We start from the raw sequence: 57671 nt of genomic DNA, 5'->3' as shown, positions 1-57671 counted from the left end.
GATTGGTGACAAAGAGTATTTTCAATATCGTGAAAGTGGCCAATGATGAAGGTGATTTTGCGACGACAAGCTTCCTCCAATGGTTCATTAATGAGCAGGTGGAAGAGGAATCTAGCGCTTCTCTATTGGTAACGAAAATCAAAATGGTAAAGGATAATCCTTCTGCATTGTATCTATTCGATCAGGAATTGGCACAAAGGGTTTTTAATCCGGCTGCTGAGAACTAATATTTTATTTTGTTGATGAAAAAACTAATAACCCTGTTTGTGGTCATCTCTGTAAGGATGTTGTCACAGAATTACGGTATTTCAGAAATTCCTGAAGAACTTAAGAAAGATGCGAATGCTGTAATTCGTAACATTAGTTCTGAGTATGTTATCAAAGCTGAAAATAGTATTGAATTAAAAAAGAAAATCATTATTTCGATATTAAATAAAGCGGGCGAAGGCAACTCATACGTCTATATTCCTTATGACAAATACAGCAAAATTTCTGATATCAAGATCAAAGTCCTGGATGAGAATGGAAAACAAATCAAAACCTACTCAAAAAGTGATTTGAATGATGTGAGCCAGTCAGACGATTCTTATTTGTATTCTGATGACAGAGCTTTGAGAATGAGAATTATTAATCCGGTTTATCCTTACACTATAGAGACTTCTTATACGGAAAGGTCGTCAGACACAGTATTCCTCCCTGTATTGCAGCCCTATATGGACGAAAATGTTTCAGTGCAAAATTGGAGTGTGGAATTCAAAAATGAATCTGGCATCAAGCTTCGTAAAAAAGTCACAGAAACATCTTTTGGAAAAGCAGAAATCACAGAATCTGATAATTTTTTAAAAGCGGTTTACAAAAATCTTCCGGCCTATAAAGATGAGAGTTATTCGCCGGATCAAAGAGTGGTTGTTTCCAAAGTAGAATTTGCGTTAGACAGAGCTTGTTTGAAAGGTGTTTGTGGCGATTTTTCTAATTGGAACAGTTTTGCTAATTGGTACAAAGGTTTGTTGGAGCCTGTTTCTGTTGTCACTCCGGAAATTCAACAAGAGGTTGATGCTCTTGCTCTTACAGGGACTGTTTCTGAAAAAGTGCAGAAGATCTATCAATATATGCAGAGCAAAACTCGGTATGTTTTTGTTGCGATAGGCATTGGAGGCTGGCAGCCGATGTCTGCGGATGATGTTAGGAAAAAAGGTTATGGAGATTGCAAAGCTCTGACCAATTATATGAGAGTTCTTTTGAAAGCCGCTGGCATACCATCTTATTATTCAGTTATCTATAGTGATAAAACAGCAAAGGTCTTTGATAAGGATTTTCCAAAGATGGACGGTAATCATGTGATACTTTGTGTGCCGACAGAGGATGGCAATATCTGGTTAGAGAATACTTCTCAAAATATCGCTTTCAACCATCTGAGCTACAGAACGATGGATAGGAATGTGATCATGGTAAAAGATAGCACTGCTGAACTCATCGATACACCAAAATCTCTATCAGAAAATAATAAAGAAATATTAAGAATAAAAGCCAATATATCAGCTGATAATACATTGAGCGTTTCTTCCAATTTCAATTTTTCGGGAGGGATGTATGATATGCTTCTACCATTGGTTTCTTTGTCTCCGACTGATCAGAAAGATGCTCTGAAAAAACGTTATGATTATCTTCAGTTTTCCAATATCGATTTGACCAATTTGGACAATGACAGAAGTGGGGCAAAGATAACTTTTGATCTGAACTTTAAAGCCAACAATTATTCCAAATCTTTGGGTGCTGATATTTATTTCAGAGCGATTCCTTTTTTAGACTCTGATTTTCATCTGGAAAATACAGACAGGAAACTTCCCATAGAGATTCCTTTCGGATTCACAGATGATTATGAGGTAGAATACACGATCCCGGAAACCTATAAATTTTCCGAAATCTTATCTCCTGTAAAAATAGATTCCGAGTTTGGAAGTTTTTCTATGGAGTTCATCCCGGTGGATAAAAAGCTTTTGGTCAAAAGAAAATTCATGTTGAAGAAAGGGACTTTTTCTCCTGATAAAATTTCAGATTATATTAATTTCAGAAAGAAAACCAATAAAATAGACCATACGAAAATCCTGATAACTAAACTATAAATAAAACTAAGTAATGAAAACTAAAATCTTACAATTGATGTTAACCTGTGCAATCCTTCCAATGTTTGCACAGTACAAATTTCTTGATATCCCTAAACTGGACAACGATGATCTGAAATCTACAGCTTATGCAAAAAATCCATCAGAAGCAGCGGAGATTCTTTATAAGTCCTATCATTATTATATATCAGACGGACAATTGAATCTGGATGTTGTAAGCCGTGTGAAAATCTATAAAAAAGACCAGGCTGGGAAATTCCTTGATCAGGAAATCTATACCTATGATGGTAAAAACAACAAGTCAGAAAAGGTTACCTCTCTGAAAGTACTGACTTATAATCTTGTTAATGATAAAGTGGAGACCACAACTGTTGAAAAGAACTCCAAATACAAATCCAAGGAATCTAAAAATTATACAGTTACGAAATTTGCTTTTGAGAATGTAAAAGATGGTTCTGTCATAGAATATAAATACTCGGTGCTATCACCTTATGTTTGGTCTGTGGATAAAGTTACAATAGAAGATAATGTCCCTACGCGTCGTTTTGATTATGTGTTGGACTTTCCAAAATATCTTGGATTTAACATAGATTATAAAGGAAGTTTGACACCAAAGAATAGAGATGTTGCAGATAAAAACATCTACGGAGGAGAATATTATACATATCGTTTTGGGTATGAAAATATAGCACCTTACAGAGATGAAAAATATGTCCATAATCTGGATAACTATAGAACATCTATAAGAGCGGAGCTTAACTCTACCAATATTACAAGAATACCGGGAGCCTATGATTATAGTGATACAGGTGGTTTCAAGTCTTATGCTGTAAGTTGGAATGATATCAGAAAACAATTATATGAATCTGAATTTTTTGGAGACCAGTTGAAGAAGAAATCTTTGGTGAAAGAGCTTCTTCCTGCAGATATCAAGACTATTTCTTCTCCTGAGGAAAAAGCGGCTGCGGTCCAGAAATTTGTTCAGAAAAATTATACATGGAATAATTATTATACCGTTGGCGCAGAAGAAGGAAAAGGTATCAGAAACCTTTTGGAAACCAGGGTAGGAAGTTCAGGGGAGATAAACCTATTGTTGATATTATTGATGAGAAGTGCCGGTCTGGATGCGCAGCCAGTTGTTTTATCTACAATAGGACGAGGACTTCTATTGGATCATTCTCCGTCTTTGAATCAACTCAATTATGTCTTGGCTTTGGTCGATATTGGAGGAAAAGCCACTATTTATGATGCAACCTCCAAGATGATGCTTCCAAACCTCATCCGTCCAACTGCACTTAATTACAACGGATATTTGATGACAGAAAAAGAGGCTAAAAAAATTAATATATTCTCCCCTGGAAAGAGCACAACTTACCTTACCGTAGATGCAAAGCTGAACCCGGATGGAACGGTTACAGGAAATTTCTCTGACAGAGATACGCAGCTTTATGCCATGATGAACAACGAAAGATATGATCAGGATAAAGCGGCTTACCAAAAAGAATCCTACAAAGAACGATACACTTTTCCCTTTACAAACATCAAGACAGAGTTGTTGGATAACAATGATTTTCAGACCAGCTTTGATTTTGACTCAGATTCATTTGTAGATGGTATCGGTGGAAAAATGGTTTTCAATCCATTATTGTTCTTATACAACAAATCCCACGAATTTGACCAGTCGGATGAAAGGCGCTCTCCTATAGAACTTTACACGGGCTATGACAAAATCAAAAAGGTGACGGTCACTTTACCGGATGGCTATGTTTTCGAAAATGTCCCGAAATCCAAAAAGTTCCGGACAGAAGATAGTGCGATCCAATATGTTTACAAAGTAACACAAGAAGGAAATAAACTAACTGTAGAAACCACTACAACTGTGGAAGACCCTGTTTATCCTAAAGAATATTATCCGGCCTTCAAACAGATCTTTGATAATATAACAAAGATGGAAGGTCAGGTTGTAACAGCTGTTAAGAAATAGAAAGCAAATCCCAGGAATTATTTCTCGGGATTTGTTTTATAATATTAATGAACTTTATTGAACATGAATCATGAAAGTCGCAGAGCGACGACCTGTTAATAGAAAAGCAAACAAAATAATCCAAGCTCCGTAGGAGCGGCCTGTAAAACTTCCCTGCAGCCTCGCAACAAACTTTCATTGCTTCCCGAAAGCTCCCTGCACCCCTGCGACATGGTTTTGTGACTTCCCGAAAGTATGTTGCACCCCTGCAGCAAGCTTTCCGGAACGTCGGAAAGGCAATAGCAACGGAGTAAAGCATATTCGGGGAAATTAGATATAGATCACATCTGTTTTAATAACTTTTTTCCCAAACTGTTCAAGTTTGTTTTTATAAAGCTCAACCTGTTTTTGGTCTTTCTCATTCTCTTCTCCGGTTTTGAAATCGATAATGATGAATCCCTCACCAGTTTCGATCATCCTGTCCGGCCGGTAGGTTTTCGAGGTCTCGTTTTCAGTAGCAAACATCTCTCTTTCATTGATGATTTTAAGGTCTTCCTCAAAATAGCCCGAATGATCCTTATGATTCAGAATAGCTTCAATTCTCCCGAGAATCGATTGTTTTTCTTCAATGGTCACGATTCCTTCCAGAAGATAAGAATTGAGAACTTTGGAAACATCTTTTTTAGTTTTGATCCTGGATAGGATCTCGTGTGTGAAGATTCCCATTCTTACGTGCTCTACACGATTCTGATAACTTTTGGACGTTGTGGCAATTTCTATATTAGAAGATTTTTCTGTAGGCTGGGAAATCGAATGGATGTTCTCCGAAAGATATTCATTTTTCTCTTTTCTCTTTTGTTTTTTTAAGGATTCTGCTGAGGTTTCGAATATATCGAAAGAATCTGGTTTTTCTCCATTTTCTGTTGGCTGAAATTGTGTCACAAAATCAAATATTTCGAGATAATTATTTGTTTTGGTGGGTTTTTCAAGGTAGAAAAAAAGTTGTTCCACAGGTCTTGTTGTTGCAACGTATTGGATACAAAAACGGTCAATTCTATTACGGTAAGTATTTGTAGAATTAAAGCCTGCCAATTCTTCATCATATCGTGCCAGCTCTTCAGAAAATTGATTTAGAATTACTGTTTTCAGTTCGTCTCCACTTCCAAGGTCAAACCATTCCGAAAATTCTTTGTCCTTAACAGCTTTATAATTATTCCTCATAGGAATAAAAACAATCGGGAATTCCAGACCTTTTGCCTTATGAATCGTCATGATCTGAATGGCGTCCACATTTTCACTCGCCTGAATACTTATTTTAGAAGCTTCATCTTCCCAGAATTTCAAAAATTCTTTCAATGTTGTGCCTGCATTTTGGGTATAATTATGAAGCATTTCCAAGAAGTTCAAAAGGAAATCGGTTTCTTTATTCTCGATAGAAAATTCGTGAACGTAATATTCGATGAAATTATAAAGATTCAGTTGAGGAATGTCTTTCTGAACAAGCCTTACATTATATTTTGAATTAATAAAATCCTCGATTTCAGTTATTGATTCAAGGTTTAGGATTTTTCTGATCTCTGAAGTGAAATCTGTCATTTTGATCCTGCCGGAAACGTTTAAGAAATACATCATCTTTACCAGAAACTGACGGTTTTTTGGAACTAGATTCCATTTCAGAAATTCAATCAAAGCTTTTAGCGTAAATGCTAAATCAAGCGTTAATCCTTTCTCAGAAATCGTTTTGATGTAAGTTTCTTTTCCTTTATAATTAACTTTCAAATTTCCTAATAACTGAGAATAATTGAAAATATCAGAATTTCCTCGGCAAAGAATGGTGATGTCAGAAAAATCAAAACCATTATCCAGACTTTCTTGGATATCATTCTGCATTTTTTCCACAGTTTCTTCGTAGAAAATATCCTTGGTAGAATTTTCCAAAAGATGGATTTTTACCCTGCCTTCCAATTTCGATTTCGCTCCCTGAACCGCATTTTCTCCGAAAATTTTCTGATGCTCTTCATTCAGATCCCGCGACATAAAATCGTACAATCGATTATTAAAATCGACGATGTTTTTGGCACTTCTCCAATTGAATTCGAGGTTTTCCAGAGTCGCGAATTTCGGCGTGATTTCTTTCTTATTAATAATGTCGAGCATCAGTTCACTCTCTCCACCACGAAACCTGTAGATGCTCTGCTTCGGGTCGCCGACGATGGTGAAACTCGTATTCTCCGAGGTAATACTGTTATCGCGAAGTGGCAAAAAATTCTGCCATTGCATGGATGAGGTATCCTGAAACTCATCAAAAAAGTAATGCTGGAATTGTGTTCCTACTTTTTCATAAATAAAAGCTGATGGTTCATTCCTGAGATTTTCATTGATCAGAATATTGAATTTTGAGAGTAAGACCAGATCATTCTCTTCCTCGATCTCCAATAATTTTTTCTGTATATCCGCATTCACTTTCAAAGGAAGAATCGCTTGCAGAACTTTTTCCTTTTTCTGGGAATTGATATATAGATCGATGATTTCCCGTCGCCAGGAAATCAACTGTGGAAGTATTTCCACGATTTCCGCCTGCTTGTGTTTCCCTTTTGTGGAAGCACCTTTTAAAAACGTTTCGAGTTTAGAATCTTCGGAAGTGGTAGGGAACGGGAATTTTTTATCCTTGATCTTATGAAACTCGAGAATGTTCTGGAAAAAACCGCCGATTCCGCTTTTCCCACTTGCAAAATCCTCGATTTCAATTCCTCGATTTTTAATTAATTCTAAAGCCTGTTTTGTAATTTCAAGGGATTTTGCTTTGTAGGAATTGATGTTTTCCCTAAGCTCATTTTTCTTGTTTTCATAAGCTTGCCATTCAAAATCTTTGTTGTCCTGCAAAGGCTTATAATGGACATCGCTCACAAATTTCTTTGCAGAATTATAAAGCGTCTGGTTGAGGTTGACCCGCTCGTTGTTGTCCAGGTTATAATTGATGAAATCCATAAAAGCATCGGAAACGGTTTGGTCTTCACCAATTTCGTCCAGCATTTTATCAACTGCTTCAATCAAATATGGTTCTGGTTGAATTTCCAGATTGAAGTTCTGAGCCAAACCTAATTCATAAGAAAAACTCTTTACCAATCGGGAATTGAACTTGTCAATCGTTCCGATATTAAGCGTAGAGTAGTGATGCAAAATATAATCCAGCACTTTCTGAGAGCGGTGATGCAGATCTTCCAAAGTCACTCTGTAGCCTTTTTCAGCAAGAGCATCCTGGATATTTTTAAGGTCTTGATTTTCGAGGTAATTGTCTTTTACAAATTCACCAAGATAGAAAAGGATTCTTTCCTTCATTTCTTTGGCCGCTTTGTTGGTGAAGGTCAATGCCAAAATGGTTCTAATGGCATCTGACTGATTGGGAAATCTCAAGCAGATCATTAATAGATTCTGAACCAAGCGGTAAGTTTTCCCCGATCCAGCGGAAGCGTTGATGACGGTATATGAGTTTTGCATCCTTATATATTAAAGAAGCAATTTACAAAATAGTTTCAATTGTTTTAATCAATTTCAATATCATAGTCCAGACGGAATGATTTCCTGTGGTGAATGTTGGGTCCGAATTTTTTTAAAGCTTTTTGATGTGTTTTTGTACAATAACCGAAATTAGTGTTCCAGCCATAGTCAGGAAACTCTTCGTGAAGTTTTATCATCAGATTATCACGATAATTCTTGGCAATGATGGACGCCGCTGCAATTGATAGATATTTGCTGTCTCCCTTAATAATACAATGATGCGGAATGTAATTATAAGGATGGAACTTGTTGCCATCAACCAGGATCAGTTCAGGTCTTGTTTTCAATTGGTCGAGAGCGCGATGCATTGCATGGAGGCTGGCGTTAAGAATATTATGTTGATCAATAAATTCAGGAGAAAGCTCTGCAATAGCAAAATCCACTGCATTCTCACGAATATATAGGTCGAGATTCTGCCTTGTTTTGAAATTTAACGTTTTAGAATCGTTAACTAAATTTTGCTTAAAATTTTTATCGACAATTACAGCCGCAGCTACTACGGGTCCGGCCAGACAACCTCTCCCCACTTCATCGCAACCCGCTTCTATAAGGTCGATTGAAAAATTCTGTATTAGTTGCATAATAAAAAATAATATTGCAAAGTTATGTATTAGTAAGGCTTTAATAAATATTATTAACAAATTTTTAAGAATTTATGTTGTATATATTAATAATGTTTTGCATTTTTGTTTATTGAAAAATTTGATTTGATATGAAAAAATTAACAACAAGTGTGTTGGCAGTAGTTCTTTCGTCGTCTTTTGCAGTGGTTTCTGCACAAACGGTAAAAGATACAGCTAATACAACAGATATCGAAGGCGTAGTAGTGACGGCTTTGGGTATCAAGAGAGAGCAAAAAGCTATTGGTTATGCCGCTCAGGAAATTAAAGGGGATCTTATAACGGCATCTAGACAGACAAATGCTATTAGTTCATTATCTGGAAATGTGGCTGGTGTTCAAGTAACAGCTTCATCTGCCTCATTGGGTGGCTCTACCAGGATAACTCTTAGAGGAGTAGGTTCTATTACTGGAGATAACAGACCTTTAATTGTTGTAGATGGTATTCCATTTAATAATTCTAATTTTAACACAGGTAATACGGCAAGAGGAGCTGGTGGTGTTGATTATGGTGATACGTCTGCAGATATAAATCCAGATGATATTGAATCAATCGTTGTATTAAAAGGAGGTCCTGCCGCTGCTCTTTATGGGGCTAGAGCAATACATGGAGCAATTGTTTATACAACCAAACGAGGGAAGGGCGGAAAGACCCAAATTATTTTAAATTCTGGTGTGTCTTTTGATCAAGTATATAAAATGCCTAATTTACAAAGACAATATGGACAGGGTAGCCAAGATACTTTTTCTACTGCTAATATTAATGGACAGACATATAATGTTGCTGAATATGCAGTCGATGAATCATGGGGTCCAAAATATGATAGCAATCTAACATATCTTCCTTGGTATGCTTTTGATCCTGAATTTTCTAATGATTATTTAAAAGCGGTGCCGTGGGTTGCTCCAACACATGATGTGGATTCATTTTTTAAGACAGGAGTTACTTACAACAATAATATTTCAATAAGTAGATCTTTTGAAAAAACGGGAGTAAGGTTTTCTTATAGTAATGTAAGAACAGAAGGTATTTTCCCTAATTCAAAGTTAAATAAAAACACTTTGAACCTTAGTGTAACAAGTCAGTTGAGTGATAAGTTAAAAATGGATGTAGGATTGACTTACAATTTGAACGATGCATTTAATAGACCTGAACAAGGATATGGAGATAATTCTGTAGCTCAGAAATTTTTCCAATGGGGAGCTAGAAGTTTAGATTTTTCCAAGCTAAAAGATTATAAACTAGCAAATGGTCAACAAAGAGGTTGGAATAGAACAAGCTGGGATAATGCAACTTTAAAGTATTCAGATAATCCATATTGGACTGCTTATGAAAACTACACAACTGACAAAAGACAGAGGGTCTATGGTAATGCTACATTAACTTATAATGTTACGAAAGATTTGTATGTTGTGGGTAATTTGTTAGGTGATGTTTATTCATTTACTAATGACACAAGAGTTGCAATAGGTTCTCAAGCGCAATCTGGTTATACTGTTAATAAAAGGAATTTTTCAGAGTACAACTATGAATTAAGAGTACATTATGATAAAAAATTTGGAGACTTTAGTGTAAATTCTTTTGATGGAACTAATATGCGTCAGGCAAAAGCTGATTTAATAGCAGCTCAAACCAATGGAGGCTTGGTAATTCCTAATTTTTATAACTTAAATAATGGTGCAGCAGCGGCTACAGTTACATATACTAGCAACTATAAGAGGGTTTATTCTCTTTATGAATCAGTTTCATTAGGCTATAAAGACATATTTTTTGTAGATGCAACTAATAGAACAGATTGGTCATCGTCACTACCAAATAAACCATATAATTATCCATCAATTTCAGGTAGTATCGTTTTTTCAAGTTTAGTAAATGCTCCATGGTTAAATTTTGCGAAAATTAGAGGAGGATGGGCAAACATTTCATCCGATACTGACCCATATCAACTCGTAAATGTTTACGATGTTAGAATACCATTCTTAGGTTTCCCAAGATATAGTAATACTGATATCAGTAAAAATCCAAACTTGGTTAGTGAGAATAAAAAAACTGTTGAATTAGGTTTAGAAGCGAGAATGTTTAACAATCGTTTTGGAATTGACTTGACATTATATGATGCTAAAGTAACGGATCAGATTATTCCTCTCCCAATTGATGGAGGAACAGGAGCTGTTCAAGCTAATATTAATGTTGGAGAGATGTCTAATAAAGGTATTGAATTGGTTTTGAATGGAAAGATATTGAAGTCACAAGACTTTTCTTGGGATATGACTTTAAATTTTGCTAAAAATGAAAATAAGTTAGTAGAACTTTCGGATACATCAAAAACATTAGGACTTGCAAATGCTCCTTTCCGTGTCGGAGTATATGCTGTAGAAGGAATGAAGTATGGGCAGATTTATGGAACTGATTATACATATGATAATAATGGTAACAAAATTATTGGGGCTAATGGATACTACACTCCTACATCTACTCCTGTGTATTTAGGATCTTATCTTCCAGATTGGAATGGAGGTCTAAGAAATACCTTTAGATACAAAAATATTACACTAAGTGCCTTGATAGACAGACAAAAAGGAGGTAAATATTTTTCTACTTCACATATGTGGGGGATGTATTCAGGTATGTTGGATAAAACAGCAGATAACGGGATTAGAGAAAACGGTATTGTTTTACCTGGTGTAGTTCTGCAAACTGATGGAAGCTATGCTCCAAATACTCAAGTTTTAGACGCTTACACATATGCAACAAACCATTATAATGTTGTGGATGCTGCTAACGTTTTTGACGCAAGTTATTGGAAGTTAAGAGAAGTTACTTTAGGATATACTTTACCAAAGGGTATTTTAGGAGATGCAATATCTGATGTTACAATCACAGCTTTTGCACGTAATCTATTTACTTGGGGCTTAGCTTGGGATATTGATCCTGAAACAGCATCATATTCTAGTAACAATGTACAAGGTTTAGAGGGAGGATCATTACCTTCTACTAGAACATATGGATTAAATGTTCAATTTAAATTTTAAGAAAAAATGAAAGCTATAAATATTACAAAAACAGCCATTTTGTCAATTGGTTTGATGACTTTTATTGGATGTCAAGAATCTTTAGACGAAATAAATGTCAACCCCAATCAGCCTGAACAAGTACCGACTTCAGGTTTAATGAATTCAGCTACGAAAGAGCTTATGGATGCTACTAGGAACGATTTTGAGTCGGGAAGAATGACATTACCATGGGTTCAATATTCTGCACAAGTTGCTTATACTGAAGAAGATAGATTTCAATTTAGAGAGACATCAAGCGCTGCAATCTATAATAATTTATATAGAGTTGCAGTTGACTATCAAAGTATTATTAAGTTAAATACCGATCCCACTACACGAACTCAAGCTTCTGCTTATGGTAATAATAATAATCAGATAGCGGTTTCGAGGATAATGTTGAGCTATATTTTTTCAATTTTGGCAGATACATTTGGTTCTGTGCCTTACTATTCCTATGGTAATTCTGATTCAGATTTTCAAGCTCTTAATCTGACAGTTTATCCACAACCAAAATATGCATCGCAAGATAAAATTTATTCAGATATTTTAAAAGAATTGAAAGAGGCTTCAAATCAATTGGTTTTATCAGATAATAAATTTGATGGTGATCCAATTTATAGTGGTAATATGAGTAAATGGAAGAAGTTTTCAAACTCACTTCGCTTAAGAATCGCAAATAGATTAAAATCAGCAATTCCAGAAGCTCAATCTCATATAACTGATGCAATTAATAGTGGTGTTATGACATCGAATGATGATAATGCTGTTTTAGTTTATGATTCTAGTAATCCACAGCTTGCATCTCCGATGTATACAGCAATGTTTGTAAATTCTAGAACAGATTTTAAGATTACAGACACTATGGTAAAAGCATTGAAAGGAGAAAAGGGTGGTTTTGGTTTAGATCCTAGACTTTATAAATATGCAGCTCCTGTTTTCAAAGTTGATGCTGATGATAATTATATTTTAGATGATAGTGGAAATAGACAGCAAAATTTCGTGACACCTTCTTTAGGTTCTTTTACATATACATCAAGTAAAAGATTGGACAATTATATAGGTTTACCTTACGGTCTGACAAGGCAGATGGTGGCTGTACAAAATGCATCTGGAGCATCCAACTGGAGTAATAATGTTATTAAACCTGATTTTGGCGAAGTATTAATGGAATATGCAGAAGTTGAATTTTTATTATCGGAAGTAAACGGCTGGGATGATAATCATTATAAAAATGGTGTCAGAGCTTCTATGGAAAGATGGGGTGTTTCTACTGCTGATATAAATTCATTTGTTAATGCATTACCGGTAGCAAATCAGGCAAATGTATTGAACCAGAAATACTTAGCATTATTTATGCAACCACAAGAAGCTTATGCAGAATATAGAAGGACAGGCTATCCGGACTTCCTACTGAAACCGGGAGAAACCAATAATCTTTTAATACCAACAACTGCAGGAGCAACGACGTATGTATTTACTCCAATATCCCCAGCTGGTTCAACACTAACTGAAATGCCAGCTAGAATTACCTATCCGGTTACATTATTGCAGTATAATCCGAATGGATACAATTCCGGAGTATCGAATTTAGGTACTGGTGGTGATAAATTAACTACCAAACTAATATGGGACAAAAACTAAGAAATTAATTTCTACATAACTATAACCCGCAGTAATGCGGGTTATAGTTTTAGTATTTCATCAACAAAAAAACCTGAGAAAATAATAATTTTTCTCAGGTTTTTAATTTTTAGATATTCAATGTTACTTCCCAAACAGCCCACCACCCATTCCAGGGATATTCGGCATCTTGCTCATCATCTGCATCATTTGTTTACCTTGTGGCCCTTGCATCATCTTCATCATTTTGCCCATCTGGTCAAATTGCTTCATTAGTGCATTTACATCTTCCAATTTTCTTCCAGCACCTTTAGCAATTCTTTGTTTTCTTGAAACATTGATGATAGAAGGTCTTCTTCTTTCGTCAGGTGTCATCGAGTGGATGATTGCTTCGATATGTTTGAAAGCATCATCGTTGATGTCCACATCTTTAATCGCTTTTCCAACACCCGGAATCATCCCCATTAGATCCTTCATATTACCCATTTTCTTGATTTGGTTGATTTGCTTCAAAAAGTCATCGAAACCAAATTCATTCTTAGCAATTTTCTTGTGAAGTTTTTTAGCTTCCTCTTCATCAAATTGTTCCTGAGCTCTTTCCACCAAGGAAACAACATCTCCCATTCCAAGAATTCTGTCCGCCATCCTTTCCGGATAGAAAAGGTCAAGTGCTTCCAATTTTTCGCCGGTAGAGATGAATTTGATTGGTTTTTCAACTACAGAACGAATTGTCAACGCAGCTCCACCTCGGGTATCACCATCTAATTTAGTAAGAACAACACCATCAAAATTCAAAGTGTCATTGAAGGCTTTTGCAGTATTTACCGCATCTTGCCCCGTCATCGAATCTACTACGAAAAGCGTTTCAGTCGGTTTAATGGTTTGATGAACTGACTTGATCTCGTTCATCATTTGCTCATCAATCGCCAGACGACCGGCCGTATCCACGATAATCGTATCAAATCCATTAGATTTAGCATAATTAATTGCATTCTCAGCAATCGCAACAGGATTTTTATTTTCTTCCTCAGTATAAACTTCGATATTGATTTGTCCACCAAGAACTTTCAGCTGGTCAATAGCCGCAGGTCTGTAAACATCGCAGGCTACCAAAAGTGGCTTTTTGCTTCTTTTCTGTTTCAGATAATTAGCCAATTTTCCTGAGAAAGTCGTTTTACCAGAACCTTGAAGACCGGCAATCAGAATCACAGTTGGTTTTCCGGAAAGGTTGATTCCTTCCTGAGAACCACCCATTAGGTCAACCAATTCGTCGTGAACAATTTTCGTCATCAATTGTCCCGGCGTCAGCGAAGTCAAAACGTTTTCTCCAATCGCTTTATCCTGAACTCTTTTCGTAAGGTCTTTGGCAACTTTATAATTTACATCGGCATCTACCAATGCTCTTCGGATTTCCTTTACCGTTTCTGCAACGTTGATTTCCGTGATTTTTCCACGTCCGGAGATATTATGAAGCGCTTTATCTAGCTTGTCTTGTAAACTGTTGAACATAACTTTAATAAGATATTTAAGGTTGCAAAAATAAGAAAAATTCGGCAATCATCCCATTACGAAATGGTTAGATTAATTATGAGTTTTTGGGCAGCTTAATCCGCCTGTAGTTTATCCTGAGCGAAGTCGAAGGGCTCCTAATCTTTTCACTCCGTTGCGCTGCGTAGAAAGGATTTCCGCTCAAACCTAACGGAGTGGTTCATCGATTCTATATTAAAAAAAAATGAGATAAGTCGGGCTGCAGATTCAACGTTAAAACAACATTTAGCATTAAATACAATATTGTCATTCCGTAGGAAACCTAACGAAGTGGTTCGACGGAGTCAATCTAAACTTAGCTGTCGAGATTCCTACGGAATGACAAACTAGATGTTACAATTATATTTCTTTGATAAGCAAAGCGCCTTTGCGAACCTTAAAATATTTTCAATAATGTCAAAAGAAATCTTTGTGCACTTTGCGTTTGAAATCCGCACAAAAATTTATAAATCTTTCAAGTTGTCCAGAATGTTTACTTTTGCAAAAATCAAAAATTGGAAGACAAAAAAAATAACGCCTCCGATTCCCTCAGAAAATATGGGAAATATTCGTCTGTTGTTTTTCAGATGCTTTTTATTATTGGGATTGCTTTTTGGGGTGGACATCAGCTGGATTTGTATTTTGAAACCGGTTCCAATGTTTTGGTTCTAGTGATTGGACTAAGCGGGCTTTGTCTTTCATTATATACAACTTTGAAACGACTCGAAATTCTAAATAAAGAAGAAGAAAATGCAAAACAAAAGTAATATTGTCATCAGTGTAATATTTTTCCTTACATTCATTATCCATTTTATACTTTGGAAATTCGTTTTTCATCTTAATGAAGTGACGATTATCAAGTTTTATCTTTTCTTAAGTATCATTTTTATGATGATGATAACTTTGATTATTCTCATCAACAGAATCGTTCCACAGTTTCTCGGCCTTGCTGTAATAGGACTGATTCTGGTGAAATTCGGGATGATGTATCTGATAAAAAATAAGCTTCATTTCGAGGAAATTCCGAATTATAAATTCCATTTTATCATCCCTTATTTTGTTCTGACAGCGTTGCTTACCTACTATGCCATTAGCTTAATTAATTATGACAAAAAACAGTAAAAATATTCTTCAAAAGAGAAAAAATAGTCTATTTTTGCAAAACGAAAAAAAAATCTACCGATGCTAAAGAAAACGGCAATTTTATTTTACAGTTTATTGATGTTTGCTACGGCTTTTGCGCAGCACGAAAATGTTGAAAACCAACACGGTAAACCTGTAACTGAAACTCCGGAACTTTCTGGAAAAGAAGAGAGAACCAAGGAAGTTAAAGAATTCGTAGACCATCACATTTTGGATGCTCACGATGTTGCCTTGATGGTCAAAGACGGTCATCACATTGGTTTTCCTCTGCCGGTAATTATTTATGATGAAGGATTTCATTTCTTTATGAGTAATACGGAAGGTGTGGATGGACACGAGTTTATTCACGGTTCTCCGGTAGAAAGTGACGGTAAATTCTATATACTTCATCACGAAAAAATCTACAGAACAGATTCTAAAGGAACTTTAACATTAGATAAAGATCATCACCCAACTGAAAAAAGAGTTTTGGATTTGTCTATTACAAAAAGTGTTTTGGTTATTTTCCTAGTTGCAGTTCTGATGATTGTATTGTTCGGAGGAATGGCCAGGTCTTACAAAAAATCTCTTGTTCCAAATGGTGCCGCAAAATTCCTAGAACCAATTATTATTTTCGTAAGAGATGATATTGCGATTCCAAACATCGGACATAAGTATAAGAGATTTATGGGTTATCTATTGACTGTGTTTTTCTTCATCTTATTCCTGAATGTTTTAGGTCTGATGCCTTTCGGGATCAACGTAACCGGTAATATTGCTATTACATTTTTCCTGGCAATTATGACTTATTTGATCACAACTTTCTCAGGTTCAAAAGATTATTGGAAACATATCTTCTGGATGCCGGGAGTTCCTGTTCCAATGAAGTTTATCATGATGCCAATCGAACTATTGGGAACTTTGACCAAGCCTTTTGCATTGATGATTCGACTTTTTGCGAATATGACAGCGGGTCACATCGTTGTAATGACTTTGATCGGGTCGATTTACATCTTTGAAAATTGGATCGCAGGTGTTGCATTCCCGTTCTTGACATTCGTAATTTATTTGTTAGAAGTATTAGTAGCGTTCTTGCAGGCTTATATCTTTACAATGCTTTCTGCTTTGTTTATCGGAATGGCGGTAGAAGAACATGAGCATGAACACGCTCATTAATTAAATTTATAAAAACAATTTTTTAAATTATATATTATGGAAATCCCTAGAATTATTGGTGCAGGTCTTATTGTACTAGGTGTAGGTATCGGTCTTGGAAAAATTGGTGCTGCTGCTCTTGAAGCAATCGCTAGACAACCAGAACAATCTGGAAAAATCCAAACTGCTATGCTTATTGCTGCTGCACTAGTAGAAGGTGTTGCTTTCGCTGCGTTATTCGCATCATAAGCCAAACAAAATCATAAACATTGTTGCAGCGGTTGGCTGCGACAATGTTTAATTTAAAAATTTAAAAAACTTAATCTCACTATATAATGGAATTACTTCATCAGTTTTCATCAGGATTATTTATCATTCAGTCCATCATTTTCTTGATCTTACTTTTCGTATTAGGAAAATTTGCTTGGAAACCAATTCTTAAATCTATCGACGAGAGAGAAACTTCTATCATTGATGCTCTTAATCAGGCTAAATTAGCTAAACAAGAGATGGCGCAGTTGAAAGAAGATAACGAAAGAATTCTTCGTGAAGCCAGAGCTGAAAGAGATGGCATCTTGAAAGAAGCGAGAGAGATGAAAGACAAAATTGTAAATCAGGCTAAAGATTCTGCTAAAGTAGAAGGAGAAAAAATGATTGAAGCTGCAAGACAATCTATCCAGACTGAGAAAAATGCTGCAATGGCAGACATCAAAACTCAAATCGGGACTTTGTCTGTGAACATCGCTGAAAGTATCCTGAAAGAGAAATTGAACAACGATAGCGCTCAGAATGCTTTGGTAGAAAATATTCTTAACAAATCTAACCTTAACTAATCAGGATGTTAACATCTAAAGTAGCTAAAAGATACGCACAAGGTTTATTGGATTTCACTCAGGAATCCGGTAATACGGAAGCTGTTTTCGGAGAGATGAAGGATATTGTGAAAATAATGTCTTCTTCAAAGGAACTGAATCAGTTTGTGAACACGCCGATCATTGATTCAAGAAAGAAAGAAGCGATTGCTTTAGAAATATTCAAAGATTTTTCTCCCGTTTCTAAAAATATTATCAGACTTGTTATCAAACAGGGGAGAGAAGCGCAGCTTAAGAATATTGCTCAGGAATTCATCAATAAAGTAGAGGATATCAAAGGTACTCAACGTATTACTTTGGTTTCTGCAACGGCTTTATCAAAAGATAATATTCAGAAAATCATTGCTGATTCCAAAATGGTGAATGTTTCTAACTATGATTTGGAAACGATCATCAAACCGGAAATTCTTGGAGGTTATATCCTAAGAATCGGTGACCAGCAAATCGATGCTTCAGTAAGAACTAAGCTGGGCAATATCAAAAAAGAATTTCAACTTAATTAAGAAAAAACAACCATATAATGGCAGAAATAAATCCGGCAGAAGTATCAGCGATACTGAAGCAGCAATTAGCAAATTTCGATACCCAATCTAACGTAGAAGAAGTTGGTACTGTTCTTACGATAGGTGATGGTATTGCTCGTGTTTACGGTTTGGAGAACGTACAGTACGGAGAATTGGTAAAATTCGAGGCTGGAGTAGAAGGTATCGTTCTTAACCTTGAAGAAGATAATGTTGGGGTTGCACTTTTGGGTGAATCCAAATTGGTAAAAGAAGGTGATACTGTAAAAAGAACTCAAAGAATCTCTTCTATCAAAGTTGGTGAAGGAATGCTTGGTAGAGTTGTTGATACATTAGGAAACCCGATCGATGGTAAAGGACCAATAGGTGGTGAACTTTATGAGATGCCATTGGAGAGAAAAGCTCCGGGTGTTATCTTCCGTCAGCCGGTAACGGAACCATTACAAACTGGTATCGTTGCGATTGACTCAATGATTCCGGTAGGAAGAGGACAAAGGGAGTTGATCATTGGTGATAGACAAACTGGTAAAACGGTTGTGGCTATTGATACCATCATCAATCAAAAAGAATTTTATGATGCTGGACAACCAGTATATTGTATATATGTTGCAATCGGACAAAAAGCTTCGACTGTAGCTCAGATCGTTAAAACATTAGAAGACAAAGGCGCTCTGGCTTACACAGTTGTTGTAGCTGCTAACGCTTCTGACCCGGTTCCAATGCAGGTTTATTCTGCTATGGCGGGGGCATCTATCGGTGAGTTCTTCAGAGATACTGGTAGACCAGCTTTGATCGTTTATGATGATTTGTCAAAACAAGCTGTTGCTTACCGTGAGCTTTCTCTTCTATTGAGAAGACCACCGGGACGTGAGGCTTATCCGGGAGACGTTTTCTACCTTCACTCAAGATTGTTGGAAAGAGCTGCGAAAGTTATCGCTGATGATACGATTGCTGCTCAGATGAACGACCTTCCAGAGTCTCTTAAACCGATCGTAAAAGGGGGTGGCTCTCTAACAGCACTTCCAATTATCGAAACTCAGGCGGGTGACGTTTCTGCATATATTCCTACAAACGTGATCTCTATTACAGACGGACAGATATTCTTGGAATCTGATTTATTCAACTCTGGGGTTCGTCCTGCGATCAACGTTGGTATCTCTGTATCGAGAGTAGGAGGTAATGCTCAGATCAAATCTATGAAAAAAGTGTCTGGTACTTTGAAGCTAGACCAGGCTCAATATAAAGAATTGGAAGCGTTTGCTAAGTTCGGTTCTGATTTGGATGCTGCAACGCTTGCGGTTATCTCTAAAGGTGAGAGAAACGTGGAGCTTCTTAAGCAACCGGTTAACTCTCCTCTTCCGGTAGAAAATCAAGTTGCGATGATCTACGCAGGAACTGAGAACTTATTGAGAAATGTTCCGATCAGAAAAGTTAAAGAATTCCAGGTGGAATATGTTGACTTCCTGAAAAACAAACACCCGGAAGTAATGTCAGCGCTTAAAGCTGGTAAGATTGATGACTCGATCACTGGTACTTTGAAACAAGTTGCAACTGACCTTGCAGCGAAGTATAATTAAAAAAATTCAATGTTCAGAGTTTAATGAACTTTAAACTCTGAATTTTAAACTTTGAATATTTAGAATGGCAAACTTAAAAGAAATACGAGGCAGAATTTCATCTATATCTTCTACGATGCAGATCACAAGTGCTATGAAAATGGTTTCCGCAGCGAAACTAAAGAAAGCACAGGACGCAATCGTAATGCTGAGACCTTATTCTGAAAAACTTCAGGAGATCATAGAGAATGTAAGTGCAGCTTCTGATGCAGAAAACATCTCTGAGTTCGCAGTAGAAAGAGAAGTGAAAAAAGTCCTTTTCATTACCGTAACTTCCAACAGAGGTTTGGCTGGTGCTTTCAACTCTTCGGTTATCAAAGAATTGAACATTCAGTTCGCAGCTAACGAAAATGTAGAGGTTGAAGTTTTGACAATCGGTAAAAAAGCTTTTGACGCGTTGAAAAAAAACAGAACGGTTTATGAAAACCACAGTTCTCTGTTTGACAACCTTTCTTTTGACCACGTTTCAAATATGACTGGCAAAGTAATGAAGGACTTCAAAGCGGGAAAATTTGATAAGGTCTATGTTGTTTACAATAGATTTATCAATGCTGCAACACAGGAAGTCGTTACGGAGCAGGTTTTGCCAATTGCTGTTTCAGCGGAGAAAACAACTTCCGAGGTTAATGTAGATTATATCTTCGAACCGGGAAGACAGGAGATTTTGGAAACGTTGATTCCTAAGTCCATCAAGACTCAGATCTTCAAAGCTGTTTTGGATTCCGTAGCATCAGAACACGGAGCAAGGATGACGGCAATGCACAAGGCAACCGATAATGCAGAAGCACTTAGAAACGAACTGAGAATCTTCTACAACAAAGCAAGACAGGCTGCCATTACCAATGAGATATTAGAAATTGTTTCCGGAGCAGAGGCTCTTAAGAACAGTTGATAAAGATAAAGTTAAAGTTAGTAGTTAGTTATAAAAAGCATTGGAGGTCAAACTTCAGTGCTTTTTATTATTTTGGGCAGCTTTCTCCGCCTTCCACTCCCAAACCTAACGAAGTGGTTCGACAAAGTCAATCTTTTCACTCCACTGCGTTGCGTAAAAAGGATTTCCGCTCAAATAGAGGAACGAGATTCATCGATTCAAATAAAAAATATATAAATAGAAGATAAGTCGGGCTGCGAGAGATTCTCTGTTTCAATCATTTTCTCAGACTTAATACACAGTACAAATTCAAGTTAAAAAAATTATCTATCTTTGCAGATATTGTATATAAACACATTAAATGGACCCCGATAGTTTAGTCAAACTTCTCATTGCATTATTTTTAGTTCTTCTGAATGGCTTTTTCGTAGCCGCCGAATTCTCAATCGTTAAAGTACGATACTCCCAAATCCAGCTAAAAGCTGCTGAGGGAAACACAATGGCTAAACAAGCCGAAAACATTATCAAAAATCTTGACGCTTATCTGTCAGCAACCCAATTAGGAATTACCTTGGCATCACTTGCTTTAGGTTGGGTCGGGGAAAGCGCTTTACATCATATTATAGAATCGATTTTCCATTCACTGAATATAGAATTGGCGGAAGCTACTGTTACCACGATTTCTGTTGTTTGTAGTTTTTTGTTGATTACCGTGATGCATATTGTTTTTGGAGAATTGGTCCCTAAGTCTATTGCTATCAGAAAATCCGAAGCTACAACACTTTTTATAGCGTATCCGTTACATCTATTCTATAATATCTTCAGACCTTTTATTTGGTTGATGAACTCATTGTCCAACGGATTTTTAAGAATTATTAAAATTCACCCGGCTTCGGAGCATGATATTCACTCTACGGAGGAACTTCAACTTTTGGTAAAACAATCTGCGGATAGTGGAGAGATTGAAGAAGAGAATTATGAGATCATAAAAAATGCATTCGATTTTACGGATCATAATGCAAAACAGATCATGATCACGAGACAGAATATCTCTTCTATCGATATCGAAGATAGTACGGAAGAGATCATTTCTCAGATCATGGACAGCGGATATTCCCGAATTCCGGTTTATGAAGGTTCTATTGATAATATTATAGGTATTTTCTATACAAAAGAAATCATCAGAGAATATATCAAAAGCAAAGGTGAATTGACCCACGAAGATTTGAAGGGTCTGATGAGAGAGGCATTCTTCGTTGTCGGAAGCAAGAAAATTTCCGATTTACTGAAAGTGTTCCAATTCAAGAAACAACATATGGCGATTGTCATTGATGAATTCGGTGGAACAGAGGGTATCATTACGCTGGAAGATATTTTGGAAGAACTGGTCGGAGAAATCCAGGACGAGGAAGATGAAGAGGAGAAGATTGTTGATAAGGTTGGTGAGAATACCTTTTGGGTAAAGGCAACTCAGCCTCTCGACGAGATCAATGAGAAATTACCAAGAAAAATTCCACTTTCTGAAGAAGGAGAATACAATACATTAGCTGGATTTATTCTGAACGAGCTGCAAGATATTCCGGAAGAAAATCAAGAATTCGATTACGGAGCTTATCATTTTAAAATCCTTAAAATGCAGAACAAAAGTGTGGAATTGGTAGAATTGTTCTATAACAAATCTTTGATTGAAGATATTACAGACGAAATTACAGAAGCTTAAAATTGTTATGAAAATCCATAATAACAGATCTTACGACCAACCAAAACGCCAGTACGAGGAAGGAGTATTGGTTTTGGAAGAAGAGGATGAAGTGTATAAATTGGTGCTTCATAATGATGATGTCAACACATTTGATTTTGTGATAGAATGTCTGATAGAGATCTGTGGACATACTTTGGAACAGGCGGAACAATGTACGATGCTTGTTCACTACAAAGGGAAATGTACCGTAAAGACAGGAGCGTTGGAAAAACTTAAACCCATGAATCAAGCTTTGCTTGATAGAGGTTTGAGTTCAGAAATAGTATAAAATAAAACTACCACTTTGTGGTAGTTTTTTGTTCTTACTGAAATCTGTAATCGGCCTCGGGCAAGATGTTATTCTTTAGAAATTCCTCATATTCCGGAGAAAGTGTAGCTCTTCCATAGGTGTTTTTTCCGGACATTCCGCCCAGACGAATTTTATCTTTACCATATTTTGAATTGAGCTTGTCCATCGCCTTCATGATCGGGATGTGTTTGTCGTCAATATCTTTTTCGAAAAGACTGATCTGTCTTTCGTTATCCGGGACAAGATCCGATACCATAACGCCGGCTCTTTTATAATGAAACCCTTCTTTATAGATCGCTTCAAAAATCGAATTGGCATATTTTGCCAAGATAATAGACGAACTGCTAGGATTTGGAAGAATAATAGAAAATCCTTCTTTATATTCTCCCAGTTCTTTTCTGAATCGATTGGTTTGAATAAAAACACTGATCACTTTGCAGCAGGAGTTTTGTTTCCTCAATTTCTCGGCACAATAGATAGCAAAAGTTTCGATGCGCTCTGCTAATTCTTCTTTTGTGGAGATCATCTTCATGAAACTTCGGCTTACCATGATCGATCGTTTTGGCGAAGCTTTGTCGAGTTCCAATTGAGGGATTCCTTTCAGTTCATTGATCATCCTCACACCCTGGATTCCCATGATCTTTCTGATCCACATCTCTGGCTTTAATAATAGGTCAGAAGCTTTATAAACGCCGTGGTCTCTCATCCTTGCACTTAGTTTTCTGCCGATTCCCCAAACATCCCCAATGTCCAGATCATTTAGAGCTTCTTCTATTTTTTCTCGGGAATCCATGATATAAACACCGTTGGGGTATTTTCCAGTGTTCTTTTTCACAATGTGATTCGCTATCTTGCAAAGTGTTTTGGTGGGGGCGACTCCGATACTTGTGGGGAGATTGAGCTCTGTATCGATTTTTTGCCTGATTTTATTGCAATATTCATAAAGGTCAAAATATTTGAAACCGTGAAAATCAAGGAACAATTCATCAATACTGTAAACTTCGTAAGCGTCATCTGGCAGAAAGCTTTTGGCCATTTCCATTACCTGCTGACTGCGGAAATTATAAAGTTCAAATTTCGCAGAAAATACTTTTACATCATTCGCAGCGAACAGGTCCTTATATTTGAACGCTGGTGCTCCCATTGGTACTCCCAAAGCTTTTGCCTCATTACTTCTGGAAACGACACAGCCATCATTATTAGAAAGGACAACAACAGGTTTCCCCTCTAGATCGGTGTCTAGTGTTCTTTCGCAGGAAACAAAGAAATTGTTGCAGTCTAACAAGGCATACATTACTGAGATATTATGGGATTTTAATCAAAGTTATGAAGATAAAGTGTAGGATGTTTTTTTAGTTTTCCACAATTTCCCATAGCATTTTTAAAATTTATATTATGTTAAACGGTTTGTTGTTTTTAATGCGAAATAATTAATTTTAGGACTGTTTTTATTAATTTTATAAATTAAATTGTTATTTTAGCTTTATAATAAAAAAATAATAGTATGAAGTTAAAAACTACTCTTCTTGTAACAGGATTTGCGCTCACATTTTCTACGATGTATGCCCAGACCACAACCCTGGAATCTAAGGCAAGAGACTGGATCTCTAAAAACTCAAATAAAACAGGCACAACACCGAATGATAACTTCGACTTTAGGTCTTCAAGGAAAAGTTTGTCCGGGGAAACTCTGAGATTCCAGCAGACTATCAATGGAATTCCTGTTTATGAAGGTGATATTGCAGTGCATTTCAATAAGCAGGGAGAAGTGACCTACGCTACAGATGTACCTGTTTCAAAAAAGTTGAAACAAGTTGATACGACACCCGCATTTAATAAGGTTGATGCTTTTGAAAAAGCAAAGATTGCAGCTGATATCAAGGGAGAGATCACACATCAGGAAAATGATCTGTACATATTTTTGACAGATTCTGGAGAGACAAGACTGGTCCACAGGGTTATTATCAACTCATACGAAACGCCTGGCGATTGGGAAACTATAGTAGATGCACATTCTGGGGAAGTGATCAGAGTTCAGGATATTGCCAATTATCATCATAAAGAGAAACCAAAGAAGAAAAACAAAGAAAAGACTGATGAGTTGAGAGCTGCCGGAACAGCTTATATTTTTGACCCAGATCCATTGTCAAGAGCACATGTAGCTTACGGTGGAGACTATGTTGATAATAATGATGCTACAAACGCAAGCCTGGATGCCGCAAGAAGTTTGGTTATTCTTCCGGATATCACGTTTTCAAATGGAGTTTATAGTTTGAAAAGCAAATATGTGCAGGTAGCCGACTTCGAATCTCCTTCTACAGGTTTGTTTACACAAGCTACTCCGGATTTTCTGTTTAATAGAAATGAACAAGGTTTTGAAGCGGTCAATGCATTTTATCATTTGGACAGAAGTATGGCCTATATCAATGAGACATTGGGCATCGATTGTAAATCTACTCTTAACAATGGGATACTGCTTTTTGATCCACATGGTTTAAGCGGTGACGACAATTCTCACTTCATCCCGAGTTCGCAAAGATTGGCCTTTGGAGAAGGATGTGTGGATGATGCTGAAGATGCGGATGTGGTATTGCACGAATTTGGGCATGCTATTCATCATTGGATAACAGGCCTTAAATCTTCTTCTTCGCAAGGTCTGGGAGAAGGCTCAGGGGATTATTGGGCAATGTCATACAGCAGAAGTTTGAATCAATGGTCTCCATCAGAACCTCATTATAACTGGATGTTTAGCTGGGATGGTCATAACACATGTTGGGCAGGACGTATAACAAATTATGCACCTAAATATCCTACATCCAATATTAATAGTTCTTCTGCAATTCATACAAACGGACAGATCTGGGCCACATCTTTGATGAGGATCTATGATAGAATTGGTAAAGAAAAGACAGATAGGATTTTCCTTGAAGGTCTCGGTATGACCAATTCCTCCTCCAATCAGCAGACGGCGGCTGTCGCTGTGAGACAAGCTGCTATCGATATGCTGGGAACTTATGGGTTTACTTGCGATGACATTAATATTATTACGGAAGAATTAACGACCTCCGGATATACATTGCCAACGTATCAATGCGTTAATCTGGCTGTGGCAGATATTTCTAAAAATACTGTTTCTATTTACCCGAATCCGGTAACTGAAAGTTTAACAGTTTCTATGAACTTCAAAAAGACAGAAGCGGCAGAGATCTATAGTTTGGATGGAAGAAAAGTTTCAGAGTCCAATATTAACTCAAATAATAATGTGATCAATGTTTCTAAACTCAATAAAGGTGTTTACTTATTAAAGATAAAAGGAACCGATATCGTTCAGAAATTTATTAAGAATTAATAGGAAAAATTTTAATCAAAAAAAGAAAGCAGCGACCATTTTGTCCGCTGCTTTTTTATTTAAAATTTCACATTGAAAACTTTTTCTTCACCGTTACGTTTCACCGTCACAGGATGTTCCTCTCCGGCGTTGACCTTTGCCAGACAATCCATATAAGAATAGACTTCTTTCACTTCGCATTTCCCGATTTTTGTAAGGACATCACCTTGCAGGATTCCTGCATTTGCAGCTGGTCTGTTATCGATTACACCATCGATTCCCATTCCGTCTTTGCTATCGGCATAATTTGGCATGATCCCTAAGCTGACTTTGTATTTTGGAACCGCTTTGGTTGCAGCAACTTTAGTTTTTGTAAACGGGATTTCCTTCTCATTACCTAAAGCATTGGCCAGATTGAAAACATAATTTGTAATGATTTTCTGACCTGGGTAATTGATCTTATCCGAGTCATCAGTTGGTTTGTGATAATCATTATGAGTTCCTGTAAAAAGGAAGAGAACAGGAATGTCTTTCAGATAAAAAGAAGTGTGGTCACTTGGCCCGACTCCAGATTCATCTAAACCTAGATTAATACCTTCTGGCTTGTATTTTTTTACCAGATCCGCTAGAATAGGAGAGGTGCCAACACCACCGACGGTCAGGTCTTTGTTGCTATTAAGTCGGCCAACCATATCCATATTGATCATAAAAATTGTATTCGGATAGTTTGTTTTGATGGTTTCTGCCAGTTTTTTAGAACCCATCAATCCGTCTTCTTCTCCGGAGAACAATGCGAAAACATAATTGACATTTTCTTTTGTTTTATTTTGTGAGAACATTCTGGCTAATTCTAGAACGGCAGCGGTTCCGGAAGCGTTGTCATCGGCACCATTATGGATCTGTCCTTCGGAATTGACAAGCGTGGAATTGTGATGTTCGTTAAGTCCGAGATGATCATAATGAGCACCGATCACGATGGTTTTTTCAGCTTTATTATTAAGAACGGCTACAACATTTTTGCCTTTTACAGTCGTAGATGTTTTGTCATCATGAGGATTTAGCTTCACGTTATATTCAAAATCCTGGATGAAAGATTTCCCTTCGTAAGGCTTCAATCCCAATTTTTTGAATTCTGCAGAAAGATAATTGGCTGCTTTTGTTTCACCTTCGGAACCTGTCAGCCTTCCCTGTAATTCATCAGAAGCTAAATAATAAACATGTCTTTTCAGATTATCTTCATTAGCTTGCTCCGGGTCTATTTTTTTCTGAGCAAAATACAACGTGGAAATTCCAAGCAAGGATATTGTTGAAAGTCTTTTAAATTTGAGTTTTGATAAAAACATTGCGTCTAATTTTTATTGAGAACAAATCTAAATATTTTCGTCAAGATAAAAAAATAAGCCTTATTGGAAGGCTTATGATTTTTGGTGGATTCAATTTTATTCTATAATTATTTTTTTTGTGACTTTATCATTGCCAATAGCTATGGTTCCAAGATAAACGCCAGGCTTCAAATTGGAAATATCAACTTGATTCGTATTCTGTTTTTTTGTAAAGATTTGGCTTCCACTCATATCGGTTATTTCGAATGTGAAATTTTTTATTGAGTCATCAATTTTCAAATTTAAAATATTCTTAGCAGGATTTGGATAGAATTGTACAGATTCCAATATTCTCGAAATTGAAAGGTCATCTACAGACAAAACCGAAGTAGAGGCCACAGCAAAATGCTGTATTGCTCCAACTGCAGATTTGCCCACATTCAAAACATAAACCGGATCCATATTCACTAAAAGATCATTTGCTGTATGGACATAAGGATTGTTATAGCCACCTTCATATTCCCAATAACCTGTGATGATTTCTCCGTTCTGTTGAAAAGGAACGTAATCTGTGCTTTCTGCCGGGTCAAAATCTACGGCTAATGGAGAGTATAGAAGTGTGCAATTTGCAAGTTCCTGAACAGCAATGGCAGCAGCGGCATTATTGCTCGTTGGATTACTTTGGTCTCTATCGTGATAAAGTTTCGTGTTCGCTTTAGTTGCAAGACCGCCAACCTGATCTAGATTCACCACGACTTTGATGTCCATTTTTGGATTGGTTCCGTTTACGATTTGTGAAACATATCTGGAACTTCCCAAAAGACCTTGTTCTTCTCCGGAGAAGTGGATGAACTTGATAGAGTAATCCGTCGGAACATTTTTCAGAATCCTTGCGATTTCCAGAATAATGGATGTGCCGCTTCCATTGTCGTTGGTTCCGGGGCCGTTGATGGAATCAAAATGTCCGCATACGATCACGAATTTATTTGGATAAAGTATTCCTGTTTTTGTGACGATAAGATTTTTGGAAGAGTAACCGCTCGCAGTCCAGGAGTGTTCAAAAAAATCAGATGTTGTATAGCCAAAGGATGTGTATTTGTTTTTGATCCAGTTAAAGGTATTGGTATTTTGTGTTGTTCCTGTTCTTTTAACGCCCAAAGCTTCAAACTCCTGTAAATAAGTATTGATGTTGGCTTGAGAAACTTGATTTGCTCTGTCCTGATATGCCTGTATAAAAGTCTGTGCTTTCGAAATTTGCGCAGATGCAAATAAAATAAAATAAAAAATAGTTCTTTTTATCATTATTGAAAATTTATTGGTAAAAATAAAAAATCCCGAGATATTTCTCAGGATTTTATATTGATAACAAAGATTTGTAATTATTTTACTTGATCTACAACAGCTTTGAAAGCTTCTGGATGGTTCATTGCAAGGTCTGCAAGAACTTTTCTGTTTAGCTCGATGTTGTTTTTCTTAAGAGCTCCCATGAACTGAGAGTAAGATAATCCGTGTTCTCTTGCACCCGCATTGATACGAGTTACCCAAAGGCTTCTGAAGTTTCTTTTCTTCTCTTTTCTACCACGGTAAGCATATTGCATTGCTTTTTCTACCGCATTTTTAGCTACAGTCCAAACGTTCTTTCTTCTACCGAAAAAACCTTTAGCCTGCTTTAATACTTTTTTTCTACGCGCTCTGGACGCTACAGAATTTACTGATCTTGGCATAATTTAAATTGTTTTTTTTGAAATGTGCGGAAGATTTATGATTGATAATAGATGATTGATTATAAATCATTTATCATTTATCATTTATCATTTATCATTCACTTAGTGGCTCCATTTCAGGGTTAAATTGTTGAATTTGTTTTGAATTCTTATAAACCGAATATAGATTTATAAAAACTACTTAATTGCTAATTGTCTCAAAACACTCTTAGTGTCCACAGCAGCAACATAAGAAGTTTGCGTTAGATTTCTCTTTTGCTTAGTTTCTTTCTTAGTCAAGATGTGGCTTTTGAAAGCATTCTTTCTTTTGATCTTACCAGTTCCGGTAAGAGCAAAACGCTTTTTAGCACCTGATTTCGTTTTTAATTTTGGCATTGTTCTGCTTTTTATGGTTTGTTATCAATATCTATTCTTTATTCTTAAACGTATCTAAGAATAATAGTTTGCAAAATTACGAAAAATTTCTGAGAGTAGGATAATGAAATTTCTGTTTGATTTTGTGAATGAATGGAGATTGCTTTTTTTAATTCAAAAAGAAATTTAAATACGGTTTTCCGTAAGGATATATGAAATTTGAATCTTAATTTTGGGAGACAAACTTTTTAATAAAATCTTAGTATTTACAGAATCATCATATCTAATAACATCACTATTATGAAAAAAAATGGCTGTTTAAAAATATTTATAATTCTTTTTTCAATAATTATAATTTGGTATTTATATAAACGACATCAAGTTTCTAAACACAATGAAAGAGTAAGAATTGAAGATGCTGAATTAATGAAAGATGCACCTGATATTAATGAAAAATTAAAAACTGAAAAATTTGAAGTACTTGAATTGGATTTAAATCCACAAATAATGCTTCGTAATATAAACGTATTATTAAAAGTTAAAGTTAATAACAAAGAAGAAGCTAAGAAAATTTTTGATGAAATTAGAGGTTTCTATACAGGATTCAAATGTAATATTAATTTGTACGATAATAGAGATGCTTTGTACAAAGGATTTGAATATCCATTGGAGGGAGAAAATAAAAAATTTGTAGCTAAACATTTAATTGCTTCATCTTTTTTCGATTCATCTGAAACTGTTATGATGTTTCCATATAAAGATTAGATACCAGCTATACAAAAAAACCTCAAAAATTAATTCGAGGTTTTATATTATAAATAGATATTTGTAGTCTTATTTAGCAGCCTTTTTAGGACTCATCATCATGATCATTCTTTTTCCTTCAAGTTTAGGAAGCTGGTCTACTTTTCCAACATGTTCCAGATCTTGAGCCAGTTTCAAAAGAAGGATCTCTCCCTGGTCTTTGAAAATGATAGAACGTCCTTTGAAGAAAACATAAGTTTTCAGCTTAGAACCTTCTTCCAAGAATTTTTCAGCGTGCTTTTTCTTGAATTCGTAATCGTGATCATCGGTTTGAGGTCCGAATCTGATCTCTTTTACAACAACTTTTACTTGCTTCGCTTTTAGTTCTTTGGTCTTCTTCTTTTGCTCGTACAAGAATTTTTTATAATCCAGGATACGGGAAATGTAAGGCTCTGCTTTATCAGAAATAACCACAAGGTCCAACTCTTGTTCTCTTGCGATCTCTAAAGCTTTTGATAATGGATAAACTCCTGGTTCAACGTTATCTCCCACAAGACGTACTTCTCTTGCACGGATCTTATCGTTGATTTGATGAAGGTCTTCCTGAACTGGACGTCTCATCGGACCTCTGCTGTTGTTTCTTTTTAGTGCTATGGTTTTAAAATTTTAAAATTAATATTCTTTAATAAGGTTTTGTTAGTTTGAGCCCAGTTCAAATGCCGGTTTTGCCTGCTCTTTGAAATAGGTGATGAATGCTTCGATCGTCATTTCGCCCAAATCGCCTTCGCCTCTTCTTCTTACAGAAATCGTACCGTTGTTTTCTTCGTTCTCACCTACAATAAGCATAAATGGTAACTTTTTCAACTCGGCATCACGGATTTTTTTACCCGTTTTCTCATTCCTGTCGTCAATCAATCCGCAAATATCGTGAATTTCCAATGATTCTGAAACTTTTTTTGCATAATCTGCATACTTTTCACTGATCGGCAAAATCGTAAACTGTTCCGGACTCAACCAAAGTGGGAAATCTCCCGCTGTATTTTCAATCAGAATCGCAATGAATCTCTCCATAGAACCAAATGGTGCTCGGTGGATCATCACTGGTCTGTGCTTCTCATTATCATTACCATTATACCAAAGGTCAAATCTTTCCGGTAAGTTGTAATCTACTTGAATTGTTCCCAACTGCCAGCTTCTTCCCAAAGCATCTTTCACCATAAAGTCAAGCTTAGGACCATAGAAAGCTGCTTCGCCATATTCAGTGACAGTTTTAAGGCCTTTAGCTTTAGCTGCAGTTACGATGGCGTTTTCCGCTTTCTCCCAATTTTCATCGGAACCGATATATTTTTCCCTGTTTTCCGGGTCTCTCAATGAGATTTGAGCCGTAAAGTCAGCAAATCCAAGTGAACCGAAAACGTACAAAACTAAGTCAATTACCTTTTCAAATTCCTGTAACAATTGGTCAGGCGTACAGAAAAGGTGTGCATCATCCTGAGTAAATCCACGAACTCTTGTTAAACCGTGTAATTCTCCGGACTGCTCATATCTGTATACGGTTCCAAACTCTGCATAACGTTTTGGAAGATCTTTATAAGACCATTGTTGAGCCTTATAGATTTCACAGTGGTGAGGGCAGTTCATTGGCTTCAACAAAAATTCTTCACCTTCGTTAGGTGTTTTGATTGGTTGGAAGCTGTCTGCTCCGTATTTGTCCCAGTGTCCGGAAGTTACATATAATTCTTTTGCTCCGATATGCGGAGAAATTACGAATTCATAACCTTGTTTTTTCTGAGCTACAGAAAGGAAATTCTCTAATTTTTTCCTAAGTGCTGCACCTTTTGGTAACCAAAGTGGAAGACCTTGTCCAACTTTTTCAGAAAAAGCAAAAATTCCTAGTTCTTTTCCTAGTTTTCTGTGGTCTCTTCTTTTAGCTTCTTCAAGTCTTTCAAGATATTCAGTTAATTCTTTTTGTTTAGGGAAAGAGATGCCGTAAACTCTTGTCAGCTGAGGATTTTTCTCATCGCCTCTCCAGTAAGCTCCGGCTGCGTTAAGGATTTTCACAGCTTTCACAATTCCTGTTGAAGGGATGTGACCACCTCTACAAAGGTCTGTGAAGTTATCGTGGGTTACGAAAGTGATTTCGCCATCAGGCAGATTCTCAATCAGTTCAGTTTTGAAAGGGTTATCTGCATATTCTTTTAATGCGTCAGCTTTAGAAACTTCACGAAGGTTGAAAGTGGAGTTTTTCTTAGCGTTTTCCAAAATTTTCTTTTCCAGTTTCTCGAAGTCATTTTCCGACAAAGGCTTTCCTCCGAAATCCACATCATAGTAGAACCCGTTCGCGATTGCAGGCCCGATTGTCAGTTTTGCATCAGGATAAAATTCCATAATTGCCTGTGCCAATAAGTGAGCTGACGAATGCCAGAATGCTTTTTTACCCATATCGTCATTCCACGTCAAAAGTTGCACTGTAGAATCCTCCGTTATCGTGGTTTCTACTTCTGTCTGTTTTCCGTTCACGATTGCAGAAATGGTATTTCTTGCCAAACCGTCACTTATACTTTGCGCAACTTGTAGTGGAGTAACTGCTCCTTCATATTCTCTGATGCTGCCATCAGGAAGTGTAATTTTTAGCATTATGACTGAAATTTTTAAGATGCAAAAATAGTGATTTTTTTAAAGAAAATTGATATTTATTTGGTCTTAACTTTCTCTTTTATGATCTCAATAACATCTACATTTCTGACTTTTGATTTTATCCATCCGTGGATGTCGATGTACATCAGCGTTCTTTTGTCGTATCGGTTTTTTTCGGATTCTTCCAGTTGCTTTTCGAATTCTTTGAAAGCGGACATCTGTTCTGCCGAATTTTTATCACTGATTTGTTTGAAAAAATTCACAATGTTGAAATGTAAATCTGATGGGTTTTTCATCTTTTTAGCAAACTTCAACGTATTTTTCACGAAGTCGTCATAATCTTCATCAAAACTGGCTTCAAATTTTGCCATAAGAATCAAAATTCTTGTATGGAAAAGCAAATCCTCCTGAATGTTGCCTTTGGAATTAATGATTCTCAAACCGTATTTTATCGTATTCTGATAATTTTTACTTCCGAAATACATCGAAGCAATTTTCAGATAAAGTATCAACAAATGATGTTCATCCACTTTATCACGGAATTTTTCCATCTTAAGTTCCAGCTCAGGAATCAGTTTTGTGCCTTTGAAAAAATCTCCTTTGATGAAATAGAGATTCATCAAAGTGTTATAATAATTAAGAAAAATCAAAGATTGAGAATTCTCGTTATGAACAAAAATCTCAGATTTCACAACATTATTGAACTTCTCAAAACTCTTCTCAATTCCTTTGATACTTCCATAGATAAACAAAAGCTTGAACAGGTAAGTATTACCTTTGATATACCAGACCGGATGACTTTTTATCATTTCCGGATTCTGGTGAAACAATTCTACCCATTGATAAGCATATTTCAGGGTGTATTTATAATCCTGCAGAAGCTGGTTTTTCCAGACGTGGGCTTTGTAATACCAGAGTTTTTCTGTGAAATTCAGTTTTTGGAGGTCTATTTTTGCTAATTTTTTATCAAAAAAGTCGATGATTTTTTCCCGGTCTTCATCGTTTTTGATGTAGCCGTGCGTCAACATTTCGCTATATAATTTCAGGGACAAATTAGAAAGTTTGGTCGCATACCTGTTCTGCTGGCTTATTTCGCTGGATTGGCGGATAAGTTCATCAGCCCGCCCATCAATACTTCGGGTAATGAATTGAGATTCAATGACCTTTTCAAGTTCTATGATTTCGGATGCAATCGTTTTTTCATCCAGCTCCATAGCCGATTGTTTGGCTTTGTCCAGGATTTTCAGAGCTTGTTTGTGTAATCCTTTTTGGTAAAGAATATTGGCGAAATCAAGCTGTTCCCGAAGTTGCATCCTGTTATTCTGATGACTTGGATTGAGTCTCAGGCTTACCAAGATCTGTTTGTAAAGATGCGCTTTCAGATTGGAAAGCTGTTGTTTCGATGATATTTTTTTTTCAAGAATGATCTCCTCGTTGTATTCTTTCATTTTATCCAATTCAGAAAAAAGCAGAAGAAATTTTGCATCGACATTGATTCCGAGACGATTGACATATAGCTTAAATTGTCTCTTTTCCGAGGTCGAAAGTGACTTTATGAGGACAAATAAAAAATCTTTCTGTAATTCTGACATTGTAAAAATTGAATATTTAAATAATTGATAATTAAGTTTTTATAAATTATTTTGAGCAAATCGGATATTGTATTTTTTGAATTGAATCTATTATAAACAAATGTTCAAATTTTATTTTTGAATATCAAAATTAGATAAAAACTCTATTATGAATCCTGAAAAAATTGAAATTTTTGATACGACGCTGAGAGATGGTGAACAAGTTCCGGGATGTAAACTGAATACGGAACAAAAATTAGTTATCGCAGAGAAACTCGATTTTTTGGGTGTTGATATTATTGAAGCCGGTTTTCCGATTTCCAGCCCTGGGGATTTTAAGTCAGTTCAGGAGATTTCAAAAATTGTAAAAAATGCCAAAGTCTGCGGACTTACCAGAGCTAATAAGAAAGATATAGAAGTTGCTGCGGAAGCTCTGAAGTATGCAAAAAGACCGAGAATCCATACAGGAATCGGTACTTCGGATTCTCATATTAAATTCAAATTCAATTCCACAAGGGAAGATATTATAAAACGCGCTGTTGAGGCGGTGAAATATGCGAAGAACTTTGTAGATGATGTCGAGTTTTATGCAGAAGATGCAGGAAGGACCGATAATGATTTCCTTGCAAAAGTTTGCGAAGAAGTCATTAAAGCGGGAGCGACGGTTCTTAACATTCCTGATACGACAGGTTATTGCCTGCCGGAAGAATATGGAAGAAAGATTAAATACCTGAAAGATAACGTAAAAGATATCGACAAAGCAATTTTGTCCTGCCATTGCCACAACGATTTGGGGATGGCGACTGCCAATTCGATTTCTGGGATTATCAACGGCGCCAGACAAATCGAATGCACCATCAACGGGCTTGGGGAACGCGCCGGAAACACGGCTTTGGAAGAGGTTGTGATGATTATCAAACAACATCCAAATCTTAATTTCTTCACCGATGTCAATTCTAAGATGCTCAATGAAATGAGTTATTTGGTTTCTGACCTGATGGGAATGCCGGTTCAGCCAAACAAGGCCATTGTTGGTGCTAATGCATTTGCGCATAGTTCAGGGATTCATCAGGACGGTGTCATCAAAAACAGGGAAACTTACGAAATCATCGACCCAAGAGAAGTTGGAATCAACGAGTCATCAATTGTTTTGACTGCCCGAAGCGGACGCTCTGCTCTGGCTTATCGTTTCAAAAATATTGGTTTTGATGTGACAAAAGTCGAATTGGATTTTCTGTATCAGGAGTTTTTGAAAATTGCCGATACCAAAAAAGAAGTTAATAATGATGATTTAAGCTATATGATGAAATCATTTAATCAAAAAATCGGATAGAAAATAAAATGAGCCAAAACAAAACATTATTTGATAAAGTTTGGGATGCACACGTTGTAGAAACCGTTCCGGATGGACCTCAGGTGATTTATATCGATAAACATCTGATTCACGAAGTGACCAGTCCGCAGGCTTTTGCAGAACTGGAAGCGAGAGGTCTGGAAGTTTTTCGGCCAAACCAGATTGTGGCAACAGCAGACCACAATGTTCCGACACTTGGACAGGAATTGCCAATCAGAGATGAGTTATCAAGAACGCAGGTTCAACAACTGACCGAAAATTGTAAAAAGAACAACATCGAATTGTATGGACTTGGGCATCAGTATCAAGGAATTGTTCACATCATCGCACCAGAGTTGGGAATTACGCAACCAGGAATGAGTATTGTTTGCGGCGATAGCCATACTTCCACACACGGCGCATTCGGAGCAATTGCCTTCGGAATTGGAACAAGCCAGGTGGCGCAGGTTTTTGCGAGTCAATGTCTGTTAATGAACAAACCGAAATCGATGCGGGTTTCGGTGAATGGAAAATTGAATAAAGATGTTCAGGCAAAAGATGTGATTCTTTATATTATTTCAAAAATCGGAACGGATGCCGGAACAGGATATTTCTGTGAATACGCAGGAAATGTTTTTGAAGAAATGTCTATGGAAGGAAGAATGACGGTTTGTAATATGAGCATCGAAATGGGAGCGAGAGGCGGAATGATCGCACCGGACGAAACGACTTTCGATTATATCAAAGACAGAACATTTGCACCAAAAGGTGAGGAGTGGACAGAAAAAGTTGAATATTGGAAAACTTTAAAATCGGATTCTGAAGCAATTTTTGATAAAGAATTTGAATTCGCTGCGGAAGATATCAAACCGATGATTACCTACGGAACCAATCCTGGAATGGGAATTTCCATTGATTCCAAAATTCCGGCCGCTCAAAATGAATCTGAGGAAAAGGCATTAAAATATATGGGGCTGAATGCCGGACAATCGACATCGGATATCAAAGTAAATTATGTTTTTATCGGAAGCTGTACCAATGCGAGAATTGAAGATTTCCGTTCCGCTGCAGCTTATATGAAAGGAAAACAAAAGGCTGAAAATATTGTGGCCTGGCTGGTTCCGGGTTCACAGCAAGTGGCCAGGCAAATCTATGACGAAGGATTGGACAAAGTATTTAATGATGCTGGTTTTCAAATCCGTCAGCCAGGATGTTCAGCGTGTCTGGCAATGAATGAAGACAAAATCCCGGAAGGCGAATATTGTGTTTCTACTTCCAACAGAAACTTCGAAGGTCGTCAAGGTCAAGGTGCGAGAACACTTTTGGCAAGTCCTTTAACTGCTGCGAAAGTTGCTGTGGAAGGAAGAATCCCGGCTTTTTAAAATTTGAATTAATTATACACTGGAATTTAAAAACATTGAATTTTAAATTTTGAACACTGAATTATAAGTATGCAAAAATTAGTTTTAATCAATTCTCAGGCTGTTCCATTGCCGAGTGAAAATATAGATACAGACCAGATAATTCCTGCTCGTTTCCTGAAAAGTATCAGCAAAGAAGGATTTGGGGAAAACCTTTTCAGAGACTGGCGATATAATGTTCATACTAATGAACCCAATGCTGATTTTGTTCTGAATAATTCCAAATATTCTGGCGAAATTCTCGTTGCCGGAAATAACTTTGGATGCGGAAGCAGCCGGGAACACGCAGCCTGGGCGTTGACAGACTACGGATTCAAGGTTGTAGTGTCAAGTTATTTTGCGGATATTTTTAAAGGAAATGCACTTAACAACGGACTTCTTCCGGTGAAGGTTTCTGAGGGATATCTTAAAGATCTGATAGAAACCATTACTGGAAATCCATCCACTGAAATTACTGTAGATGTTGAGAAACAGACGATTTCTTTCAATGAAAAAACAGAAAGTTTCGAGTTGGATTCCTACAAAAAAATATGCCTGATGAATGGCTACGATGATATCGATTTTTTAACAAGTAAAAAAGACGCCATAAAAGCATTTGAACAAAAAGCACAGAAAGTATATGAGCAATAATTATAAAATAGCCGTTTTACCGGGGGATGGAATCGGCCCGGAAGTTACCAATGAAAGCGTAAAGATACTGAAGGTAATAGGAGAGGTTTTTCAATATAATTTCGAATTTAATTACGGTGTGATGGGAGCAGAGGCGATATATCAGACCGGAAATCCTTTGCCGGATGAGACTTTGGAATTATGTAAAAATTCTGATGCCGTTTTGTTCGGGGCCATTGGCGACCCAGCATTTGATAATAATCCCGATGCAAAAGTTCGTCCCGAGCAAGGTTTGCTCAAACTTAGAAAAGAACTGGGATTATTTGCCAACATCAGACCAATCAAAACCTACGCTTCTTTGATCAAAAAAAGCCCTTTGAAAAAAGAAATCATTGATGGAACGGATATTCAGATTTATCGTGAGCTGATTAGCGGAATTTACTTCGGGGAAAAATTTACTGATGAAAATGGAGAATATGCCTACGATCTTTGCAAATATTCTAAAGAAGAGATAAGCGGGATTACACATTTGGCGTTTCAGGATGCTCAGAAAAGAAAGAAAAAACTGACATTGATTGACAAAGCCAACGTTCTTGATACATCCAGACTTTGGAGAAAGATTGTGAAAGAAATCGCTTTGGAATATCCGGACGTTACCTTAGACTTTATGTTTGTGGATAATGCGGCGATGCAGATGATTCTTGATCCAAAACAGTTTGATGTAATCTTGACAGAGAATATGTTCGGTGATATTATCTCGGATGAAGCTAGCGTTATTGGCGGTTCAATCGGATTATTACCGTCAGCTTCTATTGGTAAGGATAATGGACTTTTCGAACCAATACATGGTTCTTATCCTCAGGCTAAGGGAAAAGGAATTGCAAATCCGGTCGCATCGATTCTGAGTGCTGCGATGTTATTAGATTATTTAAATTTAAATCAAGCAGCAGAAAAACTTCGTCAAAGTGTGGAACACGCTATCGAAAGCAAATTTGTAACAGTAGATCTGAACGCTGAGCAGAATTACGCAACATCAGAAGTGGGAGATTTCATTGCGGATTATATTCATTTCTCAGAAAAATCTTACTACAATTACGAAAATATCCAATTGGGAAAATCCACAATTGTATAAAATATTGATATGAAGCCAAAAAAGAGCCGAAGAAATTCGGCTCTTTTTATAAGATTAAATTTTAAAACTAATCTTTATTTCCCATAGAATCCATCTCATCTATCATTCCTTCTTGGATGGTGGTTGTCGCTTTTCTATTATCCGTAAAATACAGATCATTTTTAGCTTTTGCAATAATCCTTGCCCTTGTTGATTCTGGAATTGGATATTCTTTATGTCGGTCCGGATATCTATTGGCCAAATAATCTCTTGTTTTTTCTTCCACATCTATCGCTCCATTTTCGTCTAAGATGGCTTTTGCGGCATTGGCATCCTCTTCAGTTTCTGCATAAACTGTAATCGTATTGCTGTCGATGCTTGCATATTCGTAGCGGTCCTTTTCAACAACATCATTGTCAAACAACCAATCAAAAAAATTAGCTTTTCTGTCTGTATCAATATTTTCAAGCGCTTCAACTTCGGACTTTGAAATCGTATATTCATAAAGACCGGCGTTTTCCAGTTTTGTGATCACATCTCTGCTTTCTGTTTCGTTTGGGAAAATCCCGATAATAGTGTAAGACATAATAATATTTTTTGGTATTAAACATATTTGTCTTTTTCTAAACAAAAATGATGTCACAGTCAGGATATCAATAAATTTTAACTTTATTTTAATATTTGGGCGCCTTTATCCGTCCTCCGTTCCCGCTTTTTTCTTTTTTTACAAAAAAGAAAAAGAGCTCCACTCAGGCCGGGGCGCGCTTCGCAGAATAGACATTTTCCCAACAAAAAAACCTTTCAGTTGTTTAAGAAAGGTTTTCGTTTGAGTTTGTAAAGATTTGAAAACGCACGAATTGTGCAGCCCGGCCTGAACGGACTCTTCTAGAGCCTCAGAGTGACAAAGTGGGAGATAAAGCTACCCCAATCATTTTACTTGAATTTTGTAAATACTAACCCATCGATTTCATCAGAAGTTCTTTTTTCGTGATGATGATGGGGTTTTCTGTTGTTTGTAAAGAATAGATTGTTTTTTGCTTTTGCAACGATTTTGGCATTAATACTTTCAGAATTAGAATAGGTTTGAAGTTTCTCAGAATGATTCTCAAACATATATTCTCTAGTTTTTTCTTCAACATTCACTGCGCCATTGTTGTCCAGGATATCTTTCACGATGTGTGCATCCTGTTCTGTTTTCAGATGTACGGTGATTGTGTTGTGGTCGATACTTGCGTATTCGAAACGGGCAATATCGAGATGATTATCATCAAATAACCAATTCCAAAACCCATTTTTCTTCTCAATGGCTGCATTTTGCGAGATCTCCTCATCCGAATGAGAAAGAATGTAGTCATTGTAACCTGCGTTTTCCAATTTTAAAAGGACTTTATCAGCTTCCATCTGATTCGGGAAAAGCCCTACTACAATATAAGACATAGCTGTAATGTTTTTAAGTGAAACGGAATTTAAAGAACACAGCGAAACCAAATTCATTAACGTTTGATTTTCAGTATTAAATATACATTAATTTATTAAACAAACCTAAATTTGATTAATTTTTTCTTGCTTTAGAATTAAACGATTGTTTATTTTTAGAATGGATTTTAATAAAAAATCCTTTCAAATCTTGAAAGGATTGATGAATTTTTTAAGAAAGAAATTATTTTTCTGTATTGTCTGTTTTTCCGTCTTTGTTCACTTTCGAACCTTTGTCGATATCCTGTTTGTCAATGTCAGGTGGGTTTTTCTTGTCAGAGGCAGCAGGAATATTTTTAAAATCTTCGGTCTGCTTTTTATTTTCAGAACTGTTGCTGTTTTCGGTCTTTTTATCAGGATTCATAACGGTAATTTTTTATAGTTCGGTGGAAGGGAACGTATTCGTTTTATCTTCTATAGAATAATGCAAGGCTTTTGCCAAAACAAAAATTTCGTTAAGATTTTCTTTCAATTGTTTTTTACTCTGCTGTTTCAGATTTTCCTGATTCACACTTTTCGCCATATTTTTCTTTGCAGATTCCATAATGCCGTTGATGTCTTTCTGGCTGAATCTGTTGATCGCATAATCATCCATGAAATGAATCTTCACATCCGGGAAGATCTTGATTTCCGGCTGAGGCAATTCATTAATGATAACTTTTTTGTTAATGGTGTCCACATCGATTTTCATTCTTTTCAAATCATAAGAAACCTGAGTTTTTGCTGTCGTATAAAGTACCATCTCTCTTGGCAGAATATCAAATCCGGCAATGCTTGCTGCAGAACTTTTGTGCGTTTGAAAGCTGGAAAAATCCTGTTCCAAGACCACCATTTTGTTCATTTTCTGGATTTGATTCGTAATCAGATAATAATCCTGATTCACGAGAGCTGCTTCATCTTTTTTGTTGCAGCTTCTCCACGACAGGAAAACGAAAACCGTTAAGATGATCCCGAAAATGAACGAAAGTATGCCTGTGTATCTATTCATTGATTTAGAATTTGTCAGCAATGTTTAATTTATTAAAAAACACTTCGATAAGCTCAGTGTGACAACTCTAATACTAAAGGCTTTGTCAGTCTGAGGCTCTCGAAGACTATTTAAATTATTTAAACAAACCTGAATTATTATCTTTTTTCAGAATGTTAAGCAAATCCCTTTCCAAATATCCGGTTTCCGGCATTTCTGTGATTCTTCCAATTTCTTTTCCGTACTTTTTTACGATGATTGTCGGAACTCTGGTGATATTATAAAGTCCTTCTTCTCCGGATGGTGATTCCTTTTTTCTGTTGACGGCAATGATCTGCATTTTGGCGGTATTGTATTTCAAGGTTTCCAGGATCTTGATCAGTCTTGGAAATTCTCTGTGACTGTCCTCACACCAGCTTCCGACGAAAACAACCAGATTGTAGGAATTCAGTTTTTCCTTTTTCAGCTGAGAAAGACTTGTCTGGTCAACTTGATAACGGTTGTACTCTTCATCGAACCAAGTTTTGAAAGGCTCTTTGCGGAACTGGTCAAGCGTTTGTGTTCCAAGCAGTATTTTGCCGTCGTTTTTCGATTCCACTTCTCTGTTAACAATCACTCGTTCTGCACAGGAATTAAAGCTTGTCAATGTGATGATCCCTAATAATATTGAGATTTTTCTCATTATGTTTTTTGTTTTTTAAACACAAGGTTCACAAATTAAAAATTATTAAAGTTTAAAAATTGTATTCTTTATGAAAAATCTTTGTGTCTTTTGTGGTTAATTATTAATGATGTCTGCCAGGTCTGCAGCAGAATAATATTTGTTTTTAAGAACCTTGTTGTCAGCAACCCTGTGAACATTATATTTGTCTCCGGATTTTTCATAATAGGCATCGGTTCCTTTGGCTTTGTAGAATTCTACAGTTTCCTGAGCCTGAACTTCATTATCACAAGCTTTTGACATATTAGAACGCTGAACTTCATTGAACAATTCCACGAATTTTTCTCCCAGACCAAACTCCAGAACTGCGCCACTCAAAACATATTGCAAATCGCAAAGGGCGTCCGCCACTTCTACAAGATCATTGTCTTCAATTGCTTTTTTTAGTTCGTCTAATTCTTCTTGTAAAAGACTGACTCTCAAAGCTGCGCGTTCTTTTGAAGGGATTTGAGGCGTATCCAAAATTGGTGCATTGAAGGTTCTGTGAAATTCGGCTACCTGATTCAGGCTATCTAATTTTTCCATTATTTTCTAAAATTTTAACAAATATAAAAAACAGAATCTACAGAGAAGAATTTTATTGGTTCGGATATTGCAGAATTACAGAAAAAAGTTATGGAAAATATGGATTCCCACACCTATGGCAAGCTTGCAGTTACGTTGATAATTTCCTTTGTGATAATGTATTTGGTTATGTTTCTGAATATGGATAAAATAGAAGATTATCATACAAGTATTACAAGGGTTTATATGACTTTTCTAATGATTTCACCAATGGCAATTTTGATGGTCTTACGTATGAAAATGATGTATAAAAACAGAAAAATCAACGTTGCAATTATTATTTCTTCGGTTGCCGTTTTTGCATTTTCATTAATAGGATTGAGAACGCAGACACCTGTCGGAGATATTCAATATATGAAAGCAATGATTCCGCATCATTCATCTGCAATTATGACCAGTAAAAACGCAAATATCAAAGATGCTGAAGTCAGAAAGTTGGCAGATAGTATCATCAAGTCTCAGGAAAAAGAAATCGATCAAATGAACAAAATTCTGAAAAGACTGGAATAAATAAAAAGCCTTCCAAAATCATTTGGAAGGCTTTTCAATCATAACAGATTCTTTTTATTATAAAGTGATATCTCTTCCAATCACCAATCTTTGGATTTCAGAAGTTCCTTCGCCAATCGTACAAAGCTTAGAATCTCTGTAAAATTTCTCAACAGGAAAATCTTTCGTATAACCATAACCACCGAATATTTGAACCGCATTATTGGAAATTCTAACACAGGCTTCGGAAGCGTATAATTTTGCCATTGCGCCTTCACGTGTCATTTTTTGCTTGGCGTTTTTAAGGTCGGAAGCTCTTCTGATCAATAATTCTGAAGCATCAATTTCTGTTGCCATATCAGCCAGCATAAAATTAACAGCCTGGAAACTTGAAATCGCTTTTCCGAACTGATGTCTTTCCTGTGCATATTTAAGAGCAGCTTTATAAGCACCTCTCGCAATTCCTAAGCTCAATGCTGCAATAGAAATACGGCCACCATCCAGGACTTTCATCGCTTGTTTGAAACCGCTCCCCACTTCTCCTAATCTGTGAGAATCCGGAACCCGAACGTTATCGAAAATCAATTCAGCGGTTTCAGAAGCACGCATTCCTAATTTATTTTCTTTTTTTCCGGAAGTGAAACCTGCCATTCCTTTTTCCAAAACAAAAGCGGTGGAATTATTTTTTGCTCCTTTTTCTCCCGTTCTTGTCATTATAACAGCAATATCTCCGGAAATAGCGTGTGTGATAAAGTTTTTTGCACCGTTGATGATCCAGTCGTCACCGTCTTTTACAGCGGTTGTGGACATGCCGCCGGAGTCAGAACCTGTATTATGTTCGGTCAATCCCCAGGCACCGATGACTTTTCCGGATGCTAATTGTGGCAACCATTTTCTTCTCTGTTCCTCATTCCCAAATTCATAAATATGATTGGTACAAAGTGAATTGTGCGCAGCAACAGATAATCCAATGGATGGGTCAACTTGAGAAATCTCGTCGAGAATCGTTACATATTCCTGATAACCAAGCCCGGAACCGCCATATTCTTCCGGAATCACAATTCCCATAAAACCCAATTCTCCCAATTGGTGGAATAATTCCACAGGGAAAGTCTGGCTCTCATCCCAATCCATAATATTTGGGCGTATATTTTTTTCGGCAAAATCTTTGGCCGTTTCGGCTATCATTTTTAGGTTGTCCATAGTGACGGTTTCCATATTTTTATCTTTGTGCCCAAATATAGAAAAATTAGGTTAAGCACAATTTTTTTTTAATGTTTGTTTTTTCTTACGTAAGAATCGAGGTTTTCATTATTTTAGCAAAGAAATTAATGTTAATGAATCCAAAACTGAAAACCCTGTTTTTCTTTCTCATCGGAGCATTTGCCGGAATCTCGGTAATGTATCTGATTTCGAATTATAAAATCGAGAAAAGGAATCAAATTTCGTCGGAAGCCGGAAGTCAGAAGTCGGATGTTGTACGATCCGAAACTCAATTTGATGCCGAACAACCTTCTGCCGGAAGTTTAATACAAGAATTGACTAATGAAACTAAAGTTATTTCTTACGTCAAATCGAATCATAAATTGCCCAATTTTTATATTACTAAATCTGAAGCAAAAAGGCAAGGCTGGAGTCCTTCCAAAGGAAATCTTTGTGACATTTTGCCGCGAAAAGCAATTGGAGGCGATAAGTTCAGTAATCGTGAAAAACAATTACCGAAAGGCGAACAGTATTACGAAGCTGACGTCAACTACAATTGTGGAAACCGAAATGCGGACCGAATTGTCTTTACTAAAAATGGCGATGTTTGGCTCACGAAAAATCATTACAAAACTTTTGAGAAACGATAACTGATTCGAAATGAAAATCTTCTTAGTAAACTTTCTTTTTGCAATTCTTTTTTTAGTTTCGTGTAATGAGAATCAGAAAGCTGAAATTACAAAATCAACTGAGAAAATTATAATTCAGCTTCAGCCTTTTAAAGATATGAAGATGGATGAAGTTGGTAATATTGCAAACCAAATTGAGAAAATTTATTCGGATGTTGCAGTTTTGCAGGCAATTGATTTTCCGAAAAATTCATATTATCAGCCAAGAAATAGATACAGAGCAGACTCGATAATAAAGTTTTTGAGTTCTCAAACAAAAGATAATTTTATCAAAGTTGGACTAACGACAAAAGATATAAGTGCAACGAAAGGAAATGTAAGAGATTTTGGAATAATGGGTTTAGGATATCGTCCGGGAAAAGCTTGTGTTGCATCATCTTTTCGATTAAATCCCTCAAAAAGAAAAGAGCAGTTTTATAAAATAATCATTCACGAGATTGGACATACTCAAGGTTTAAAACATTGTCCAGAGCAAACTTGTTTTATGAGAGATGCGGAAGGTGGAAATCCAACTGATGAAGAAATCGATTTTTGTGACAATTGTAAAGGCTTTTTAAAGAATAAACACTGGAAATTTAATTAAAATGAAAGGCTTCGAGAGCCTCAGCCTGACAGCGTTGTCATCCTGAGGCTCTTGAAGGACATATAAATGAATAATCAATAACAATTAAAAATGCAAGAAATATATATCGATTTCGTCAACATCGGCGATTACGAAGATTTTTATGAACAACTGAAATCAAAATTAGAATTGCCGGAATATTTCGGAGATAATCTTGATGCGCTTTCTGATGTTATTTCCGGAGAATTAGAAATGCCGATTCATATTGAATTTGTAAATATGAGCGTGGACCAATTGGAGCTTTTCGAAGACCTTTTGACCACTTTGGAAGATTTGGAAGATGAGGTAGAAGGTTTTACATTTAGTTACTATCTTGAACAGTACGAAGATGAGGAGTAATATCAGAAAAGCGACTTCGGAAGATTTGATGCAATTGTCACAATTGTTTGATGAATACAGGATGTTCTATCATAAAACATCAGATTTGTCTGGCGCACAGCAATTTTTATCTGAAAGATTAGAAAAAAAGGATTCAGAGATTTTCGTAGCTGAAGATGAAGGAAAATTGGTGGGATTTGTTCAATTGTATCCATTGTTTTCATCAACAAGAATGAAACGTTATTGGCTGCTGAATGACCTCTATGTTAATTCCAATTCCCGAGGAAAAGGTTTTTCCAAAGTTTTGATAGAACAAGCGAAAGAGCTTTGCAGAACATCCAACGCTTGCGGAATGTACCTTGAAACAGGCAAAGAAAATCTGATTGGAAATCAATTGTATCCAAGTGCAGGTTTCAAAAAATACGACGAAGTGAATTTCTATGAGTGGGAAGTTGATAATTAATTATGAAGGATTATTGATTCTATTAATATTGAAAGGCTTCGAGAACCTCAGCCTGACAATCGCACAAAAACTTTGTCATCCTGAGGTTCTCGAAGGATAAATAAACAAATTATGACAGAATTCGAAAAATATATACAGCGTTACCTGGATTCGGTTCCTTCAGAAAACTGGCTTGAAGAAATGAAAATAGCTTCAGATGCCACTTTGGAAATATATGAATCGCTTTCCGAAGAACAAGGGAATTATGCCTACGCAGAAGGAAAATGGAGTTTGAAAACACTTTTGCAACACCTTATAGATACGGAAAAAGTCTTTGCTTATCGTGCACTCAGATTTTCCAGAAAAGACCAGTCTTTGGTTTCGGGATTTGATGAAGAAGCTTGGGCAGATAATTCTTATGCAGGCAACAGAACTTTGAAAAGCCTGATTAAAGAGTTCAAATTAACCAGAAAATTAACTATCAAATTCTTTAAGAACCTTCCGGAAGAAGCATATCAACTTTCCGGAAAAGTAAATGGAAATGATATCAAAGTGGAAACCATCGGGAAATTAACCGTTGGTCACAACATTCATCATTTGAATATTATTAAGGAAAGGTATTTGCCGAATTTATAACAAAATTAATAATGAGGTGATTTGGGTTATCTCATTATTTTTATAAACAATTTTTGCAGTATCTTAATCTTCGGTTTCAATGCTTCCTTCAAATATTTTCCAAATTTTTAAATATGCTTTTACTTTTTTCTTCTTTAATATTCCTATTCCAAATATAATTAAAGTGCCTATAACTGCTATTGTTAATAATATTGTATAATCCATTTGATATATTTAACTCAATATGTCTAATAAAAAAAGCCCCCCGCTGTGCGAGAGACTTTGTTTTCGAAACGAAGGTAAAGGTTTTTGGTAATACAAAACAATAGAGTGTTGATGATGGTCTTTTTTTCCTATTTTATACCTATTTTATTTCTTTTAAATTATATCAATTTTTAATCAATCTAAATTTATTTAATGGATAAGTGATTATTTCTTCTTCGTCAAATACTTCCTCCCCGGAATAAAAAGCAACAAAGCACCAATCACAAAAAGACAAATTCTGGAAAGGAAATCGCCGCTCTTGGTGTAGAATGTTTCTTTGTCAATCAAATTAACTTTTGCAGTCAATGCGCCTTTTGCACCGTAAGGTAATTCATCCACAATATCGCCTCGGGAATTGATGTGCGCACTGGTTCCGCTGTTCGCCGCTCTTGCAATTTCGCGTCTGGTTTCGATTGCACGAAGCTTTGCATAAACCAGTAATTGCTTATGTCCCTGCGAATATCCCCACCAGGAATCGTTCGTTACAATTGTTAGAAGATTTGCTCCTTTTTTTACATAACCGGTCACGAATTCTCCATAAATACTTTCATAGCAGATGATTGGCGCAATTACAGATTTGTTATAAGGATTGGCAAAGACTTTTCTTTCTTCAGAAATCCCGAGAGAACGTGTTGTTCCCCCCAAATCCAACATTACATCTCCTAAAATCGGTTTGAAGAAATTGATATAAGGAAAAATCTCAACGCCAGGTACGAGCATTGCTTTGTGATATATTTCCAGTTGCTGATTAGGGATGATTTGGATTGCAGAATTATATTCGTCCACCCAAATGCCCTGCCTTTCCAGAAAACTGGCTGTTGATGGTTTTTCTTCATTTTCTTGATAAACATAATAACTGGAAATCCCGCCAGAGAAAACAGATTTCGGATGTTGGGAAAGAAACGTTTTGATGTTATTGATGAGCAGACTATTGTTGAACCCTTTTTCGCTAATAGAACCTGGTCCAGGAAGCGAAGTTTCCGGTGAAAGATATAGATCGATTTTTGATTTTCTATCGCTTTGTAAAACTGAATTTTCTGTAGCCAATTTCAACAGATCACCTTCAATTGTCAAACTGTCTTTTTGATATTTTTCGGTGTAAGGGTCAAGTGCCGGTTGAAGCATCGTTACATTGATAGAGCCAACCGTTTCTGGCGAATAATTATAATATTTAATCAAAGAAATTACCATTGGTAAAATAATGAAACCAGCTGTCATCAAAACATTGTTAATCAATGATTTTCTTTTTCTTCCGGCTTCCCAGATTCTTATCGTATAAAATACCAGTACATTACAAGTCAAAATCCAGAAACTTCCGCCTGTTGCACCCAAAGTATCATACCACTGAACAAACTGATGATATTCTGCAAAGACATTTCCGAGATTGAGCCAAGGCCAGGTGAATTCCCAAACGAGATGAAGCTTTTCAAAACACATCCAAATCGCTACAAAAAACACCAATCCAAAATAAGTCCCCTGACTTTTCTTATAAAAATGATAAGCCAGGAAAACCAATGCCATAAAAAATGAATTGGTCAAAACAGGAAACAGAACGGCCAAAAGAGACTTGCTTCCGTCAGGTAATTGTGAATTGTAAAGCCAACCCGTGGTTACTGCATTCCAAATCAGAAATGTGAGGTATGAAAAACAGAAAACTGCTAATTTTTTCTTTTTAATATCGCTAAATTTTGCAATGTTGTGTTCCATCATCAGAAGCGGAACCCAAGCAAAAAATATAAAAAACGGAATCCCGTAAGTCGGCCAGCAAATGGCTAGCAAAACTCCTGAAATTAAAGCGAGTAAAAGGTTTTTCATAATATTTATTTTTTGAACACTAAGTCCGCAAAGATTTTTTTTCAATAATTATGTTACAAGTCTCACAAAGGCGTAAAACTTAATAAAGCGTTTTCTTTTCCAAGCGAAGCGGCTTTGTGAAACTTAAGAAAGTCATTATTCATATAACTTTTGTGAACTTTGTGTTCAAAAAGATTTAATTACGAGAACATCTTCTTTCTCAGGAAATAGAATCCTGCGCTCAAAACTCCTAAAATTCCCAAAGGTAAAAGAAGATTGAGCCATTGCCAGTCAGATTTTTCAGCATCAATTCTTTGTCGGTCAAGCAATCGCACTTCTATTGTTCTGTCTCTAAGTTCCATGATATTGCTGTCGTCTAACAGATAATCCAGAGCATTTCTCAAAAATTGTGCATTGCCGTAATGTTCTTTGGTCAGCAAATCTTCACCGAGAGGAAGAGGTTGTCCTTTCCAGATCTGATTTCTGGCAATATCACCATCTGCGATCACGAGCATTTTATTTTCCGGACTTTGAGCTTTGAAATCAGGGTAAGAATTCTTCTCGCTTCTTGTCGCATAAGCAGATTTGAATTTCCCTTCCAAAGCCACCGCAAAAATCTTCGGTGGAGTAGGGCGTTCCATCTCGCCGATGCTGTCTGTTCTTACGATTTCAGAAAGCGCGACATAATTCGGAACAGTTTTGCTAGTGGTTCTTTCGCTGGATTCGAAAAGAACTTTGGTTTTGATATTTGGCCTTCCCAGCGTATCAATCGAAGTTGGAAATTCGAATTTTACAGGATTGATGTTTTTTGTAATCGGATTTTTGGTTTCAGCGATTCCTAAAGGGAAATAAGGCCAGAGAAAACTGCTATACTGTGGATTACCGGCAACTTCTCCAGAAACTATTCTTACCAGTGCCGATTTTTTCATATCCTTTACCAGCGCCGGGTTGACTCTCAGACCATAATTGAACATAAAATCTGTCAGGTTGAGGTCAATCGGGTAAGCCATAATTTTCTTGGCTTGGAAAAGTGTGTCCATTTCAGCATTGACTGCATCAATCATCCAAAGTGTTTTTCCGCCATTCATAATGTATTGGTCGAGAATCACTTTTTCATTATCAGTAAAAGCTTTTCTTGGTTTTGCAATAACCAGAGCGTCCATTTGTTTTAGTTTCGGGACATCAGCCAAAGACAATTCGGTTTTGTTTTCCGGAATGATGGGTCCGATGTTATAATTCTCCATTGCCAGATCCAAAAATCCACGGAATTCGTCTGGACGCAATTCGTCTTGATTAACCAAGAAACCAATATTCTTCGCCGTTTCTTCCGTCATTCCTTTGATAGTGGAAGCGAAGTTATATTCAAGGTTTTCAATCGATTTGCTGAGTTGTGTTGCAGCATCAATGCCGGATTGTTGGACAATCAATGGAACAGAAGTTCCGTAACCATTATATTTGATGGCGACGTAAGGAAACATAACGATTTCCGATATTTTTCCGTCTTTCATATCCGGAAGTATCGAAGGCTGCATTCCCATTCCTTTCAATGTATCCTGCGGGATTTTCTCAGCAATCGGGTCACGGAATTTATAATCGATTTTCGGATTGATTTTTCGGAACTCGTCCAGCATAAATTTGGTTTCATTCGAGAGCTGTTTGAAAGAAGCAGGAAAATCGCCTTCCAGGTAAACCTCAATCGTCATCGGTTTCTTCACATTTTCCAAAACCTTGATGGTGGAATCCGAAAGTGTATAGCGTTTTTCAGCCGTCAAATCAAAACGTTTATAAATAATGCCGCTCATCCCTATGATCAGGAGAACAGCTATGATAATTAAAGTGATTTTATTTTTTTTATTCATTTTTCTATTAGAATGAATTTTTATAATTTAAATTTTTAGGGCAGCTATTTCCGCTTGTAGTTTATCCTGAGCTTTTCGAAGGGCTCCCAATTTGTCACTCTGAGGCTCTCGAAGAGTCCTGCTCAAGTTGGGCTGCAAAGATTCGACGTTTCAATTGAAAGTCTTTTATCTTTTTTCTTGAATCTTTCCTTACTTCTTTTTCCAGACAAACCAACTTGCCAATCCCAATCCCAAAAATATCACGAAAAGAAAATAGCAAACATCTCTTGTATCTACTTGACCTCTTGTGAAAGCTAAGAAATGTTGATAAAATCCAATATTCTGCAAAATATAATCTGCGCCTCCCATCAGTTTGTAACTTGCCAATTGCTCAATCCCGAAATAGAGAATGAAGCAAAGGAAAACGCCCAATAGGTAAGCCATAATTTGGTTCGATGACAACGATGAAGCCAAAATCCCGACTGCGGAAAAAGCAGCAATCAGAATCGTCAAACCGATGTAACTTCCAAAAGTCATACTTCCGTCGATATTACCTTCCGGAACGCCTAAAACGTAAACGGTGTAATAATAAACCAAACTAGGCAATAAACATAAAACGCCAACCAACCAAACGGAAAGGAATTTCCCAACAACGATTTCGGTAATTTTCACCGGTTGGGAAAAAAGCCAAAACAGTGTTCCGGATTGCTCTTCCTCAGCCAAAGTTCTCATACTGATGGCCGGAATGATGAACATAAAAAGCCAAGGCGAAAGCACAAAGAAACTTTGTAAAGTGGCGCTTCCAATCTCGAAAATATTGAAATTGTTCTCGAAGAAAAAAAGGAATAATGCGGAAATAATACTGAAAGCAGCGATGATGATCCATGCACTCCAGTTTCCGAAAAAATTCCAAAGTTCTTTTTTGAATATAGCAAGCATAGTTGATAATTGATAAATGATGATTGATTATTTTGTTTTGTCAGGCTGAGGTTCTCGAAGCCTTATTATTAGTTTTTACTCTTTGTTGTTTTATCTTTATTCTTATTCACCACTTTCACAATAGATGTTATCAGAATGACAATTCCGAAAAATCCGAGTAATAATTGCCACCAATATTGTATAACGGAATATTTGAGAATTACTGTAAAAACAACTGCGAATAAAATAAATGTTGCGATCTCGTTGAACTGTCGAAGCTTGATATTCGGGGTTGAAAGTGTATTTCCGTTGAGGTTTTTTAATTCTTTCACTCGCTTCCAACACCAAAAATGATAGATTCCAAGTCCAACTAAAAATGTCAGTTTCAGATGGAACCAGGGTGTTTTCATCAATCCAAAATTCAGATAGATCATCGTCAATCCACTTAATAACATCAATATTCCGGCGGGAACAGTGATGATGTTCCAAAGTCTGACTGCCATAAAACTATATTGATTCCTGAGAATCTTCTGCTTTACTTCATCAAATTCGTCTGTATCCTTATAATAGACAAATAATCTCACGAGATAGAAAATCCCGGCAAAGTAACTTACCATAAAAATAATGTGAATTGCCTTTATAATAGGATATAACATCAACAGATTTTTTGCAAAGATACTTTTTATTGGTTGAAGATAAAACAAAGAATCATCATGATTGTTTTTGACAAATTGATGTTGTAATTAGTATTTAAAGGTGATATTTAGATTAAAATGTTTATTTTAGTGCGAAATAAATAAAATTTGATATGAAGAAAAAATTACAATTGTTTGTGTTCTTGCTTCTCAGTGTCATGGGTTTTGCCCAAACATTAAGACCAATTGCTAAAGAAGTCAATGATTATCACTCAAAAAAGGCGGTGTTTCAAGCTGTCAATCTTTTTAGCTTAGATAATAGTGGTAGGCAAATAGCTTATCAGCAGGCGGCAAGAGACGCTAGGGTTTTGAAACTGGATAAGAGCAAGCTCTCACAGATCTTGTTAGATAGGCCACAAACTATTGAGTTCACTTTTCCTTTTGAAGATAGGGAATTGGTGGTAGAAATGGTAAAAGTGGACATTTATTCCCCGGAATTTAAAGTTGAGACCAATAAAAAGAAAGTCTATAATTATCAAAAAGGCGTTTTCTATAGAGGAATTGTAAAAGGTGATAATAAGTCTGTGGTTGCATTCAGTTTTTTCGATAATGATGTGATAGGTGTGGCTTCTGCGCCCAATATTGGAAATGTAACACTAGGAAAAGCGGTAAGTTCGGAGGATTTTGTGGTCTATAATGATCAGAAGTTGACAGGAACCAATCCTTTTATTTGTGCAGCTGATGAATTAATGGACAATGAAAGGCAAAAAATTAAATTTGACCCCAAAACTTCTAAAGCCCCACAGATGACCAATTCTTGTGTAAGAGTTTATTATGAGATCTGTAATCAGCCTTTTCAGCAAAACGGCTCCAATGTAACCAATACGGTCAACTGGATTTCAGCTGTTCATAATAATATCAATACACTTTATGTGAACGATGGTGTGAAGATGTCCCTGAAAACTGTTTATGTCTGGGAGACTGCGGATCCATATACCGGCTCATATAGTCAGAATCTTGCCGCTTTTAGAGTGAACAGACCAACTTTTGACGGAGATCTGGCACATTTGGTAAACTATCCGTCCACTACGAGTGTGGCCTACCTTAATTCTCTTTGTGGAACCTATAAATATGCCTATTCTGGAATCAATATGACCTATAATAATGTTCCGACCTATTCTTGGACTATTATGGCAATGACCCACGAGATGGGACATGCCCTAGGTTCTCCACATACACATGCCTGTGCTTGGAATGGTGATTCTACACCAATTGATGGTTGTGGCGCGCTTGCTGGATACCCAGAATCTGGTTGTGATGAGATAGGACCAATTCCTAGTCAGGGTGGTACGATCATGAGCTACTGTCACCTGAATTCAGTTGGAATCAATATGTCATTAGGCTTTGGAGAACAACCAGGAGCTCTTATCAGACAAACGGTTGATTCTAAAGCATGTCTGGGAACAGATTGTACAAATGTATGTACGATTACCGTAACTTCTCTAGTGGTCAGTAATGTTACAAAGACAGCTGCTACTGCGACCATTTCTGATGCGACATCATCTCTATGGAAATACAGGGTGGTCAAAATGGATGGCACCATTGTGAAATCCGGAAATACAGCGGTGAAAACTCTGACAATTGATGGTCTATCTCCCAATACCTTCTACAAAGTGGAGGTAGGAACAGATTGCTCAGGAGCCTATCAAAGAAGCCAAATGATTTTGACGGATGATGACTGGTGTGGTAAAACGATAACAGATTCTGGTGGAGCTAATGCGAATTATACAGATAACGAAACATGGACAAAAACTTTCTACCCGGATAGTTCTAATGGGAAAATTAAGATTACTTTTCAAGAATTTGACCTTGAACAAGGTTACGATTTCTTGACCGTAAGAAATGGCCCTTCAACTACTTCTCCAGCTTTTACAGGAAGTACTAATATGAGTGGAACAACGATCAGAGGACCTTTTGAATCGACTCATGCAACCGGCGCCATCACTGTTACCTTCACTTCTGATGAAGGTGTTACCTCGAAAGGATTCAAGGCTTTACTTAGTTGTGGTGTTTTGGCGGCAGATGATGTTGCGGGTCTTAAAGATGTTTCATTGTCTCCCAATCCTGTTAAAGATCGATTTATCCTTAATAATATTGGAAAAATTGTCTCTGTCAAGGTTTTCGATACTTCTGGGAAATTGATCAAAGATTTTGATGAGATATCTATATCCAAAAATATGTTTGATGTTTCCATGTTAAAGACCGGCAGCTACGTTGTAATGGTGAAAACTGACAAAGAAACGATAAGCAAGAAAATCATTAAAAAATAATAGCGTTGAATTGATAAAAAATAGTCAAAATGTGAGTTTTGGCTATTTTTTTTGAAAAATTTTAATTAAACTCTTTGTTATTGTACGGTAATCTTGTTTTGAAATGGGGAAAAGTCAATTCTGATTGATTTTTTTAATTAAGGTAAAATAGTTAAAATTTGAATTATGAAGTTGATTTTGAAAAAAAAGTCTTTTTTTTGTACGATAAATTTAATTGTATTAAAATATGAAGAAAATTCTACAACTGCTATTTTCGGTATGTCTTTTCGGATTTGGGACTGCACAAGGTCTTAAACCAATTGCACAGAAAGTAGCAGATCAAAAGATGGCTAAGAGAAATTTTGCCAAGTTCAGTCCTTTTACTAAGGATGTAGCTTCCAAAAATGCAGCTGTCTATAACAATGAGGCGTCCGACGTGACGGTTATGCAGCTGAAAACTGCTGAATTACAAAGAATAGTTAGCGAGAAACCACAAGTCATGGAACTTAGTTTTCCTTTTGAAGGTGGAGACTTAACTGTGGAACTTGTAAAGAATGATATTTTTGCTGGTGGCTTCAAGGTAGGAACTGATAAAGGTGACGCTAACTATACACCAGGAGTTTATTATCAGGGAATTATAAAGGGAGACAACACCTCTGTAGTTGCTTTCAGTTTTTTTGATAATGATATTGTGGGAGTTGCTTCCACAAATGAATTAGGAAATATTGTTGTAGGAAAAGCAAAGAGTTCCCAGGATTTCGTTTCTTATAGTGATTATAAGTTGAAATCTAAAAATCCTTTTTCTTGCAGTGCAGAAGAATTACCGGAAAATGCCAGTAAAAAGATTTCTTTCGATCCCAATAAAAAAGCTTCAAGAGATTCTAACAATTGTGTAAGGATTTATTTTGAAGTAGGCTATGGACCTTACACTCAGAATGGTTCTAATGTAACTTCCACTTCAAATTGGGTAACGGCTTTGTTCAACAATATCAAGACGTTGTATGATAATGAAAGTGTGAAGGTTGCAATTAGTGAGATTTATGTTTGGACATCAACAGATCCTTATTCTGGACAGCCGGGAGTTATTCTTAATCAGTTCAGGACTACGAGAACAACTTTCAATGGAGATGTTGCTCAATTGATTAGAAACCCTGCTACAACAAGTGTGGCATATGTCAATTCAATTTGTAGTGTTTACAAATATTCTTACTGTGGTGTAAATTCTCAAAATATTGCTGTTCCAACTTATTCTTGGAACATTGAGGCGATGACACATGAATTGGGACATAATTTCGGTTCTCCACATACCCATGCTTGTGCCTGGAATGGGAATAATACGGCCATTGATGGCTGTGGGCCTGCATCAGGGAATGATGAAGGTTGTGATGGGCCACTTCCTACAACGACAAAAGGAACGATCATGAGCTATTGTCATTTGGTTGGGTCGGTAGGGATCAGTTTTGCAAACGGTTTCGGACAGCAACCTGGAGATCTGATCAGGGAAACGGTTGCTTCTAAAGCTTGTCTTGGATCAGATTGTATCACTTCTTGTGATTTGACGATCACTTCTCTAGCATTAAACAGTGTTGGAAATAACACAGCTACAGCCACCATTTCGGATGCTACTGGAACAACATGGAAATATCGCTTGACAAAAACTACTGATGGAACTGTAGTTTATTCAGGTAATACTACGAACAAGGTTCTGAATTTCACAGGGCTTGATTCCAACTCAATTTACAGATTGGAAGTTGGGACAGATTGTTCTACGACTTATCAGCAGAACCAAATCTTCATTACAGATGGATTATGGTGTGGAAAAAGCATTACAGATACGGGGGGTGAATCTGGAAATTACTCTAACAACGAGATCTGGACAAAAACTTTCTACCCAGATTCTCCGGGACAGAAAGTGAAAATCACTTTTACAGAATTCAATCTGGAAAATGGAACGGATTATATAACATTAAGAAATGGGACCGCTACTTCACCAGTGTTTACAGGGGCTGCTAGATTGACAGGAACTACTATTCCTGCTTCTTATGAATCTACTCATGAATCTGGTGCTGTGACCATCACATTCAGGTCAGATGCTTCCGGGAATAATTCCGGTTTCAAAGCTAACTTTAGCTGTACGGTACTGGCTGTGGATGATGTTGTGAATTCTAAGGATGTGGCATTGTATCCGAATCCGGTGAAAAATCAATTTACACTGAAGGGAATTACGAAAATGAAATCTGTTGAGGTTTATGACATCTCAGGAAAATTGGTAAAACAGTTCGATGCAGACAGTTTATCTAAGAATACTTTCGATGTGTCTAGGCTGAAAACAGGAAATTACGTAGTTCAAGTGAAAACAGAGAATGACAGTTTTAGTAAAAAATTGATCAAACAATAGTGTCATTTACACCAATAATAAAAAAAGACCGACAGTAATGTCGGTTTTTTTTATTCGAATTCTATAAAGATCTTTTCGCCCGTACTTAGTCCGAAAAGAGAAGAGGCGCCATTTGTTAAATTCCCTTTGTAAATGGTGATCTCCAGAAGGTCCACATCATTGAAGATGACGGATGATTTCCCATGGAATTCCTGCTCTCGGCTCCAATCCGTAACAACGTCTGTATATTGGTCTGATATTTTTGACAGGACTATATTTCTGAATTTCACTGTGAAATTTTTTGATATCGAAGCATGCTTTTCAAAGAACTTTCGTCCGATATTGGAGACCACATTCCCAAAATTATCAATATACATGACTTCCCCAATGATCATTTTTTCAGCCTCATTATAGATTGCTCGTGGGAAGGAAACTTCTTTTATGGTTTTGATCTTTCTTCCGATCACTTCTGGTAGTCCGCCCTTGTAGAGATGCATTGCTGATGGTACAAAGATTTCTGTGGCAGGAAAAACTACTTTATCATCGAAACGATTGTTAAGTGTGATCTCATAGACAGCTTCCGGTTTTATATCGAAAAACATTA

Annotated in this window: 53 protein-coding genes (2 of these 53 running past the window's edge); 29 read left to right on the top strand and 24 right to left on the bottom strand. The window is 36.6% G+C overall.

The genetic code is table 11. The features are described from left to right. The 3 genes in view from K319_RS0116800 to K319_RS0116790 are tightly spaced (at most 15 nt apart) and all read left to right on the top strand, a layout consistent with a single transcriptional unit that may run on beyond the window. Positions 1–227 carry the end of a ferritin gene (locus K319_RS0116800; protein WP_027384659.1) on the top strand. Its footprint begins 283 nt before the window's first position, so the window shows 227 of its 510 coding nt (coding positions 284–510); its start codon lies beyond the left edge, outside the window; it ends in the stop codon at positions 225–227. A gap of 15 nt (positions 228–242) precedes the next feature. After that, the gene (locus K319_RS0116795; RefSeq protein ID WP_084403468.1) at positions 243–2123 is read left to right on the top strand and encodes a DUF3857 domain-containing protein; all 1881 of its coding nucleotides are present in this window, start codon (positions 243–245) and stop codon (positions 2121–2123) included. A 13-nt stretch (positions 2124–2136) separates the two neighbouring features. Further along, positions 2137–4107 (top strand): transglutaminase-like domain-containing protein, encoded by a 1971-nt coding sequence (locus K319_RS0116790; protein ID WP_027384657.1) that lies wholly within the window; start codon positions 2137–2139, stop codon positions 4105–4107. Between the two features lie 309 nt (positions 4108–4416). On the opposite strand, the gene K319_RS0116785 is transcribed toward K319_RS0116790, so the two are convergent. Continuing rightward, the gene (locus K319_RS0116785; RefSeq protein WP_027384656.1) at positions 4417–7584 is read right to left on the bottom strand and encodes a UvrD-helicase domain-containing protein; all 3168 of its coding nucleotides are present in this window, start codon (positions 7582–7584) and stop codon (positions 4417–4419) included. A gap of 44 nt (positions 7585–7628) precedes the next feature. After that, positions 7629–8225, bottom strand: a complete 597-nt coding sequence (locus K319_RS0116780; protein WP_027384655.1) for a ribonuclease HII — start codon at positions 8223–8225, stop codon at positions 7629–7631. A gap of 131 nt (positions 8226–8356) precedes the next feature. Here K319_RS0116780 and K319_RS0116775 point away from each other — a divergent pair, with 131 nt between their 5' ends. Both K319_RS0116775 and K319_RS0116770 read left to right on the top strand, forming a co-directional pair. After that, positions 8357–11296 carry a SusC/RagA family TonB-linked outer membrane protein gene (locus tag K319_RS0116775; RefSeq protein ID WP_027384654.1) on the top strand — a complete coding sequence of 980 codons (2940 nt, stop codon included), beginning with the start codon at positions 8357–8359 and terminating at the stop codon, positions 11294–11296. Between the two features lie 6 nt (positions 11297–11302). After that, on the top strand, positions 11303–12958 hold the full coding sequence (locus tag K319_RS0116770) for a SusD/RagB family nutrient-binding outer membrane lipoprotein (RefSeq protein ID WP_027384653.1): 1656 nt from the start codon (positions 11303–11305) through the stop codon (positions 12956–12958). Positions 12959–13081: 123 nt separating this feature from the next. Here the strand turns inward: K319_RS0116770 and ffh are convergent, their stop codons facing one another. After that, entirely contained in the window at positions 13082–14446 is a 1365-nt protein-coding gene (gene ffh / locus K319_RS0116765) for a signal recognition particle protein (RefSeq protein ID WP_027384652.1), read from the bottom strand. 533 nt (positions 14447–14979) lie between these two features. Between ffh and K319_RS0116760 the strand changes: the two genes are divergently transcribed. The 10 genes from K319_RS0116760 to K319_RS0116715 all read left to right on the top strand — a co-directional run bounded on the left by K319_RS0116760 (position 14980) and on the right by K319_RS0116715 (position 22651). Then, on the top strand, positions 14980–15231 hold the full coding sequence (locus K319_RS0116760; RefSeq protein WP_027384651.1) for an AtpZ/AtpI family protein: 252 nt from the start codon (positions 14980–14982) through the stop codon (positions 15229–15231). Beyond that, entirely contained in the window at positions 15215–15586 is a 372-nt protein-coding gene (locus tag K319_RS0116755; RefSeq protein WP_027384650.1) for a hypothetical protein, read from the top strand. The genes K319_RS0116760 and K319_RS0116755 overlap by 17 nt, the downstream gene beginning before the upstream one ends. A gap of 60 nt (positions 15587–15646) precedes the next feature. Continuing rightward, a complete protein-coding gene (atpB, locus tag K319_RS0116750) occupies positions 15647–16762 on the top strand; it encodes a F0F1 ATP synthase subunit A (RefSeq protein WP_027384649.1) in 1116 nt (371 codons plus the stop codon). Between the two features lie 36 nt (positions 16763–16798). Beyond that, positions 16799–16990 (top strand): ATP synthase F0 subunit C, encoded by a 192-nt coding sequence (gene atpE / locus K319_RS0116745; protein ID WP_027384648.1) that lies wholly within the window; start codon positions 16799–16801, stop codon positions 16988–16990. Positions 16991–17073: 83 nt separating this feature from the next. After that, entirely contained in the window at positions 17074–17574 is a 501-nt protein-coding gene (locus K319_RS0116740; RefSeq protein ID WP_185092688.1) for a F0F1 ATP synthase subunit B, read from the top strand. 5 nt (positions 17575–17579) lie between these two features. Beyond that, on the top strand, positions 17580–18116 hold the full coding sequence (atpH, locus tag K319_RS0116735) for an ATP synthase F1 subunit delta (RefSeq protein WP_027384646.1): 537 nt from the start codon (positions 17580–17582) through the stop codon (positions 18114–18116). 17 nt (positions 18117–18133) lie between these two features. Beyond that, positions 18134–19711, top strand: coding sequence for a F0F1 ATP synthase subunit alpha (gene atpA, locus K319_RS0116730; RefSeq protein ID WP_027384645.1), 1578 nt, complete (start codon positions 18134–18136; stop codon positions 19709–19711). Positions 19712–19775: 64 nt separating this feature from the next. Then, positions 19776–20642, top strand: coding sequence for an ATP synthase F1 subunit gamma (gene atpG, locus K319_RS0116725; RefSeq protein ID WP_027384644.1), 867 nt, complete (start codon positions 19776–19778; stop codon positions 20640–20642). A 340-nt stretch (positions 20643–20982) separates the two neighbouring features. Next, a complete protein-coding gene (locus K319_RS0116720) occupies positions 20983–22341 on the top strand; it encodes a hemolysin family protein (RefSeq protein WP_027384643.1) in 1359 nt (452 codons plus the stop codon). Between the two features lie 7 nt (positions 22342–22348). Next, on the top strand, positions 22349–22651 hold the full coding sequence (locus tag K319_RS0116715; RefSeq protein ID WP_027384642.1) for an ATP-dependent Clp protease adaptor ClpS: 303 nt from the start codon (positions 22349–22351) through the stop codon (positions 22649–22651). Positions 22652–22685: 34 nt separating this feature from the next. Here the strand turns inward: K319_RS0116715 and K319_RS0116710 are convergent, their stop codons facing one another. Beyond that, positions 22686–23966 carry a Y-family DNA polymerase gene (locus K319_RS0116710; RefSeq protein ID WP_027384641.1) on the bottom strand — a complete coding sequence of 427 codons (1281 nt, stop codon included), beginning with the start codon at positions 23964–23966 and terminating at the stop codon, positions 22686–22688. A 210-nt stretch (positions 23967–24176) separates the two neighbouring features. Between K319_RS0116710 and K319_RS20670 the strand changes: the two genes are divergently transcribed. Continuing rightward, entirely contained in the window at positions 24177–26021 is a 1845-nt protein-coding gene (locus K319_RS20670) for a T9SS type A sorting domain-containing protein (RefSeq protein WP_084403467.1), read from the top strand. Positions 26022–26080: 59 nt separating this feature from the next. On the opposite strand, the gene K319_RS0116700 is transcribed toward K319_RS20670, so the two are convergent. From K319_RS0116700 to rpmI, 4 genes are all read right to left on the bottom strand, one after another. Continuing rightward, entirely contained in the window at positions 26081–27343 is a 1263-nt protein-coding gene (locus K319_RS0116700; RefSeq protein WP_034672009.1) for a M20/M25/M40 family metallo-hydrolase, read from the bottom strand. Between the two features lie 96 nt (positions 27344–27439). Then, the gene (locus K319_RS0116690; protein ID WP_027384639.1) at positions 27440–28624 is read right to left on the bottom strand and encodes a M28 family peptidase; all 1185 of its coding nucleotides are present in this window, start codon (positions 28622–28624) and stop codon (positions 27440–27442) included. 77 nt (positions 28625–28701) lie between these two features. After that, entirely contained in the window at positions 28702–29046 is a 345-nt protein-coding gene (gene rplT / locus K319_RS0116685; RefSeq protein ID WP_027384638.1) for a 50S ribosomal protein L20, read from the bottom strand. A gap of 177 nt (positions 29047–29223) precedes the next feature. Continuing rightward, positions 29224–29421 carry a 50S ribosomal protein L35 gene (rpmI, locus tag K319_RS0116680; RefSeq protein ID WP_027384637.1) on the bottom strand — a complete coding sequence of 66 codons (198 nt, stop codon included), beginning with the start codon at positions 29419–29421 and terminating at the stop codon, positions 29224–29226. 279 nt (positions 29422–29700) lie between these two features. Between rpmI and K319_RS0116675 the strand changes: the two genes are divergently transcribed. Next, positions 29701–30165 (top strand): hypothetical protein, encoded by a 465-nt coding sequence (locus tag K319_RS0116675; RefSeq protein ID WP_027384636.1) that lies wholly within the window; start codon positions 29701–29703, stop codon positions 30163–30165. A gap of 69 nt (positions 30166–30234) precedes the next feature. Here the strand turns inward: K319_RS0116675 and infC are convergent, their stop codons facing one another. From infC to K319_RS0116660, 3 genes are all read right to left on the bottom strand, one after another. Further along, the gene (gene infC, locus K319_RS20665) at positions 30235–30765 is read right to left on the bottom strand and encodes a translation initiation factor IF-3 (RefSeq protein WP_051230767.1); all 531 of its coding nucleotides are present in this window, start codon (positions 30763–30765) and stop codon (positions 30235–30237) included. Between the two features lie 75 nt (positions 30766–30840). Beyond that, the gene (thrS, locus tag K319_RS0116665) at positions 30841–32781 is read right to left on the bottom strand and encodes a threonine--tRNA ligase (protein WP_027384635.1); all 1941 of its coding nucleotides are present in this window, start codon (positions 32779–32781) and stop codon (positions 30841–30843) included. 56 nt (positions 32782–32837) lie between these two features. Then, positions 32838–34373 carry a hypothetical protein gene (locus K319_RS0116660; RefSeq protein ID WP_027384634.1) on the bottom strand — a complete coding sequence of 512 codons (1536 nt, stop codon included), beginning with the start codon at positions 34371–34373 and terminating at the stop codon, positions 32838–32840. 148 nt (positions 34374–34521) lie between these two features. Between K319_RS0116660 and K319_RS20660 the strand changes: the two genes are divergently transcribed. The 4 genes from K319_RS20660 to leuB all read left to right on the top strand — a co-directional run bounded on the left by K319_RS20660 (position 34522) and on the right by leuB (position 38847). Next, complete coding sequence (locus tag K319_RS20660; protein ID WP_084403466.1) at positions 34522–35685, top strand: 2-isopropylmalate synthase; 1164 nt, start codon at positions 34522–34524, stop codon at positions 35683–35685. Between the two features lie 8 nt (positions 35686–35693). Next, entirely contained in the window at positions 35694–37067 is a 1374-nt protein-coding gene (gene leuC / locus K319_RS0116650) for a 3-isopropylmalate dehydratase large subunit (RefSeq protein ID WP_027384633.1), read from the top strand. Between the two features lie 69 nt (positions 37068–37136). Beyond that, complete coding sequence (leuD, locus tag K319_RS0116645) at positions 37137–37736, top strand: 3-isopropylmalate dehydratase small subunit (protein ID WP_027384632.1); 600 nt, start codon at positions 37137–37139, stop codon at positions 37734–37736. Then, entirely contained in the window at positions 37726–38847 is a 1122-nt protein-coding gene (leuB, locus tag K319_RS0116640) for a 3-isopropylmalate dehydrogenase (protein ID WP_027384631.1), read from the top strand. Before leuD ends, leuB begins: the two co-directional genes overlap by 11 nt. A gap of 67 nt (positions 38848–38914) precedes the next feature. Here leuB and K319_RS0116635 read toward each other — a convergent pair whose 3' ends face one another. The 6 genes from K319_RS0116635 to K319_RS0116610 form a co-directional block, all read right to left on the bottom strand. Further along, complete coding sequence (locus tag K319_RS0116635) at positions 38915–39412, bottom strand: hypothetical protein (protein WP_027384630.1); 498 nt, start codon at positions 39410–39412, stop codon at positions 38915–38917. A 347-nt stretch (positions 39413–39759) separates the two neighbouring features. Further along, on the bottom strand, positions 39760–40263 hold the full coding sequence (locus K319_RS0116630) for a hypothetical protein (RefSeq protein ID WP_156907123.1): 504 nt from the start codon (positions 40261–40263) through the stop codon (positions 39760–39762). 223 nt (positions 40264–40486) lie between these two features. Beyond that, positions 40487–40666, bottom strand: a complete 180-nt coding sequence (locus K319_RS0116625) for a hypothetical protein (RefSeq protein ID WP_034672007.1) — start codon at positions 40664–40666, stop codon at positions 40487–40489. 12 nt (positions 40667–40678) lie between these two features. After that, the gene (locus K319_RS0116620) at positions 40679–41290 is read right to left on the bottom strand and encodes a DUF4230 domain-containing protein (protein ID WP_027384627.1); all 612 of its coding nucleotides are present in this window, start codon (positions 41288–41290) and stop codon (positions 40679–40681) included. A gap of 115 nt (positions 41291–41405) precedes the next feature. Then, the gene (locus K319_RS0116615; protein WP_027384626.1) at positions 41406–41951 is read right to left on the bottom strand and encodes a TlpA family protein disulfide reductase; all 546 of its coding nucleotides are present in this window, start codon (positions 41949–41951) and stop codon (positions 41406–41408) included. A gap of 96 nt (positions 41952–42047) precedes the next feature. Continuing rightward, on the bottom strand, positions 42048–42515 hold the full coding sequence (locus K319_RS0116610; RefSeq protein ID WP_027384625.1) for a pyrophosphohydrolase domain-containing protein: 468 nt from the start codon (positions 42513–42515) through the stop codon (positions 42048–42050). Between the two features lie 90 nt (positions 42516–42605). Here K319_RS0116610 and K319_RS0116605 point away from each other — a divergent pair, with 90 nt between their 5' ends. Next, positions 42606–43064, top strand: coding sequence for a DUF305 domain-containing protein (locus tag K319_RS0116605; protein WP_034672005.1), 459 nt, complete (start codon positions 42606–42608; stop codon positions 43062–43064). A 57-nt stretch (positions 43065–43121) separates the two neighbouring features. On the opposite strand, the gene K319_RS0116600 is transcribed toward K319_RS0116605, so the two are convergent. After that, positions 43122–44261, bottom strand: a complete 1140-nt coding sequence (locus K319_RS0116600) for an acyl-CoA dehydrogenase family protein (RefSeq protein WP_027384623.1) — start codon at positions 44259–44261, stop codon at positions 43122–43124. 56 nt (positions 44262–44317) lie between these two features. Here K319_RS0116600 and K319_RS0116595 point away from each other — a divergent pair, with 56 nt between their 5' ends. The 5 genes from K319_RS0116595 (at position 44318) to K319_RS0116575 (ending at position 46953) form a co-directional block, all read left to right on the top strand. Continuing rightward, positions 44318–44896, top strand: coding sequence for a ribonuclease domain-containing protein (locus K319_RS0116595; protein ID WP_394330695.1), 579 nt, complete (start codon positions 44318–44320; stop codon positions 44894–44896). A 10-nt stretch (positions 44897–44906) separates the two neighbouring features. After that, positions 44907–45518 carry a zinc-dependent metalloprotease family protein gene (locus K319_RS0116590; RefSeq protein ID WP_027384621.1) on the top strand — a complete coding sequence of 204 codons (612 nt, stop codon included), beginning with the start codon at positions 44907–44909 and terminating at the stop codon, positions 45516–45518. Positions 45519–45608: 90 nt separating this feature from the next. Beyond that, a complete protein-coding gene (locus tag K319_RS0116585) occupies positions 45609–45896 on the top strand; it encodes a barstar family protein (RefSeq protein WP_027384620.1) in 288 nt (95 codons plus the stop codon). Then, positions 45886–46338 carry a GNAT family N-acetyltransferase gene (locus K319_RS0116580; protein ID WP_027384619.1) on the top strand — a complete coding sequence of 151 codons (453 nt, stop codon included), beginning with the start codon at positions 45886–45888 and terminating at the stop codon, positions 46336–46338. The genes K319_RS0116585 and K319_RS0116580 overlap by 11 nt, the downstream gene beginning before the upstream one ends. Before the next feature lie 111 nt (positions 46339–46449). Continuing rightward, positions 46450–46953 (top strand): DinB family protein, encoded by a 504-nt coding sequence (locus tag K319_RS0116575; RefSeq protein WP_027384618.1) that lies wholly within the window; start codon positions 46450–46452, stop codon positions 46951–46953. 63 nt (positions 46954–47016) lie between these two features. Here the strand turns inward: K319_RS0116575 and K319_RS21585 are convergent, their stop codons facing one another. The 5 genes from K319_RS21585 to K319_RS0116550 form a co-directional block, all read right to left on the bottom strand. Further along, positions 47017–47157 carry a hypothetical protein gene (locus K319_RS21585; RefSeq protein ID WP_156907122.1) on the bottom strand — a complete coding sequence of 47 codons (141 nt, stop codon included), beginning with the start codon at positions 47155–47157 and terminating at the stop codon, positions 47017–47019. Between the two features lie 204 nt (positions 47158–47361). After that, a complete protein-coding gene (lnt, locus tag K319_RS0116565) occupies positions 47362–49011 on the bottom strand; it encodes an apolipoprotein N-acyltransferase (protein ID WP_027384617.1) in 1650 nt (549 codons plus the stop codon). 179 nt (positions 49012–49190) lie between these two features. Further along, positions 49191–50849: a gliding motility-associated ABC transporter substrate-binding protein GldG gene (gene gldG, locus K319_RS0116560; RefSeq protein ID WP_027384616.1), complete on the bottom strand. Its 1659-nt coding sequence runs from the start codon at positions 50847–50849 to the stop codon at positions 49191–49193. A gap of 189 nt (positions 50850–51038) precedes the next feature. Beyond that, positions 51039–51767 (bottom strand): ABC transporter permease subunit, encoded by a 729-nt coding sequence (locus K319_RS0116555; RefSeq protein WP_027384615.1) that lies wholly within the window; start codon positions 51765–51767, stop codon positions 51039–51041. Between the two features lie 68 nt (positions 51768–51835). Further along, positions 51836–52402, bottom strand: a complete 567-nt coding sequence (locus tag K319_RS0116550) for a CopD family protein (protein WP_027384614.1) — start codon at positions 52400–52402, stop codon at positions 51836–51838. A gap of 152 nt (positions 52403–52554) precedes the next feature. Here K319_RS0116550 and K319_RS0116545 point away from each other — a divergent pair, with 152 nt between their 5' ends. Then, on the top strand, positions 52555–54711 hold the full coding sequence (locus K319_RS0116545) for a M12 family metallo-peptidase (RefSeq protein WP_027384613.1): 2157 nt from the start codon (positions 52555–52557) through the stop codon (positions 54709–54711). Between the two features lie 226 nt (positions 54712–54937). After that, on the top strand, positions 54938–57088 hold the full coding sequence (locus tag K319_RS0116540; RefSeq protein WP_027384612.1) for a T9SS type A sorting domain-containing protein: 2151 nt from the start codon (positions 54938–54940) through the stop codon (positions 57086–57088). A gap of 50 nt (positions 57089–57138) precedes the next feature. Here K319_RS0116540 and K319_RS0116535 read toward each other — a convergent pair whose 3' ends face one another. Beyond that, positions 57139–57671, bottom strand: the 3' portion of a protein-coding gene (locus K319_RS0116535; protein ID WP_027384611.1) for an SAM hydrolase/SAM-dependent halogenase family protein. The gene runs 295 nt beyond the window's last position; only the last 533 of its 828 coding nucleotides appear in the window; the start codon falls outside the window, past its right edge; its stop codon occupies positions 57139–57141.

Source organism: Epilithonimonas caeni DSM 17710, assembly GCF_000426465.1.
Classification (GTDB): Bacteria; Bacteroidota; Bacteroidia; order Flavobacteriales; family Weeksellaceae; genus Epilithonimonas; species Epilithonimonas caeni.
The sequence above is the reverse complement of the archived record's forward strand: the minus strand, read 5'-3'. Positions and strand labels throughout refer to the sequence as shown.

Bases quoted from the DNA above. Each gene is read 5' to 3' on its own strand.
- K319_RS0116700 (WP_034672009.1), bottom strand. From the start codon at position 27,343: ATGTTTTTATCAAAACTCAAATTTAAAAGACTTTCAACAATATCCTTG.
- K319_RS0116710 (WP_027384641.1), bottom strand. From the start codon at position 23,966: ATGTATGCCTTGTTAGACTGCAACAATTTCTTTGTTTCCTGCGAAAGA.
- atpG (WP_027384644.1), top strand. From the start codon at position 19,776: ATGGCAAACTTAAAAGAAATACGAGGCAGAATTTCATCTATATCTTCT.
- K319_RS0116600 (WP_027384623.1), bottom strand. From the start codon at position 44,261: ATGGAAACCGTCACTATGGACAACCTAAAAATGATAGCCGAAACGGCC.
- atpH (WP_027384646.1), top strand. From the start codon at position 17,580: ATGTTAACATCTAAAGTAGCTAAAAGATACGCACAAGGTTTATTGGAT.
- K319_RS0116690 (WP_027384639.1), bottom strand. From the start codon at position 28,624: ATGATAAAAAGAACTATTTTTTATTTTATTTTATTTGCATCTGCGCAA.
- K319_RS0116555 (WP_027384615.1), bottom strand. From the start codon at position 51,767: ATGCTTGCTATATTCAAAAAAGAACTTTGGAATTTTTTCGGAAACTGG.
- atpB (WP_027384649.1), top strand. From the start codon at position 15,647: ATGCTAAAGAAAACGGCAATTTTATTTTACAGTTTATTGATGTTTGCT.
- ffh (WP_027384652.1), bottom strand. From the start codon at position 14,446: ATGTTCAACAGTTTACAAGACAAGCTAGATAAAGCGCTTCATAATATC.
- K319_RS0116795 (WP_084403468.1), top strand. From the start codon at position 243: ATGAAAAAACTAATAACCCTGTTTGTGGTCATCTCTGTAAGGATGTTG.
- K319_RS0116715 (WP_027384642.1), top strand. From the start codon at position 22,349: ATGAAAATCCATAATAACAGATCTTACGACCAACCAAAACGCCAGTAC.
- K319_RS0116660 (WP_027384634.1), bottom strand. From the start codon at position 34,373: ATGTCAGAATTACAGAAAGATTTTTTATTTGTCCTCATAAAGTCACTT.
- K319_RS0116610 (WP_027384625.1), bottom strand. From the start codon at position 42,515: ATGGAAAAATTAGATAGCCTGAATCAGGTAGCCGAATTTCACAGAACC.
- K319_RS21585 (WP_156907122.1), bottom strand. From the start codon at position 47,157: ATGGATTATACAATATTATTAACAATAGCAGTTATAGGCACTTTAATT.
- K319_RS0116770 (WP_027384653.1), top strand. From the start codon at position 11,303: ATGAAAGCTATAAATATTACAAAAACAGCCATTTTGTCAATTGGTTTG.
- K319_RS20660 (WP_084403466.1), top strand. From the start codon at position 34,522: ATGAATCCTGAAAAAATTGAAATTTTTGATACGACGCTGAGAGATGGT.
- gldG (WP_027384616.1), bottom strand. From the start codon at position 50,849: ATGAATAAAAAAAATAAAATCACTTTAATTATCATAGCTGTTCTCCTG.
- K319_RS0116720 (WP_027384643.1), top strand. From the start codon at position 20,983: ATGGACCCCGATAGTTTAGTCAAACTTCTCATTGCATTATTTTTAGTT.
- atpA (WP_027384645.1), top strand. From the start codon at position 18,134: ATGGCAGAAATAAATCCGGCAGAAGTATCAGCGATACTGAAGCAGCAA.
- K319_RS0116675 (WP_027384636.1), top strand. From the start codon at position 29,701: ATGAAAAAAAATGGCTGTTTAAAAATATTTATAATTCTTTTTTCAATA.
- leuC (WP_027384633.1), top strand. From the start codon at position 35,694: ATGAGCCAAAACAAAACATTATTTGATAAAGTTTGGGATGCACACGTT.
- K319_RS0116790 (WP_027384657.1), top strand. From the start codon at position 2,137: ATGAAAACTAAAATCTTACAATTGATGTTAACCTGTGCAATCCTTCCA.
- K319_RS0116635 (WP_027384630.1), bottom strand. From the start codon at position 39,412: ATGTCTTACACTATTATCGGGATTTTCCCAAACGAAACAGAAAGCAGA.
- infC (WP_051230767.1), bottom strand. From the start codon at position 30,765: ATGAGACGTCCAGTTCAGGAAGACCTTCATCAAATCAACGATAAGATC.
- leuB (WP_027384631.1), top strand. From the start codon at position 37,726: ATGAGCAATAATTATAAAATAGCCGTTTTACCGGGGGATGGAATCGGC.
- thrS (WP_027384635.1), bottom strand. From the start codon at position 32,781: ATGCTAAAAATTACACTTCCTGATGGCAGCATCAGAGAATATGAAGGA.
- K319_RS0116615 (WP_027384626.1), bottom strand. From the start codon at position 41,951: ATGAGAAAAATCTCAATATTATTAGGGATCATCACATTGACAAGCTTT.
- K319_RS0116580 (WP_027384619.1), top strand. From the start codon at position 45,886: ATGAGGAGTAATATCAGAAAAGCGACTTCGGAAGATTTGATGCAATTG.
- K319_RS0116620 (WP_027384627.1), bottom strand. From the start codon at position 41,290: ATGAATAGATACACAGGCATACTTTCGTTCATTTTCGGGATCATCTTA.
- K319_RS0116550 (WP_027384614.1), bottom strand. From the start codon at position 52,402: ATGTTATATCCTATTATAAAGGCAATTCACATTATTTTTATGGTAAGT.
- atpE (WP_027384648.1), top strand. From the start codon at position 16,799: ATGGAAATCCCTAGAATTATTGGTGCAGGTCTTATTGTACTAGGTGTA.
- K319_RS0116630 (WP_156907123.1), bottom strand. From the start codon at position 40,263: ATGTCTTATATTGTAGTAGGGCTTTTCCCGAATCAGATGGAAGCTGAT.
- K319_RS0116595 (WP_394330695.1), top strand. From the start codon at position 44,318: ATGTTTGTTTTTTCTTACGTAAGAATCGAGGTTTTCATTATTTTAGCA.
- K319_RS20670 (WP_084403467.1), top strand. From the start codon at position 24,177: ATGAAGTTAAAAACTACTCTTCTTGTAACAGGATTTGCGCTCACATTT.
- K319_RS0116605 (WP_034672005.1), top strand. From the start codon at position 42,606: ATGGAAAATATGGATTCCCACACCTATGGCAAGCTTGCAGTTACGTTG.
- K319_RS0116775 (WP_027384654.1), top strand. From the start codon at position 8,357: ATGAAAAAATTAACAACAAGTGTGTTGGCAGTAGTTCTTTCGTCGTCT.
- leuD (WP_027384632.1), top strand. From the start codon at position 37,137: ATGCAAAAATTAGTTTTAATCAATTCTCAGGCTGTTCCATTGCCGAGT.
- K319_RS0116575 (WP_027384618.1), top strand. From the start codon at position 46,450: ATGACAGAATTCGAAAAATATATACAGCGTTACCTGGATTCGGTTCCT.
- K319_RS0116780 (WP_027384655.1), bottom strand. From the start codon at position 8,225: ATGCAACTAATACAGAATTTTTCAATCGACCTTATAGAAGCGGGTTGC.
- K319_RS0116590 (WP_027384621.1), top strand. From the start codon at position 44,907: ATGAAAATCTTCTTAGTAAACTTTCTTTTTGCAATTCTTTTTTTAGTT.
- lnt (WP_027384617.1), bottom strand. From the start codon at position 49,011: ATGAAAAACCTTTTACTCGCTTTAATTTCAGGAGTTTTGCTAGCCATT.
- K319_RS0116545 (WP_027384613.1), top strand. From the start codon at position 52,555: ATGAAGAAAAAATTACAATTGTTTGTGTTCTTGCTTCTCAGTGTCATG.
- rpmI (WP_027384637.1), bottom strand. From the start codon at position 29,421: ATGCCAAAATTAAAAACGAAATCAGGTGCTAAAAAGCGTTTTGCTCTT.
- rplT (WP_027384638.1), bottom strand. From the start codon at position 29,046: ATGCCAAGATCAGTAAATTCTGTAGCGTCCAGAGCGCGTAGAAAAAAA.
- K319_RS0116755 (WP_027384650.1), top strand. From the start codon at position 15,215: ATGCAAAACAAAAGTAATATTGTCATCAGTGTAATATTTTTCCTTACA.
- K319_RS0116785 (WP_027384656.1), bottom strand. From the start codon at position 7,584: ATGCAAAACTCATATACCGTCATCAACGCTTCCGCTGGATCGGGGAAA.
- K319_RS0116585 (WP_027384620.1), top strand. From the start codon at position 45,609: ATGCAAGAAATATATATCGATTTCGTCAACATCGGCGATTACGAAGAT.
- K319_RS0116540 (WP_027384612.1), top strand. From the start codon at position 54,938: ATGAAGAAAATTCTACAACTGCTATTTTCGGTATGTCTTTTCGGATTT.
- K319_RS0116625 (WP_034672007.1), bottom strand. From the start codon at position 40,666: ATGAATCCTGATAAAAAGACCGAAAACAGCAACAGTTCTGAAAATAAA.